Here is a 57,671-nt window from a genome sequence, read left to right as displayed (position 1 = left end):
CGTCACCCGAAGTAAATGGTAAAAATGAGACCAAACCAACCACAAATAATAAAAATGGGAATAAGGACAACATCAGATAATAGGCGAGTTGGGCCGACTTATCAAAGAAGGCTTCGCCGAAGAAACGCGCAAATACAGGTTTTAATAATGACATACAGATTTCCTCACTTTCGAATGATTCTTTCCTCTATCCCCCTTTTGATGCTATTTCTAAACTTTCAACGTCTTTTGAACTTGTAAAAAAGTGAAAAACGGTCAGCGAGTGGCAGAAACGGAAAACAGACGGTACACTGATACAAGAACAACTGCCGTGTTGGAGGAAAGAAAGGATTCTACGCCGTGCCTACTTTATTAGCCGAAGCAGAACGCTTCTTAAATGACTATATAGAACAATACCCGCAAGACAGCCATCGCCTGCATCAAGTCCAGGAAGAAATTTTACGGACAGGGACATATGAACAAACGTCCCAAGAGTTAGCGTATGGGGCAAAACTGGCCTGGCGCAACAGCAATCGCTGTATCGGACGTCTGTTTTGGGATCAACTCCATGTCATCGACGCACGGGATGCCGTGACGATCGAGACCGTCCGCGAAGCCTTGTTTGAACATATCGCTTATGCGACGAATGATGGTCGGGTCCGCTCGACGATCACGATTTTCCACCCGGACCGGGTCCGCGTCTTGAATCATCAGTTGATTCGTTATGCCGGATATGAGATCCCGGATGGCATCATCGGGGACCCGAACTCAGTTGCCTTTACCAAACAGTGCCAGTCACTCGGTTGGTCCGGTCAAGGAACCGCCTTTGATGTTTTGCCGTTGTTGATTGAACTCGATGGGAAAATCAGCCTGCATCCGCTTCCGGACGACCTGGTGCTCGAAGTAACGATCACCCATCCCGACTACGACTTATTCGGAGACAAAACGGTCAAGTGGTACGCCGTGCCGATGATCTCCGATATGCGGCTCGAAATCGGCGGCATCTCCTATCCGTGTGCGCCGTTTAATGGCTGGTACATGGGAACGGAAATCGGCGCCCGTAATTTAGCGGATACCGATCGTTATAATCTCTTGCCGCTTGTCGCAAAACAGCTGGGTCTCAATACGTCACGGGAACGTTCCTTATGGAAGGACCGTGCGTTGGTCGAACTGAACCTCGCTGTTCTCGATTCATTTGAACAAGCCGGCGTGACCATCGTCGATCATCATACGGCAGCCAAACAATTTGCCCGATTCGAAAAAAACGAAGCGCTCTGTGCACGGGATGTCACGGGGGACTGGTCTTGGCTCGTTCCGCCGATGAGCGGCGCCACGACACACCTGTTTCATAAAGACTTTGATCCGGACATCAAACGACCCAACTTCTTTGCGAGTACTGCTCCGGTGGAAGAACCAAGCGTTCCGACCGGTTGTCCGTTCCATCAGGAGGTTTCCCGATGAATTACGTCAAGACGCTGCGGGATCAAGTCGGCCATACGCCGTTAATTTTAGTCGGTGCCGTTGTGCTTGTCATCACTGATGGGCAAATCCTGCTTGAACAACGCAATGAAACGCAGGTGCGGTTCGGACTGCCCGGTGGTCTGATGGAATGGGCCGAGTCCCCGGAAGAGACAGCCCGTCGTGAGCTGTTGGAAGAGACGGGTCTCGTAGCGGAACAGCTGACATTGCTTGGTGTCTATTCCGGAAAAAATTACGTCACGACGCTTGCGAACGGTGACGTCTTTCAAAGCGTCACCCTCGCTTACATCGCATCCGAGACATCCGGAACGTTACGGATCAGTGAAGAAAGTGTTGCGTTGACGTATGTCCCGTTAACGGATTTACCGGACAAGATCGTCGGGTCGCACCGGGTGATGATCGAAGATTATCTAAACCGTTATGAAACATGATGCCAACTGATTATCACGTAAAGCGTTCTTTTTAGTAAACGAATATAAAGAATCTGAGTCTCTACAGAATCGAGGTCGTTTTATGATGAACAAAATCATGCTGATCATGCTCGGTGGTACCGGAATCCTATTTGTGATTTTTGCCATTCTTGTCATGATCAGTTTATGGACCTGACAAAAAGCCGTGATGTGTGGCGTTCCCCCGTGGGACTTCCGCACATCATGGCTTTTTTATCAAAATTTGGCGAGAATACGCCCACTTCTAAACGAAGTGAAAGTGGGAGATGAATCGCCAGCCTGCCTTTCGGGTATATTCCCTTTGAAGGAGGTGAAAAATGGTGTTGAAGCACAAGGCCTACAAATTCAGAATCTACCCCACAAAAGAGCAGGAAATCCTGATCGCGAAGACGATCGGGTGTTCGCGCTTCATCTTCAACCACTTCTTGGCGAAGTGGGATGAAACGTACAAGACCACTGGAAAAGGACTGTCCTACGGTTCTTGTTCCAAAGAAATTCCTTTGTTGAAGCAGGAGTTCGACTGGTTGAAGGAAGTCGATAGCACATCTGTTCAGATCAGCGTCAAACATCTTGCTGATGCGTTTGATCGCTTCTTCAAGAAGCAGAACGAACACCCTCGATTCAAGTCCAAGCGCCATCCCGTCCAGTCGTACAAGACCAACATCCAAGGCAAAAACCAGCTTCCTGAAGTCTCGATTGGATGCAACCAGCTCAAACTTCCGAAGCTGAAATGGGTTCGTTTCGCCCACTCGAAACAGGTTACAGGCCGTATCTTGAACGCCACGATCCGACGTAACGCTTCAGGCAAATACTTCGTTTCCCTGCTCGTCGAGCAGGAGATCAACGAACTGCCGAAGACCGGTTCATCCGTCGGCGTCGACGTAGGACTCAAGAACTTCGCCATCCTGTCGGATTGCACGGTATACAAGAACGACCGTTACTTCCGTTTGCTTGAGAAGAAACTGGTGCGCGAACAGCGCAAGCTCTCCCGCCGTCAACGCATCGCTCTGAACAAGAAAGTCAAGCTTTCCGAGGCGAGGAACTATCAGAAGCAGAAGCGGAAGGTTGCCCGTATCCACGAGAAGATCGCCAACAAGCGTACCGACTTCCTGCACAAGGTATCGACCGAGATCGTCAAAAACCACGACGTCATCGGGATCGAGACCTTGCAGGTGAAGAACATGCAGAAGAATCGCAAGTTGAGCAAGGCCATCTCGGACGTCAGCTGGTCGGAGTTCTTCCGCATGCTGGAGTACAAGGCAGAATGGTACGGGAAGACTGTCGTCAAGGTCGGCAAGACCTTTGCTTCCAGTCAACTGTGCTCCAGTTGCGGACATCAACACAAAGACGTGAAACATCTTGGATTGCGTGAATGGACATGCCCGAGTTGCGGCATCCATCACGACCGTGATGTGAACGCAGGACTGAATCTCAAACAAGAAGCAGAACGCATTTTAGCTTCTTCGACCGTCGGAACGACGGGGTTAGCCTGATCAGGTTTCGACCGTCAGGTCGGATAACTCAGGAATCCTCCACCTCTAAGTGAAGCGTAGGTGGAGGTAGTTCAAATCAGATCGTTTGACTCATGACGAATTGTTTTAACTCCCGTTGCTTCCAACCAGCTTGACGCAAATCTTTCCACACTTGTTGATTGGTCGACTGCAACTGATAACGGGTTCCCGTCAAACGGCGTGTCGCTTCCGTCGCGATTCGTGCCACTTCTTCTTCTTCCGTTACAATCGCAAAAATCGACTCATGGGCGGTCGCAATGAACGCTCCGTCGAGTTCAAAATACTGTGCTTGCGCCTGCTTCATTACCGTCTGATCTTGTTGCCAGATGTATTCCCCTTGCTGTATGTAGCGTCGCTCAAATGCAACAGCATCAATCTCGATAAGCGGCTCCGTCTGGTCGGGTTCTTCCCGAAGAAAATAGCCGAGTTCGTCGACTGTGCGGTAACCAAATTTCTGATAGAGCGAAATGGCCGGCTCATTTCCCTGAATGACTTCAAGCATCAGACAGTCGACGTTCAAGGACTTGGCATAACTCAGTTGCGCTTCATATAAGGCTTTGGCGATTCCAAGCCGCCGGTACTGCGGATCGACTCCCAGTCCCCCACAACGCATGACTGTCTTTTTCTTGATTGTCTTCAGTCCGTTTAACCAAATCGCGACCGGTCGTTCGCCGTGGTAGGCGATAAAGGAATGCTCGAGCTGATTGCCATCGCGTTTTAAAATCCGTTCTTGAAACACCTCGAGCGAAAGCCCCAGTGGAATCATATAGTCGCTGAACCCTTCCTTCATCACTAAAAATGCCGTTTCTGTATCAGGTGCCCGTTTAATATGAATCATTTCGGATCGCCCCTTTCTTTACAATCGTTCGCCTTTTTGCTTGTTCATTCCTGCAAAAAAACAAACAAAAAAAGCCATCCAGAAACGTGCCTGGATGGCTAAATCTCATTGGTGCAATTTTGAGCGTGTTCTTCCGTACAGGAAGTAAACAGCAAGTCCAATTCCTGTCCAGATAAAGAACGCGATCCATGTGAACAGCTGTAAGTTCACCATCAACATGATACACGCAAGCACAGAAAGAATCGGTAAAAACGGCACGAACGGTACTTTGAACGCCCGTTTCAAATCCGGACGTGTTCTCCGGAGGATGATGACAGCAATCGAAATCAACGCAAAGGCAGCGAGTGTCCCAATGTTGATCAATTCCGCGAGCGTACCGAGCGGAACGAATCCAGCGATCAAACCAGACGTCGTACCAAGAATCCATGTCGCTTTCACAGGTGTATGGGATTTCTCATTTACGTCCGAGAAGATTTTTGGCAGTAACCCGTCACGACTCATCGCGAACAACAGACGAACAAGACCAAACGTCATGACGAGCGACTTTTAATGCGAGTGAAACCGGGCTGTCGACGCCTTCAAATTGTTTGAACGGGACGATTCCGACCATGATGGCCGATACGACGACATACAAAACGGTGACGATTGCAAGCGATCCTAAGATCCCGATCGGTAAGTTACGGCCTGGATCCTTCACTTCTTCTGCTGCTGATGTGACGGCGTCAAAACCAAGGTAGGCGAAGAAAGCGATTGCTGACGCCTGCAAGACACCACTGATACCGAACGGTGCGAATGGTGTGTAGTTACCAGGTTCGACGTACCAGATCCCGACGACGATGAATAAGATGACGACGGCGACTTTGACGAGGACCATGATATTGTTGACTCGTTTTGTTTCCTTGATTCCCATCGACAGTAAAAACGTGATGACCATCAAAATCAAGAAGGCCGGTAAGTTAAAGAATGTTTCACTGCCGGGTACAGCACCCGGTGCAGCCGTCAACATCGTCGGTAACCCAATGCCGAAGCCGGATAACAACGATTGGAAGTAACCGGACCAGCCTGTTGCGACCGCACTCGACGCTAAACCATATTCCAAAATGAGACACCAACCGATAATCCAGGCAACGAGTTCTCCGATTGTCGCATACGTGTAGGTGTAGACACTACCTGACACAGGAATCATCGATGAAAATTCTGCATAACAGAGGGCGGCTAATGCACAGACAATAGCAGAAATAATAAAGGCGACCGGTAAAGCAGGTCCTGCATACAACGCCCCTGTTCCAGTTAAGACGAAAATCCCCGTCCCGATAATAGCACCAATACCGAGTAAGACCAGATCAAAACCCGATAAATGCCGTGCCAGCTTGGAATGACTTTTTTGATCCATCATGACACTGACATCTTTTTTGCGAAGCAAACTCATAAAACACCCTCCGAACTTTCTCTTTTTTCTGAATATTCAAATCATTTTCCAGTTGACTTTCTTATCATAACAAACGATGTCAGCTTTTATAAGCATAACTTTCTGTGTTTTTTCACAAATTGGTCAAACCAGTTTTGTCGTTTTTCTACAATACAGCTATGCGGCACAGCAGATAAGCAAAAAAACTCCTTCGCCGGAACAGCGAAGGAGTCAGTTGATTTACGGACGGTCGTTCGGATGATCCAGATTCGGACCACGGTTCGTGTCCGGATCGATCGGGTAATCGTCCTGTTGTGCTAAATCATTTTCAGGAAGTGCACCCTTTGGCGTACCATGTGTCGGGTTCACATTCGTTGATGATGATTTAGAAGCTTGTGGTGCTTGATCTGGTGTCACATCATCTGCTGCTTTTGACGCTGCACCTTTAGCTGCTTCTTTTAAGCTTGGCTTCGTCGAAGCAGACGGTGTGTTGTTTGTTGGCAGGTTTGATGTGTCGATGTCTGTGTTTTCGGCTTTTTTCTGTAAACGATTGAGGTAACGTGAAGCGTTATCACGACCACCTAAACCAAATGCAAGTCCGAAAGCCAGTGCAACCGCACCAAGGATCAAGATGAACGCTGAATTGACGATTGTAGCTGCCACACCAAGTTGATCAAGTGCCATGAAGACAGCAAGAGCAAGAATGGCGTATTTCGCGACGCTCGACAGAACTTTTAAATCTGAGTTGGCGAACAGGCTGTCCATCGTACGTTTCACCAAGTTACTGATGATGATACCGATGGCCAAGATGATGATCGCAGTCAAGACACTCGGAAGGAAGGCAAGAACAGCACGACCCAGGTCAACCATGAACTCAAGACCAATCAAGTTGAAGGCTTCGACGACGAACAAGACGACGATGACGATCTCAACAAGTGATCCAACGATTGATGATGGTGATGTCGATGCATTGTTTGCATCCCAGCTACCGACTTTCAAGTGACGCGTCAAGTTGTTAAATCCGAGGCGCGACAAGAGGTCAGCAACGAATTTTTTAACAAAACGACCGATATAGAGACCCACAAGGATCAAGACAACACCGATGATGATGTTTGGAATCATACCAAGGACATCATTCAACATATTGATGGCTGGTCCTGTGATTCCTTTGATGTTGAGCTGATCAAGTGCCGAAATCGTGATCGGAATTAAGATCAAGATGAAGACGACTGTACCAAGGATTGAAGAAAGTGATTTTGTGTCTTTTGGTTCGTTTGTACCAATGTTGAAGCGTGAAGCAAATTTGTCTGTTCCGACAGCATGCAGGAAGTTCGTCACGATGTCGCGAACGATTTTCGCAACAAGGAATCCGACGAAGAAGATAGCTGCTGCAGCGATCAGACGTGGGATGAATCCAAGGAACGACGATAGTAACTGACTGAACGGTTCCGAAACACTTTCGATGTTAAGGGCACCGAGTACACCCGGCAAGAACAGTAACAACACAAGATAGAAGACGATTTCGCCTGCAATCTTCGGATAGTTAGACAGATCCGTTTGACCTTGAAGCATTTTGTTCGAACGGATTTTTTCGTTCGACATCAACTTCGTTCCACCTTTGACGATGACCATGCGGAGAACAACCGCGATGACGTAAGCAAGAAGAAGAATCAAGGCTGCTTGCAAGATGTTCGGGATTGCCGCGAGCAAGGTGCTCATCGTAGCCGCGAGTGGTCCTGCAATGATGTTAAGGTTCAAGATGTTGAAGACTAAGATTAAGACGAACACCATCAAGAGCCAGAAGATGACAGTCCCGATAATTTTTTCCGGTGTCCACTTTTTCTTTTGTGGTGGCGTACCTTCTTTTTGTGGTGACAACTTGTTGACGACACCAGATTTTTCCAATGCCTTTTGAATGCCGTTTGCGATCAGTTTCGCAATCAGCCATCCGATAAGGAATACGATAAGTGCTCCTAAAATGTTACCGAGAGTCCCAAGGATCCCGTTTACGTCAAATGACGTACTGTTCCAAAAGTTGTTCATCCTGCCACGCTCCTTCATTTCTAAATAAATTAATATATTTCCGACACTTCTTTAATTTCCCCGGCTTAAGGAATTATTAAACCACTTTTAACCTGAAAGTGGGATTTTGTGAATAGTATTTAAAAAAATGGATGATTCTATTAAGAACCATCCATTGGAAAAAAATTATGCTTTTTAGTATGTCACTGTCACGATTCCGTTAAGGCTTGTTGGTTGAGGACCGTTTGAACCGCCGCATATCCACCATCGATATTGATGACATCCTTAATCCCAAGTGCTTGCAGCACACTGACTGCCATCCGTGAACGAACACCGGACGCACAATGCACCGCGACGGGACGATCGGTCGGAATCTCTTCGTAACGTGATGCCAGTTTCCCGAGCAGAATCCGTTCGGCTTTTTCATAATGTCCGCCGTCCCATTCCGTTTTGTTCCGGACATCCAGGACAAAGACGTCACCTGCTTCTGCCGCTCCTACTGCTTTTTCTGCACTACAGTCCGGATACCGTTCCGTCAATTGTTCATTCGGTAAACCTGCGACATCGATCAGTGTCACAAAACGATCGAGACCAACCGATTGGAGATCCGTCTGGATCGTCTGAAGTTGATTCGGTTCCGCAATCACAGCAATCTCATGATCAAAATCGAGTAACCATCCCGCCCACGTGACGAACTTCGAGTTGTAAGGAATGTTGATCGTCCCCGGGATATGACCCGCTGCAAACGATTTTCCGTTACGTGTATCGACGACTTGCATCGTTTTGACCAATTCGTTTACTTCTGTAGCGTCTGCGACACGTGGTGAAGAAAGTGTCGTCGTCACGGCAATCCCTTCTTTGTTGACGCGTTTCATCGTCGCAAAGTAATTGGGTGGTTCAGGCTGATCCGTCGTTAATTCTTTAACGAATGCGACTTCGTCCTCCATCTGCAACGCCCAGTTCGTCCGTTTTTCATAACCGACTGTCGTCGTCGGAATCGCACCAAGTGCTTTCCCACAAGCACTGCCGGCACCGTGCCCCGGCCAGACTTGGACGAAATCCGGCAACGCTTTGAATCGTTTCAACGACTCGAACATCTGCTTCGCTCCGACGGCTGTCGTCCCTTGAAGACCTGCTGCTTCTTCAAGTAAATCCGGACGTCCGATATCACCGACGAAAACGAAATCTCCCGTAAAGATCCCCATCGGTACCGTCTGGCTGCGATCATATAACAAAAATGAGATGTGTTCCGGTGTATGACCCGGTGTATGCATGACTTCAAACGTCACGTTTCCGATTTTAAAACGGTCGCCGTCCGTCACGAGTTTCGCTTCGATGTCCGAAGCAAATCCGTACTTCCAGTCGGCGTCCCCTTCGTCAGACAGATAGGCCGTCGTATCGAATCGTTCGGCAAACTCGCGGGAACCGGAGACGAAATCAGCATGGATATGTGTTTCTGCCGTCGCGACGATGTGTAATCCTTCTTTTGCCGCTTCTTTGAGATACCCTTCGATATTACGGGAGGGATCAATGACAATTGCCTCGCCCGTCATCTGACAGCCGACCATATAAGAAGCTTGTGCTAACTTTTCATCATAGAAATAACGTAATAACATGGTAGTTCCCCCTTAAAAGTAATCAGAATGTGTTATTCAGTGATGTCGCCCTGCCAACTCATCATGCCGCCATCCACGTTCGTCACATCGAAGCCGGCCTGCTCCAGATACATTGATGCATTCATGCTCCGTCCACCGGATAAGCAGATGACATGAAGCGGTCGTGTTGCCTCCAATTCATGGGTCCGTTCTGTCAGTTCGGATAACGGAAGATTTTTCGCCTGCTTGATATGACCTGCTGCATATTCATCCGTTTCGCGGACATCGATTAATTGAGTGGTTGGATTTTGCTCTAATGTTTGTTCTAACTCGTTTGCCGTAATATTTTTCATCTTGTTTGCTCCTTTGCTAAATAAGTTCCTGCCAACAATATACCCCTACAGGTATACTAAGACAAGAAAAAAGATTGTACAAAAAAAGACAGCACCCTGGTTGGGTACTGCCACAAGCTGTCGCTTAAATGCTCATCTACAATCTAAATTCTTTGATTCACTCGACTCCTACAGGGAAAAGCGCAGGTACCTGCGCTGTCAGAGACGGACAAGCCATTTCCGCGTCCACTTCCCCTGAATCGGTTTTCCTTAGACCACTTCTTTTTCTGAGAACTGACTGTTGTAGAGATCCGCATAAAAGCCGTTTGCTTTGAGTAATGCTTCATGTGTCCCTTGTTCAATGACACGGCCTTGATCCATGACCAAAATCAAATCCGCATCCTTGATCGTCGACAGACGGTGGGCGATGACAAAACTTGTCCGTCCTTCCATCAACCGTTTCATCGCTTTTTGAATGAAGATTTCCGTCCGCGTATCGACGCTTGACGTCGCTTCATCGAGAATCATGATCGGTGGGTCGGCGAGGACCGCCCGGGCAATCGTCAACAACTGTTTTTGTCCTTGTGAGATATTCGACGCTTCTTCGTTCAAGACCGTATCGTATCCGTCCGGTAACGTCCGGATGAAGTGGTCGGCGTGGGCCGTTTTTGCCGCTTCAATGATTTCATCTTCCGTCGCCCCGATTTTCCCGTAGGCGAGATTGTCACGAATCGTTCCGTTAAAGAGCCACGTATCTTGGAGCACCATCCCGAACGTCGTCCGTAAATCTTCCCGTGACATCTTCCGTGTATCGATCCCGTCAATCCGGATGACACCCCGATTGAGTTCATAGAACCGCATCAACAGGTTGATCAACGTCGTTTTCCCGGCACCGGTCGGACCAACGATCGCCACCGTTTGACCCGGTTTGACGTCGATATTCATATCTTCGATCAACAACTGTTCGCTGTAACCGAAGTCGACGTGTTCAAAGGCAACCGCTCCGTCGGCTTTCGTCAACTGATGGGTCGTGACTTCTTTGATTTCCTCTTCTTCATCCAACAGTTCAAAAACCCGTTCTGCTGCCGCGACCGTCGACTGGACGATGTTGGCGATGTTTGCCGTCTGGGTGATCGGTTGCGTGAACTGGCGGGTATAGGTGATGAACGCTTGAATGTCCCCAATCGAGATGCTGCGCTGGGTGACCAGAATCCCCCCGACGACACTGATCAAGACATAACTGATATTCCCGATGAACATCATCATCGGCATGATGATCCCGGAGATGAACTGGGCTTTTCGCCCCGCTTCATATAATTCGTCATTGACGGCATCAAATTGTTCAACCGCTTTTCGTTCATGACCAAACGCTTTGACGACCGGATGACCGGTATACATCTCTTCGACGTGCCCGTTTAATTGTCCGAGTGTCCGTTGTTGATCGGCAAAGTACTTTTGTGACCGTTTTAAGATCGGACGAATGGCAAAAATCGAGAGCGGTAACGAGACAAGTGAGATCAATGTCAAGATCGGACTGATCGTCAACATCATGATCAAGATCCCGACAATCGTCACGATCGAGGTGATGAAGGATGTCACACTTTGTTGCAACGTACTGCCGATCGTATCGATGTCATTCGTGACACGACTGAGCGTCTCGCCGTTTGGACGCCCGTCATAATACTTCAGCGGTAAACGTTCGAGTTTCTGATTGACGTCTTCGCGTAAATCATAGACCGTTTTCTGGGCGACACTCGACATGATGTATTGCTGAATGTAACTGAACAGGCTGCTGATGACGTACAGTCCGGCGAGTAATAACAGAATCTGCCCGATTTTCGTAAAGTCGATCTCTGCTCCCGGAACTCCTTGGAACTTCGCGTACGCCCCTTCGAACAGTTCCGTGATGGCCGTTCCCATGATTTTCGGTCCGGCAATCATGAAGACCGTACTGAGAATCGCAGCGATGAAGACAGCAATCAAGGCCGTCCGGCGTGGCTTCAGATAACCGAGCAACCGGCGGAACGTCGCTTTGAAGTTTTTCGGTTTTTCGCCCATCATCATCATGTTCCCGCCGCCGGGACCACCACCTGGTCCACCTGGAGGGCCGCCGGCAGGACGTTTTGTTGTACTTGTACTCATGCGATCTCCTCCTCTGACAGTTGGGATTTGACGATTTCTTGATAGACGTCGTTTGTTTCATACAGTTCGTCATGCGTTCCGATTCCGGCAATGCGTCCTTCTTCAAGGACGATGATTTGATCGGCATCCATGACCGTACTGACACGTTGTGCAACGATCAAGACCGTTGCCTCACCCGTTTCCTGCTTCAAGGCTTTGCGTAACGTCGCGTCCGTCTTGAAATCAAGTGCTGAGAAACTGTCGTCAAAGACATAGATGTCGGGTTTGCGGACAAGTGCCCGAGCGATTGACAACCGTTGTTTTTGACCACCGGAGACGTTGGATCCGCCTTGTTCAAGGATCGAGTCATACTGATTTGGCATCCGTTCAATGAAATCCGTCGCTTGGGCGACACGCGCTGCATGTCGAATTTCTTCGTCCGTCGCATCCTCTTTCCCGAAGCGGATGTTGTCCGCGATCGTTCCCGTGAACAACAGCGCTTTTTGCGGCACAAAGCCGATCTTTGAGCGTAATTCCTCTTGCGGGACAGCCTGGCTGTCGACACCGTTGACTTGAATACTGCCGTTCGTCACGTCATAAAACCGGGGAATCAAGTTGACGAGCGTCGATTTCCCGGAGCCGGTTCCGCCAATCACGGCCGTCGTTTCACCCGGTCGAGCCGTAAAACTGATATCGGATAAGACCGGAGCTTCCGCGCCCGGATAACTGAACGTCACATGATCAAAGACAAGGGTTCCACGTTCGCGGTCGGCAGAAGCTGTTCCGGCATCGACCATCGTCGGTTCCATCTCCAACACTTCATTGATCCGTTTCGCCGAGACGGCAGCACGGGGAATCATGACGAACATGACCGATGCCATGACGAGGGCAAACATGATTTGCATGACATATTGAATGAACGCCATCAAATCCCCGATCTGCATCCCGCCGTTGTTGATCCGGATTCCACCGAACCAAATGACACCAACAACCGTCAAGTTCATCACAAGCATCATGACCGGCATCAAAAAGGCCATGATTTTATTGACTTTGATCGAGACGTCCGTCAAGTCGGCATTCGCTTTCGTTAACCGAACCTTTTCTTCCGATTCACGATTAAAAGCCCGGATGACACGAATCCCGGTCAGATTTTCCCGTAAAACCAAATTCAAGCGGTCGAGTCGTTTTTGGACTTGTCCGAACAGCGGAACCCCTTTCCAGAGGATCAACAAGATCGATACGACCAAAACTGGCATCGCGGCGACGATGACGAGTGACAGTTTGGCGTCTTTCGAGACGGCCATGATCAAACCCCCGACGAACATGATCGGCGCACTGACGACCATACGCAACATCATGATGACGACTTGCTGGACTTGCGTGATATCGTTCGTCGTCCGGGTAATCAAAGACGCCGTTCCGACTTGATCAAACTCTTGTAACGTAAACCGTTCGACGTGGTTAAAGACTTTCCGGCGGATGTCGCGCCCAAGTCCCATCGCCGCCTTTGAGGAATAATAGCTGGCAGTAATCGCGGCGAGTGCACCGAGCCCGGTAATCCCCAGCATGACCGCTCCGATTTTCCAAATGTACGCCGTATCGCCCGTCACAACACCGTTATCGATGATGTCCGCCATCAAGGTCGGTAAATACAAATCGGACATCGATTGGGCGAAGACGAGAATCAAGACGGCGAAGACGGCCCATTTATAGGTCGTCAGATTTTTGAGTAACTTAATCATCTGCACAGCCTCCGTTTCCTGGTGACAAGATGTCTTTTAATCCGTCTGCAATTTGTTCGTGCGTCTTGAGCATCTGTTCAAAGGCAGCCGGGTCAATCTGATCGAGGACCTGTTCGAGCCGTTGTTGCATCCCCGCCTCCTGCCGCTTGATCGCATCGACGAACTGCCGTCCGTGATCACTTAAATTCAAGACGACCTCGCGCCGGTTGTCCGGATTCGTTTCCCGGATCACCCAGCCTGATTGAACAAGCCCTTCAATCGATTGACTGAGCGTACTTTTCGGTAAATGCGTATGTGCGGCAAGTTCCTTTTGGGTAATCGGGCTTCTTGGCGCAATCGTCATCAAGCTGTGAAATTGCGGTAAACTCAGTCCATTTTCCTGTGCCGTCTGATGGGCTGCCCGAACGAGATGCCGCTGGACATTCCAAAAAGATTGCATCATTGCCGTCGAACGGACCGGCTCACGTTGTTCCGTTTCCATCCTTCCACCTCCATGTTCCATTTTGAATCGTTCCATATCGAACGATTATCTATATAAATTAAATTACGCCGATTAATTCCCAATGTCAATCAATAAACAATGTGAAAATGCACATATTCATCATCGAGCGATTGGTCGTTTCAAGTATCATGAAGTATCTTCAAAATCAAGGGAATTGTCAGGAAGGAGAAACTGAGTTGCTACATAGGATGGGATTATATGAAGAACCTTTTCAGTCAATCGTTGTCAAAAAAAGTGGTCGAAATCCGCTTGAATGATCAAAAGCAACAAGCTGTCCAAGTCCATGACTTGTGAAAGGCAACCTATACGATATACTCAAGAGAATCAGAGAAACAAGTTGGCGCACTGGCATTAACGATCGAACGGAATTTTTAAACGGAAGGAGCGGATCACCATCATTGCAACCATTAAACGTTTCATTGATCAGCAATATGCACATCCTACAGGACGGTTTGGCACATACATCGGGGAAAAAATGGTGAGGCAACATCAACCGGAGACTGAGTGGACCGTAAATCTGCTGAACGTCCAAAAAGAGGACACCATTCTAGAACTCGGCTGCGGGGCAGGTTATGCCATCGAACGACTTGTCCATCAATCATTAGCGAAACAGATTGTTGGTGTCGATTCTTCTTCAACCATGATTCGTTCCGCACAAATCAGAAATAAACAGGCCATTCGGTCGAATCAAGTCAATATCGTATACGGCGACCTAAACAAATTAGCTTTTCCAAACGAGCAGTTCGACAAAGTATTTACTATACACACGCTCTATTTTTGGGAAAACATCTCCGGTACCTTAGCAACTCTCTACCATGCCTTAAAACCGGGCGGTCATTTTGTCATCACGTTCTGTGACAGTAAAAATGATGTCATTTGGACCGGTGTGAGAGACTTAGTCCAGGTCGAACTCCTTCCTGCGGCAAAAAAACATGGATTTTCCGATGTTATCTTTGTCGAAGGTCCTGTTTCAAGACAATTCCATACTGTTGCAGTGATGGGATATAAACCCCTGAATTAAAAAAGAACGATCGTCAGAAGACGATCGTTCTTTTTATCTGCTTCATTCCGGCTCGACATGGACATGAATGTCGTAGACGCCGTACTCATCGGTCAACGTATCCTCGACCTTCGTCGCGATATCGTGCGCTTGATGGACATTCAGTTGCGAATTGACGAGAATCACGACATCGACGACTTCATTGTTGCCGTAATTTCGGCCTTTGATCGATTTAATCCCTTTGACGCCGTCAAGATCATAAATCACATCTTCATACATTTTGAGTTTGTGTTCATCAAAGCCGTCCGACAGTTCATGAGACGCTTCCGAGAAGATATCCCACGCGGTCTTACAGATCAAGAACCCGACGATGATCGCCGTCACGATATCGAGCCACGGCATCCCGAACTGGGAACCGACGATTCCGACTGTCGTCCCGATACTGACCCAGGCATCGGACAAGTTATCCTTAGCGGCCGCCATGACCGCCTTGCTGTCAATTTTCCGTGACAGGTTCCGGTTGTAACGGTAGACGAAGTACATCACGATGGCAGAACCAATCCCGACATAGGCCGCGACGATGTCAGGCGACTCCTGTTTGCCTTCGAATAACGTCGAGATCGTATCAATCAATACTTGGAGACCAACTGCCATCATAATGAAGGAAGCGACCATCGAAGCAATCGTCTCACTTTTCCAGTGCCCGTATTTATGATCATCGTCTGCCGGACGTCTTGAGATCCGTAATCCGATTAAGACGGCAATCGATGCAATGATGTCTGTCGTATTGTTCAAACCATCCGCTCGTAAAGCCGCTGAATCCGCCGTGTAGCCGACAATTAATTTAACAATTGATAACACAATATAGGCAATGATGCTAATAATCGCACCACGCTCACCAAGCTTTAAATTATCATATTTTTGTTGATCCATTTTTGTCGCCCCCACTCGCTCTGTCGATTAGCAAACCTCATCGTAACAGGTTGAAATCAAGTGGGTCTATAGAAATCATTTTGCTTAAAACTAGTTAATTAATAAAAGACCAATAGTTTTTCCTGAGGGCAATTCATCTTTTGTTGTTGCATGGTGCTTCTTGTGCAATTTGCGCATACTGAACGCTGTTTCACTCTACAACATTTTTGCAGAAACTGGATATCCTTCAATCATAATTCGTGCATCTTGCCCTTGGAATCAGTACACTGAAACTACACACATTAACAGGGGGAACTAACACATGAGTAACTACATTAAAAGTGAAGATACGTTTAAAGAATTGATCGCAAGCGACACACCGGTCATCATCAAGTTCGAAGCCGACTGGTGCCCGGACTGCAAACGGATGGACTACTTCATGCCGGACGTCGAAGCACAATTCAGCGAACTGCCGATCTATACGATCGACAAAGATGAATTCCCGGAAATCGCATCGGACAACGTCGTCATGGGGATTCCAAGCCTGCTCGTCTTCCAAAACAACGAGAAACTGGGTCACTTGCACAGTGCCAACGCAAAAACACCGGACGAAGTCACAGACTTCCTCAAGAAAAACTTCAACTAAACAGACGAAGACCCGCTTTCCGAAAAATCGGAAGCGGGTCTTTTTTTAACGTTCGCAGGCGATGCCGTCTTTGTCACGGTCACTTTTTGTATTAAGGTTATACGTCGCTAAGCTGACATAAGCTTTGTATTTTGTCTCTTTGTAGATGGCTTTGCCGTTTTTGTCGTAGCCGGTCCGGTTTTTGAGTCCCGCCTTCTTCGAAACTCCACCCTTGTACGTTTTCTGCATCTCCGTACAGTTTTTGAATGCCTTGGCTTTCGTCGCCGCGTGACTTTCAGCTGATGTCACACTGATCAATGAGAGACTAAGTACACCTGTCATGATGAGTTTTACTGCTTTGTTCATGTCAATTCTTCCTCAATTCTGAAATTCCAAATTTTAGTGATAATTTGATTATAGAGTATTTTATTAGAAAATGCTTTTTTATTTTTGACATTTATTTATTAACTTTGTCTTACTTACCTGTTTATATTTCCTATTGTTATTTTTAAAATTCCATTCCCATTTTTTAATAATATGTTATATTTTGGCTCATCACCATAAGGTGTGGTTGACACATAAAATCCATCGGATTTTAAATCGAACATAGAAAAAAAGCGAAAACCCCGGTATCGTAATTGTTGTCTAGACAAACCACGATTGGAGTTTTCGCCTTGTCCCAACAGTTTATCAAATTAATTCTTCCGCTTCCAGCCCTTTTTCAAATCCAGATGTCGTCCGATGAAGAACCGCACGTATTTCCTGTCATTCCTGATACACATGAAATCCCTTGTCCGCTATGCGAAAAAAAGACCATCCTGCATTCGAAAAAACGTCGTCGTTTTCGACACGGTCATGCGTGGGGAGTCGGTGCCTTGTGGATCGAACTGGATGTCCCACGTCAAAGATGCCTCTCTTGTGATTTGACGTTCGTATATGACTACGGTCTCGGACTCGTCCGTACTTCTACCGAAGTGTTCCGAAAAGGCATCACAGAACGGTGCCATGGCCGGACAATTTCAGATGTTGCGCATGAATATGAACTTCCTTATACGACTGTGGAACGGTGGTTTTATCAGTACGCTTCAGTGGATACAGTGGGACAGGCGACACACATCCTCGTCGATGAGTTCGCCACGAGAAAAGGACACCACTATGCGACGATCGTTCTTGATGCCAAGACTGGACGTCTTCTGTCTATCGTCCCGGGCCGGGACGTATCGGCGATTACGGCTGCGCTTCAAGGTGTACTGGGAGATGTTCGTTCTGTCGTCAGTGATTTTGCACCTGCGATGGCGAAGGCAACTACTCGTGTCTTCCCGAATGCAGCGCATGTGCTGGATCGTTTTCATCTCATCCAGTTCTTTACGGATGCTCTTCGCCGCCGGCGTCGTTTTTTGAACGAGGCAAGACGCCATCATCATGTTCGTGTGATTGATCGTGCTCTCGCTTGTCGTCCGGAAGCATTGGCTCTTGAAGATCGAGAGGTCGCCCATTCTTGTATTCTAGAAGACTCGTTTACCCGGGATCTTTATCAAGGACTCCAACATATTCGATATGTGTTGAAAGCAACGTGCGACGGGCAGGCATGCCGAAGACTGAAAGACTGGCTGGAACGTTATCAATTTCATCCATGCGGACCTCTTGCGAAAATCGCGAAAGCGATTCGTGGCCGTGAAGAAGCGATGCGTCAAACCATTGTATCGACACTATCGAATGGGAAAATGGAAGGGACGAACAATAAGATTAAGCTCATTAAACGTCGTGGTTATGGCTACCGAAACCTCGAACGATTCTTTTTGAGATTGCGCCTTGAGCTTGGTCGTTAAAATAGCAACCACGTGTTATGGTGATGAGCCTATATTTTACATAATAAAATATAAAAGGAGTGAAATAAAATGAAGAATAGAGTTTTTCTCGTAATAATAGGAATATTAACAATGCTTCTTACTGTCTTACTGTTAATAGGGTCTATTGCCACTACTTCAGTTTTCTCCGGTATTTTATTTCTGGTCAGCCTATTTTTTGCTTATCAATTCTTTCAAAAAATACGCAATAAAAAGTTTGTTGTGAAACGACCATTACTTTGGATGATACTTACTACACTAATTGCCATATTCGTTTTAGGATATGAATTACCTGATACGGATTTTGCTGAAACTAATGCGCCGAATACCTTGTCAAAATCTGTTGCTCCGGCGAAAATTCAAAAAACCGATGAACCGGACCAAGATGTAGATAAAGTAACGACTGAGCAAGAAGACGAGGATAAGGCGAAGACCGATGCTAAAGCAAAAGCCGATGCTAAATCAAAAGCCGATGATAAAGCGAAAGCTGATGCCAAAGCGAAAGCTGATGCCAAAGCGAAAGCTGATGCCAAAGCGAAAGCTGATGCCAAAGCGAAAGCTGATGCCAAAGCGAAAGCTGATGCCAAAGCGAAAGCTGATGCCAAAGCGAAAGCTGATGCCAAAGCGAAAGCTGATGCCAAAGCGAAAGCTGATGCTAAAGCGAAAGCTGATGCTAAAGCGAAAGCTGATGCCAAAGCGAAAGCTGATGCCAAAGCGAAAGCTGATGCCAAAGCGAAAGCTGATGCCAAAGCGAAAGCTGATGCCAAAGCGAAAGCTGATGCCAAAGCGAAAGCTGATGCCAAAGCGAAAGCTGATGCCAAAGCGAAAGCTGATGCCAAAGCGAAAGCTGATGCTAAAGCGAAAGCTGATGCTAAAGCGAAAGCTGATGCCAAAGCGAAAGCTGATGCCAAAGCGAAAGCTGATGCCAAAGCGAAAGCTGATGCCAAAGCGAAAGCTGATGCCAAAGCGAAAGCTGATGCTAAAGCGAAAGCTGATGCTAAAGCGAAAGCTGATGCCAAAGCGAAAGCTGATGCCAAAGCGAAAGCTGATGCCAAAGCGAAAGCTGATGCCAAAGCGAAAGCTGATGCCAAAGCGAAAGCTGATGCCAAAGCGAAAGCTGATGCCAAAGCGAAAGCTGATGCCAAAGCGAAAGCTGATGCCAAAGCGAAAGCTGATGCTAAAGCGAAAGCTGATGCTAAAGCGAAAGCTGATGCCAAAGCGAAAGCTGATGCCAAAGCGAAAGCTGATGCCAAAGCGAAAGCTGATGCCAAAGCGAAAGCTGATGCCAAAGCGAAAGCTGATGCCAAAGCGAAAGCTGATGCCAAAGCGAAAGCTGATGCCAAAGCGAAAGCTGATGCCAAAGCGAAAGCTGATGCCAAAGCGAAAGCTGATGCTAAAGCAAAGAAAGATGCTTCTTTTGCAAACTGTACAGAATTGACACAGGTCTATCCGAACGGTGTTCCTTCAACGCATCCTGCTTATCAATCGAAGATGGATCGGGATAAAGATAACTTCGCTTGTGAACGATAACCGATTTTATATGTGTATTTCGCAAAAAATCTTTATGAGAAGACAACTCGGTGAGTTAAAACCATTTTGTCTTCTTGGTAAAGATTTTTTTACGGAATACAAAAAAAGAAGCAATCTAAATGAACTGCTCCTGATATGCTCCCACAAAAGTAGACAGTTGAAATAACAAAACTGTCTACTTTTGAAGGGAGCTTTTTCTATGGCCACATCTAAATTTTTGCTTGATGAAAAAATACACATCATACAGATGTACGATAACGGAACATATACGTTAAAGGAGATTGCGTCGCTCTTCGAGCTTTCACTCGATACGTTGAATACTTGGCGAAGACGATACCGTCACGGTGGTGCCTCAGCTCTAAGTAATAGAACGGGATGGACACGCTATTCAGAAGAACTGAAAACACAGGCCGTACGCGCAGTGCTAGACCGTGAGGAATCACTCAGGAGTGCCACGCTAAGATTCGGCATCTCGAGTAAGAGCGTGCTTCAAAGATGGATTAGCCAGTATACTGGTCATAGTACTCAAGGGAAACCGTTGAAGGAGCGATTCACTATGACCAAAGCAAGAAAAACAACATTCGAAGAGCGCGTCGAGGCAGTTATGGACTGCATACAGAACGGGAAAGACTATCAACACACCATGAAGACCCATCGGGTCTCGTATCAACAAATCTACAGCTGGGTAAGGAAGTTCGAGAAAGACGGGATAGACGCACTGTTGGACCGCCGGGGACGTCGGAAACCGAAGGAAGAATTGACCGCTGGAGAACGTTTCACTATTGAAATGAAACAACTCGAGAAAGAAAATGAGCGTCTGCGAATGGAGAACGCTTTCCTAAAAAAGTTAGAGGAGATCGAGAGGAGGTCACGTTAAGCCAAGTTCGTAATCGAGATAAATACGAGGCGATCCAGTCATTCGCAGCGCAATTCGGTTATCCCATCGTAGCCTTATGTGACCTTGCGGGTATCTCGCGTGCAGCTTACTATAAATGGTTACATCGTGTACCGACGGTACGGGAGACCGAGAACACACGGATCATCGAAGAGATGTGCCAGATTCACTATTCGGTGAACGGAATTTACGGATACCGCCGAATGACACTGAACCTGAAACGTCGCTTTGGCAGAAACGTCAACTCGAAGCGAATCCGTCGCTTGATGGGCGTTGCCCGAATCTACTGTGTCATCCGTCGAAAGCGTCCCAAATATATGCGCCACCTTCCTCAACAGACGACAGAGAATATCCTGAATCGTGATTTCCATGCGGCGGGACCGAATCAGAAATGGGTAACGGATGTCACGGAACTGAAGTATGGCGCATCCCAAAAGGCGTATCTAAGTGCCATTCTAGACCTGTACGACGGATCCATTCGTTCGTTTGTCATCGGTCATTCGAATAACAATCAACTCGTGTTCGATACGCTTGAACGCGCCCTTCAGGGCGCACCAGAAAGCCAACCACTTCTACATAGCGATCGTGGGTTTCAATATACGTCGCATGCTTTCCGTCGAATGACGAAAGCAGCAGGCATTACACAAAGTATGTCTCGTGTCGGTAAATGCATCGATAATGGTCCGATGGAATCGTTCTGGGGCGCATTGAAGTGTGAGAGTTATTATCTACATAAGTTTGAGGAGTTCGACGAACTCTGTCATGCGATTCAGCAATACATTCGATTCTATAACGAAGAACGATACCAAGAACGACTAAACGGCTTGAGTCCGCTGGAATTCAGGGCTCAAGCCGTTTAAAAGATTTTTATTATTTCGCCTGTCTACTTGACGGGGAGCAGTTCATAATGGCACTCAAATAGGCCTTTTTTCCAACTCCATATTTGAACTCGGTGATATCCGTACACCATTTTTCATCTCGCCTAGAAGCACTAAAATCACGATTCATCAAGTTCTCTGCTGTATGTTGTGGTGTAGATTTCTTATGACCCTTTCGCTTCTGTCGGATGATCGACTTGATGTCATGAATACGCATCAAACGATGGATCCGTTTTTCGTTGTAGACAGGAAGATTATCTTCTCGGCGGCGGCGATTGATTGTCATCGTGATCCGACGGTATCCGTAGATCCCTCTCACTTGATCGTACAGTACTCGGATATCCTCTAGGAGGGTCTGGTTCTCTCGTTCACGCACCGACACGGTGCGGTTCAACCATTTATAATAAGCGGCACGTGAGACCTGTGCGATTTCACAGAGTAACACGATGGATGATGCTTCTTCTATCGCTAGTTCGTAGATGGCGACATATCGTCGTTGTAGCCGAATCTGACTGATTAATTCCTCCTCTCGATCTCCTTCAACTTTTTTAGGAACAGATTTTCAATACGAAGACGTTCGATCTCCCGTTCCATCTGCTGGAGACGACGCGTTAATCGTTCCGCCTCAGTCAGCTCTTCCTCCTGCTTCGTCCGCCCGCGTCGATCTTCGAGCCCCTCCATACCGTCGACATCATATTTTTTCATCCATCCATAGACTTGATGATAGGCGACATCAAATATCACGGATGTCTGTTTGTAGTTTCGTCCGTTTTGGAGACAATATTCGATTATTTCAATCCGTTCCTCTAAAGTTGTCTGTCTGCCTTTTGTCATAGCTTTAACCGCCTCTTTTCTAGAGTCTTTTAATTCGCTATGACTAGTATACTTTTTGATCCATCCATAAAAAACAGATGTGCTACTAATTTGATATTTTGAGAGGACTTCAAGCGCTGTAAACCCGTGTTCGAGATAATCACGGACAGCTGCTTGCTTTAGCTCTTTCGTATAGATTTTCAATGAAGAAGATTCCTCGAAAGAAGCCACTCCACCTGAATGCAACCGTGCCTTCCAACGCTCTAACGTACTCCTAGAGACCCGATGGGTCTTACACACTTCCTGGACCGTATACTTATTGGATGCAAGCATTCGGAGCGCCTCTAATTTTTGTTCAACGGAATGCTTAGTTCTTGTCATAAAAAAGACCCCCCTAATAGAAAAACAGATTGTTTATTTCATCTGTCTACCTATTGGGGAGCATATCAAAACGATCGCTTCCTTCAGTCATTATATTTACTGTTTTGCCAACCGAAACGGATTCCATTTCTCATTCCGTCCTCGAAGACAATACAATGAAATCATCTGCCCGACAAAGAATCGTCACCGACCAGTTCGGGTGAATGCGAAATCCTTGGACAGGACGTGAAGAATCAGGAGAAGAAATAGATGTCGATTCAATCAAATTCAACGTAACAAACTGATCACGAATTCTCCGAATTAACTGTCGCATATAGTTGTAAGAAATCCTTTGTCCCCCTAATTCAGACAAAGCATCCTGTAAAACCGGATATGGTTGAAATGCTTTTTGATTCAGTAACACGAGCGTTAAGAACATATGCAGATTTAATAATTCAGCTGGTTTTCCATCTACCTGCAACGTTTTCCCATCATCCGAACTTCGGAGTAACAGCTCTCCTTTATCCGGACGGATGTCGTAAAACTGTTCTTCATTGATGATCGTTTCATGTCCTGCCGTGATTTTCCGATAATACAGACGATCTAGCATATTCTCTTCTTGGACAAGCATTTCAGCGCGGTAGCGTTCGATGCGTTCTTGATCTATCTCCCCTTCGATTCGAAGTCCCAAATCCTCTAACTCACGCAAGGCCTCCCGTGTAATCGCCATTCCGCAATTAACGAGAAATGTATTCGCTAAAATCAACTGTGTCTCACTCAAGACATCGTTCTCCGTGCCGTCAAGCGCAGTCTTAAAATGATAAACCGCCATTTCATACTGGTGCTCACGGTAAAGAAGATATCCCAGTCGATAATTGGCAATCGGATGATTCTTTTCTATATGTAGTGCCTGTAACAGCCACTTCTTGGCTTGAACAAAGTCCGGTTTTTCCGATAGCTTAAAAAACTCAGCTTGCCGAACAAAATGGTTAAGTTTCATCTTACGTTGGAGTTCCAATTCTTCAGCTGTCCTTCTCGGAAATCTACGCCCAGTTCGTTTTTCTTTGAGATGTTCGGATTGTTCCATGCTTTTCCTCCTATTTTTGACGTGTGACAGCCTGTCACAGCTCCCTTGCTACACTGAAAACAACTTATTCAACAAGGAGCTGTTTTTTATGACAAACGCAGCGATTCTCTTAGCGCGACACGGTCTGAGCCAGGACGACCGGTTCAGCAAAACACATGTGGCCCGTTTGACTCAATCCATTTTACAATATCCGATTAAGGACTGGAGCGATCGCCGGCTGATTGAGTGGATCCAGCAGGTTCCTTTTAAGGATCTGCCCGGGCAAGAAGCGATGGTAAATCCATTGACGGATGACTTGCCGTATCACTCCTTTGATCCCGTCCGTTGGCTGAACACCCTTGGTATCCTGACATTGTCTTGTTGTGACGGACATGCCCGCGGTCAAGCTTCAATCGTCCTCCAGCAAGCACCTTCTTTGGAGCAATGGCAACTGCTTCAACTTGCCTTGCCACACCAGATGACGATGCAACTGATTCATCTGACGTTGCAGCTGAACTACCGCAGAAGCGGATTCGCCTCCCTCTTGCTGTTTGCGGAACGTCTCTACCGGTTGACCGCAGATCAACACTACCTTAAGACTTTACGACTGGAACGGTTTAAACATCGTTTGCTGACATGGCTCGATATCCCGGGTGTCAGCAAACGGGAGCGATTAGTCGCAATGCATCTCCGCAATCATTTGAGATCAAGCACGGATTTCCTCTATACCGACAAACGGGGAAATGTCCTGGCGACCATTACATGTGGCGTCGGTCCGACCATCCTGCTGTCCGCTCATATGGATACGGTCGAACTGATTGAGGAAGGTCGGGTCATTCTCGAAAACGGCACGACCCTCCGCAGTTCCAGCGGCATCCTTGGAGCTGACGATCGTGCCGGGATCACAACCATTCTGGAAGTGCTTGACCGCGTCCGGAACACAAACTTCTCCGGTACGCTGAAACTCGCCTTCACGGTACAAGAAGAGATCGGGTGCCGGGGTGCCGAGGGGATCGATTCCGCTTTCCTCAAGGATGTGGATGCCGCCATCGTTGTCGACCGCCGCGGAACACGCGATATTGTCACGGCCTGTCGGAATCAAATACCGTTCTGTACATCAGAGTTTGGTCAGCTGTTCGAGGAAGCAGGACGTCTCGCCGGAATGCCCGATTGGCAGACGACGACAAACGGCGGATCAAGCGACACGAACGTATTTGCCGGCTTCGGAATTCCTTCCGTCAATCTGTCGGTCGGCTATAGACACGAACATACGGAGCACGAAACAGTCGATTACGCAGCGACGTTCGAGACTGTCGCCTTGATTGAATCGGTTCTCCACCATCAGCTCATTCCGCTTCGTTCTTAAACTTCATACACCGCTTCGGCATGAAAAAGCGCGCCAAGGCGCGCTGTCAGAAGAAAACGATGGTTTAGGAAAATCCACTTGTCAGTACCGCAGTCGCTTTGCTTCGAGTTTTTTATACCGGACACTTATACCAATCGCCAGCAGGATGTAAGCAAACCCGGCAAACATCGCAAACTGTCCGTATGGAGCATCAAACCATGTATTAAAGCCAAACAGCGGGACCGCAAACAGATAATAAAACGGATATTGAATAGCTGATACGATATCAAACCAAAGTTCTCCTAACCAATACCGCTCAAAAAATGTCACTAAATAGACCACGGTGCCGGCAACAAACCCAAAGCTTAGATAGTAGAAGACAAACAAAAGCGTCTTTTCTTCCCGAACAAGAACCACGGAAGCCGTCAAAAAGACCAACCAGATGAATGAGGCCGTGATTTGAAGCAGACCAATCGAACCGTCCGGATAAAGACTCGCCGGCCAGGCATTGATACTGATCGTCGCGAGCAAAAGCACGGCAAACAACGCGACATACTGTTTCGTCGAACGAACCATGATGGTGTTCCTCCTCTAAAATTTCATGGTATACCCTTTCTGCGAATTGGATTTAAATTCCTTTTTTACATGAAAAATAAAAACGTCCAGAATTCTCTTCCCCTTCAACAAGCGAAGAAGTCATTCTGGACGTTTTGTATAAAACAATTTAATTCGTGTTATTTCACTTCTAGCTTCACATCATCAATCGTTACGTTATGCGCGGCAAACGGGGAACCGGCTGCCTTGCCGAGTAAGAACTTCAACCCGGCCGTATCGTCTTGTCCGAGCGTAAAGTCAAACTGATACGTTTTCGCTTCTGTGCCAAGTTCGACGATCTGACTGAAGTAACGTGTATATGAAGCGTTTTCGACGGTGACTTCGAGTGGTCGCGCGACTGTTGACGATGCCTTAAACGTCAGCTGATATGTCTGCCCTTTGACTAACTGTAAGTTTCCTTGCTCCAGCAGGACGCTCCATGGTTCCTGTCCTTCTGATGCGATGGCGAGTTTCGCGGCGTCATTGACCGTTGAGACGACCGCTTGCGCGTCATAATGGACGTACGAACTCCAGAAGTTCAGTCCGTCCGCGAACGAACCGTTTTTGAGCGGTGACCGATCGACTTCGACCGGTGTGATGTCGATCAACTCGACATCATCCAGTGTCACTTCACCTTTTGCCAATCCGAAGTTGAACTGGAGTTGACTGTTCAAATCCGTCGCTTGCGTCATCGTGAACGGAATTTCAACGGTCGTTGTCTGTTTTGTCAACGGCACGTCATGCGTCGGCAAGTAGGCTGTTGTTCCATCCGCATTTGTCGCCTTGACTTGAATCTGTTTGATTCGCTTGCTGTCCGCCTTGAAGCGAAGCACATACTGATGGTTTTCCTGCAACTGGACACCACGTTGCGTCAGCGTCGCCGATTGTCCCTTTTTCATTTGTGCTTTTGTTTTGAATGTAAAGTCACGTGTCACCGGGTCGACCGATCCGGTTCCTTTTGTCTGACCGGCATCAAACTGCCAGTACGTCAGGCGGTCCATCGCGCCTTGGTCAAACGTGCCGTTGTAGATCTGATTGCCGTCCGGTAAAGCAGGTTTGGTTGCCGTTTCATCGATTTCGCCGCGTGGCACTTGTTCGACGCGGACGTTACCAATTTTGACCCCTGCTTTAGCCAGACCGAGGTTGAACTCAAGTCGTGCCGCGAGATCCGTTTCTGCTGCCATATCGAATGTGAACGTATGTCGTTTGACGGTTGGCGTCAAATCGATGACTTCTTCATTCGAATATTTGGTGTAGCCCCGTTCTGCCCCGCCACCGACTTTCGCGACGATCGTCCGTGCTTCTTCACTGCTTGCGTCAAAGCTGACTTCGTAGCGTCCGCCTTGGGCGAGGGAAATCTTTTGAATCAACTGGTGGGCATAGTTTTGCACCCCCGGTTGGTCGATCGTGACGCTGGCGAAACGGGTTCCGTCCTGCTCTGTCACGTCGACCGATCCCTTGCCGCCGAAGTCAGGCAACGTCACATAGTTCCAGTATGTCGGGTCAAGTGTCTGCGCGCCGTCTGTGATCGTCTTAATTGCTTTTTCGTACGCTTGGTCATACACGAGATTGCCGTCTTCTAAAGGTTGTTTTGCCCCGTCCGGTAACGTCACATCTTCATAAACCGGCTCGACCGGTTCGCGGTAGTCACGGTTCTTCAAATCATAGACCCGGACATAATCGACTTCCATCTCAGCCGGGAACTTCGTCGTTTCGTCGACTTCGCCGTCAAACCAGCCGCCGACAGCCAAATTCATCACGAGATAAAAGTTTTGGTCGAAAGGTGCCGGATAACTGTAGTTCGTTGCCGTGTTTTTGCCTTTGCTGTACCAGTCGTTTTGTGTTTGATAGAGGTTGCCGTCGACGTACCAGCGCAGTTCGCCCGGCTCCCACTCGACGGCATACGTATGCCACTGGTCAATCCGTCCGCCGTCCGGGAAATGATAGTCCTTGCCGGTATATTTATTGTTCGGCCAGTTCTCACCGTAGTGGATCGTCCCGGCGACTTTGTCCGGTTGACTGCCCCACGCTTCCATGACATCAATCTCACCGGATGATGCCCAGGCGCCATATTTGTCCTGCTCCGGCAACATCCAGAATGCCGGCCATAAGCCTTTACCGGTCGGCAGTTTCGCTTTGATTTCATAACGGCCGTATGTCTTGCTGAATAAGCCTTTGGTTTTCAATTTAGCTGATGTATAGTCGTACGAACCGAGCGAATCGGTCGTTTTTTCTTCTTTCGCCCGGATGACGAGTTTGCCGTCCCGAATAAAGGAATTATCTTTGTTGTCCGTGTAGTATTGTTTTTCGTTATTCCCCCAGCCCGGACTGATAGCGCTTCCATTTTGATCAACAATCCAGTTCCCGGTATCATATGTCCACTTCGTCCGGTCGAGCTGTTGTTTCGTAAATTCATCCGACCAGACCATCTTCCATTTCGTGTTGTCTTTTTTGTCGGCTTTCTCGGCATGGCCGGTCCCGGCGTATGACAGGACCAGTCCCGTTCCGAGGGCAACTGCGAGCCATTTCTTCATCTGTAATTCCTCCTTTGAATGAACAACAGGCAAGGGCGATGAATTCGACCTTGCCTGTTCGACGACGTTACGCTTCTTGCGGAAGTGCTGCCTTATGCGTCTGGATGACATTCGCATACCAATGCGCGCTGTCTTTCCAGATTCGTTCCTGTGTATCGAAATCGACATAGATGATCCCGAATCGTTTGTCGTACCCGAAGCTCCACTCGAAGTTATCGAGCAGCGACCAGAGGTAATACCCGGCGATGTTCATCCCTTCGTCATTCAGATCAGACACGGCTTGCAGATGCTGGGAGACGTAATCGATCCGGTTTTGATCGTGAATCTTGCCGTCGACGAGCTGATCGTCAAAGGCAGCGCCGTTTTCCGTGATAAAGATTGGCAAATCCGTGTACTCGGCACGCAGGCGACGGATCAAGTCTTTGAACTCACTTGGAGCGATATCCCAGCCCATGCCGGTCTTGTCGTAGTCCGAGTAGGCGTCTTTGTGTAAGAAATCACTCGCCGCACTGAACTCGACCAGGTTGCGGCTGTAGAAATTGATGCCGAAGAAATCACATGGCGTCGAAATCGTCGCGAGGTCTCCCGCGTGGATGAAATCGTACGTATGGACATATTTCGAGAACAGGTTCATCATGTCGATCGGATATTGTCCTTTGAAGATCGGATCAAGGAACCAGCGATTGGCATAGCCATCCGCATTGTTCATTGCAATCTGATCGTTGACGGAATCCGTCTTCGCGTACTTCGGTGCCAAGTTCAACGTGATGCCGATCGGCGTCGCTGAGTTGAATTCGCCTTTCAGCAGTTCGACCGCTTTTCCGTGCGACAACAGCATGTGGTGAACGGCACGGACGGCTTCGTTCATGTCCGTGTGGCCCGGTGCATGCTGACCGAGGTGGTAGCTCAAGAAGCCGGCACACCATGGTTCGTTGTGCGTGATCCACGAGTCGACGATTCCGTCGAGCTCTTCGAAACAGACGCGGGCGAAGTCGAGGAACCAGTCGACCGAGTCGCGGTTGACCCAACCGCCTTCTTCGTGCGCCCACATCGGGAGATCCCAGTGGTAGAGTGTGACGGCCGGTTTGATGCCTTCTTCCTGCAGACGTGTGGCCAGTGTCTTATAGAAGGCCATCCCTTCCGGATTGAACTGCCCTTTACTCGGGAAAATCCGTGGCCAGGCAATCGAGAAGCGGTACGTGTCGACGCCTAACTTTTTAATGTGTTGAATGTCTTCTTCGAAGCGGTTGTAATGGTCACAGGCGACATCGCCGTTGTGTTTTTCAAAAACTTTTCCGTCCGTATCGCAGAACGTATCCCAGATCGACGGCGTACGACCACCTTCGTCGTGTGCGCCTTCGATTTGGTACGAGGACGTTGCCGTCCCGAAGACGAAGTTCGGTGTAAATTTCATAGATGTAAGCCCCTTTAACAGTTTATTCTTTGACGGCACCAGCTGAGATGCTGCTGACGATGTATTTCGAGAGGAACAAGAAGGCGATCATGATCGGTACGACGGAAATCGCGATTCCGAGATACAGCGAACCTAAGTTTTCTGCGACTTGTGATCCTTTTAAGAAGCCCATCAAGACCGGCAACGTATACTTTTCTGGTGAGAAGAGCAGGACGAGCGGCATGATGTAGTTGTTCCATGAACCGATGAACGTAAAGATCGACATCGTGGCGATCGCCGGCATCATCATCGGTAAAGCAATCGTATGGAAGATCCGCCATTCACTGGCGCCATCCATCCGTGCTGCTTCCAGCAAACTTGGGTGCATGACCGTCTGCAGGTACTGACGGACGAAGAACACCGTGAACGGACTGGCGATCGCCGGAACGATCAGCGGGATGAAACTGTCGAGCAGACCTAAGTTCTTACTGAGCTCGTAGAACCCGATCAAACCGAGTTGTCCCGGAATCATCATCATGACGAGCATGAAGACGAACAGGACGTTTTTTCCTTTGAACTGGTAGAAAGCAAATCCGAACGCTGTCATCGCCGAGAAGTAACCCGATAAGACGGTGACGAGTACGGCGATGATCAGACTGTTCTTGAAGCCGGACCAGATGTTGACGTACGAGCTGAGTGCCGCGTAGTTTTCAGCGAGCGAGTTCCCTGGAATCAATGAGAAACCAGATAACACTTCTTCGTTCGAGCGGGTCGCGTTGATGATCATCATCAAAAACGGGATGAGACAGGCGATCGTCAAGGCAATCAGTCCGACGTAGATGAGACTTTTCCCGAACCAGGCTTTTTTCTGTTTCGGAGGTGGTGTCAACTTGAGCGGACGTTCTGAACGATCCGGTTGATCCCCCGTTTGTGGCACGATCCGACGTGCTTCTGCATTTCGTTCCATCGGTCAGGCTCCTTTCGGTGAACGTTCTTTTCGGAACATCCCTTTGAAGACGATGATTGAAAAGACGAGCGTGATGGCAAACAATCCGTATGCGACAGCAGCGGCGTAGCCATAGTTGTTGTATTTAAAGGCTTGGTTGTAGAGATAAAGCACCATCGTGTTCAGGGCACCATCCGGCGCACCGACACCATCCGTGATCAACATCGGCAGGTCGAACAATTGCAGTCCGCCGATCAATGATGTGATCATGATGTAGAGCAAGATCGGTTTTAAGAGCGGTAACGTGATCCGCGAGAAGATCTGCCAGCGTGTTGCACCGTCAATCAGTGCCGCTTCGAAATAATCCTTCGAGATGCCGGATACGCCGGCCATGACGACGATGAACGAGTGGCCAAGCCACATCCAGGTCAGGATGAGTGAGACGGAAATCTGGGCTGTGACCGGTTGTGTCAACCAGTTGATCGGCTCTGAGATGATGCCGATTTTCAGCAGCATCATGTTGAGTGAACCGTGCTGCCAGTCGAGCAGGATACCGAACAACAAGGCAACCGAGCTGATCGTGATCAAGTTCGGCAGATAGAACGTCGCGCGGAAAAACGCGAGACCTTTCATCTTGAGCTGTAAATCCGAGAACAGTAAGGCGAGCATCAAAGCTCCCCCGATTTGCAGGATGAAGTTCAGTCCCCAAATCTTCAGTGTGTTGAAGAACGCTTCAATGAAGTACGTATCTCCGAGCAAACGCGTATAGTTCGCGAGTCCGACGAGTTGTTCGCCTTCTGCGCCTGTGTAGTTGGTGAAACTGTAATAGAACGTCAAGGCAACCGGATAGATGCTGAAGATCAAGAAGACGATCCAAAACGGTGCGATGAACAGATAACCATGGCGATCGAGTTTTTTCACAGGTCAAACCCCTTTCTTAAACAAGAAGAGGTGAAGCGAGGACCGCCCCACCTAGACTCCTTATTCCGGTACTTTTACGTCCGGATACGCATTTTTGACTTTTTTGTAGAATTCAGCAAGTGCTTCGTCTTTTGATTTTTTGCCTTGGACATATTCCATGACAGATGCACCGTATAACGTATCGAGCTGTTGGTCGTACTTCGTCACGATTCCCGGTGTGATTTTGTCTGCTTGATCAAGGAAGAACTCGTAGTTGTTCTGTCCGCCGAGGAACTCATCTTTGAAGTCGGTTTTGATTTTGTCCGTAACCGGTTTGTAAGCGAGAACGTCCCCTGTTTCTTTCGCCCAGTCTGTCAAGAACTCTTCGTCTTGTGTCATCATTTTAACGAAATCATACGCAAGTTTTTGTTTCTTCGAATCTTTGTAGACACCTAACCATGTACCGCCCCAGAAGTATGGGCTCGGTCCGCTTGTAACAGCCCAGTCACCGGCTGATTTCTTCGCGTTTTCTTTCAAGACACTGTGTAAGCCCCATGTCGGAAGGACATATGAGAAGATTTCTGTTTCGGTTTCTTTGCCGTTTTCTTTGACTTTGACCGGCTTATCCATTCCGGCGAACCATGATGGTGACCATTCCGGCGCAAGTGCCGTGTATTGTTTTGTCCGTAATTCTTTTGCGTAATCCATGTAGTTTTTCTTGTCTTCCGTCACGACGAGTTCCTGTTTGTCGTTCACCCAAGCTTGCGGCTCATTCCCTTGTGCGAACCAACGGATCGATCCTTCATCCGGGAACATTTTGTAGCCTTTGCCTTTCATCTTCTCAGCGATTTCGAAGACGCCGTCCATCGAGTTCATCATCGCACCGATTTCTTTTGGATCATCTGTGCCGAGAACTTTTTTCGCGATGCTTCGTTTGTAGTAGACGCCACCTGGTGTCGTTTGCCATGAAAGAGCACGAACGTTACCGTCTTTGTCTTTCCCCATGTCATAGACGTACGGGATATAGTCGTCTTTGACTTCACCTGCGTTAAATGGTTTTTCCGACAGGTTCGCCCAGTAGCCAGCGTCGACCCATTGTTTGAGGAAGGCGATCTCACCTGTGAAGATATCCGGTGCGCCGACGCCACTCTCAAGCGCTGGTTTTAATTTCGTCGGGTAATCCGCGATTGGAACGATCGTCAATTCGACTTTCACGTCGTTTTGCTCTTCAAACTTTTTGATTGGTTCTTTTAATTCATCTGTAAACGACCAGATTTTCAGGACTTCCTTGCCACCGCTCGTTTTTTCCTCTTCGCCACCTGAACATCCTGCTAAAACGCTTGCTGTTAATGCGCCGACTGTTAATACGCTGACTAACTTCTTCTTCATGTCATCCCATCCTTCTCGTCTGTTGGTAGTCCCCTAAGTAAGCGGTCTCATTTATTATTCAAAAATATCGAAAGCGCTTTCGTAAATGGTCTGAAAAAAGTTCCGAAAGCCCTTTCGGAAACGTACAAAAAAATATAGTGGATTTCGAAACCGCTCTCGCGTTTTCTCGAAGACAACCTGCGAGAGCGATTCCGAAAAGATGTTACGGTGTGACAGGTCCTGTCGATTGGCGGACGATCAAGTCGACTGGAATGATATCCGTCGTCATGACACGTCGTTTGTTGACGATTTGTTCAATCAAGAGATTCGCTGCATGCTGTCCGATCTGCTCCGTATCTTGCCGGACCGTCGTCAGCTTCGGTGTGACGTATTTCGACATCTCGATATCATCGTAACCGACGACGGAAATGTCTTGCGGAACCCGAAGGCCCGCTTCATGAATCGCTTCCATTGCCCCGATCGCCATTTGGTCACCTGCGACGAAGACCGCAGTCGGACGTTTCGGTAAAGCAAGCAACGTCTGCATCGCTTGTTTTCCTTCTTCGACCGAGAAAAATCCGCCGTTGATCAGATAGCCGTCTGGAATCGGTAACGCGAGTCGATCCATCGCTTGTTTGTACCCTTCGATTCGTGCCAATCCCGCATCAATCGTCATATCTCCAGCAATGTGGGCAATCAAACGATGTCCCAGTTCGTAGAGATGATTGACGGCGAGTGTACCGCCGGAGAGGTTATCCGAGAAGACGACACTGCAATCGGTGCTGTCCATGTCGACGACAACGATTGGAATCGAACTTTGAATCAGTTGCTGGACATGCTTGTCCATTTGATCGGAACAGATGACGACGATGCCGTCGACCGCCCGATGCTGGAAATGCTCGAGGTAACTCATGTCCCGATTGCGGAGATTCCGCGAGGCGAAGATTAAATCATAACCTTGCTGCTCCGTTGCTTTCCGGAAACTTTCGATGATTGCGTTGAAGAATGGATGCATCATCCCGACTTCGTTTGCTTCCGAGAACATGACCCCGATCGTCCAGGATCGTTTCGTCGAGAGCGACTGAGCGTGGGCGTTCGGCAAGTAGCCCATATCGGCTGCTGCCTGAACGATTTTCGCTTTTGTCTTTTCACTGACATCGGAATAGTTATTTAAGGCTTTTGAGACCGTCGTGATCGAAAAACCGGTTATTTTCGCTAAATCATAAATTGTACCCATGTAACCACTCCATTTCACCGAAAGCGCTTTCGATAAATTTAGTATAGGTCGGAATCTGGAAAGACGCAACCATTATTTGCGAATTTATTTGGATTTTAAAAAATAAATGATATCGCTTTCATTTTCCACTTGATAAATCTTTAAACAAGAACAAACGTTTGGTATACTATAGATATCAGTACGCCGTGCCTAACATGGAGAGGAGCATCATCATGCCGATTACCCCTTACCTGGTCTTTAACGGCAACACCCGTGAGGCGATTCATTATTATGCCAAAGTCTTCGGCCAGGACATTCCCGAGATCATGGAGTTTGGTCCCGGCAATGGTCCGGACGGTCAACCGTTCGCACCAGACGTCCAGTCGCTTGTCCTGCATTCGCAATTAATTGTTCACGGCACACGCGTCATGTTTTCGGACGCGATGCCGCACGATCCGGTGGCGACCGGACAAAACGTCACGCTGGCTCTGCATCTGTCAGACGTTCCACTCATTCACGAGACATTCGACAAGCTCGCGCAAGACGGTAATGTCATCATGCCGATTCAAAAAACGTTTTGGAGTGAAGCCTACGGCATCGTCGAAGATCCGTTTGGCGTGCAGTGGCAACTTAATCATGAGATAAGTGAAGTAAAGGCGTAAGTTGCTCGCTGCGTCATGCTTTCCCTTTCACTCGCTTTCCTCAGGCGAGGCACAAGCCCATAGATGTCAACTTAGCCAAAAGATGAGTTGAGAAAGCTCTCATTTTTTATTCCTGATGCGTTTCATTCGGATGATTAGCGGAAAAGATAATTGTAAGCACCCCAAAAAAGCCTCTCTTTTTTGGGGATTTAACTGATCCATGTGCTACTTGAATTGAAGACGCTTCATGGCGGTCCCCATAGCGGAATTCGGCTTTCGCGCAGTCCTTGTCAATAGACGAGTGATCAATGGGATGAACGCCTGTGGCGTCTTTTTTTGTCGAAGTGCCTCATACATTTTTGGAATGAAGTGACAAGCGAAGCACCGGATTGCAATTGCTTCACTGATTTCTTTTTTCTCTTCTTCCCAAATAGCGTTACGAAGCTGGCAAGCCATGAGTTGACTGAGGAGAAAAATTAATAACGTTCCATATACATGACAGAGCCATCGCTCTTGTTTCATCAGTCGAAAGTGATCCAGTCCTAGAAAGGACTTCAGCGTACGGAACTCCCATTCGATTTGCCAACGTAATCGATACAGCTCGACGAGCTGTTTTGGTGAAATAGAATCCGGTAGGTTGGTCATGTACCCAGTAGTCCCTGCTAAATCACGGACAATCGGTCTCATTGGCGTTCGACTTCGACTAGCTCGTCGCTCAATTTTGAGGAGCCGTTTTTCTTTCTGATCCTGGTCCTGATGGAACAGGATACAACGTGCCTGAAAATGTGAATCCCTTCCGAAATAAACTTCCTCTAGTTCTATGATTTCATTCGGATCCATCGCGCGACTGAGTGCGACAAGATCAACGCGTAGATATCGACTACTTTCCACTTTCTTACCATTCGGGTGATACTTTGGAGAAGGATTGACGACAGCTAAATAGGCGTCACTCCGAAAGCGTGTCAGAAAGTAACTCTCTTTTTCTCGAATACTTTCGAACGATTTTAAATGAAAATATCCAAGATCCTGAAGACACAACTCGTTCGCACTCAAAAATGGGATTCGTTGCGCACCGCTGATAGTGTCATTGACGTTCTGAAGATCAATACGTAAAAATGTAGCGCGTCCAGTCAATAGATCGTATTCATGTTGGATTTTGACCGAAGTCTGCCGAGTCTTTTGTACTTTTTTCAGCATCAAATCAGGAACCGCATCATGCGTACCATCTAATACCCGAAGGGTGGTGAACGGCCAGTCTTCACTGAGCGGATGACGTGTGAGTGAAAGTATTCGTTCTGTATCGAGTAACTCGCTCACCAGTCGTTGGAGAAATAATACGGCAGCCTTGGTGAATTTTTTGTCAAGTGCGGCACGACTAATCTCGATTTCTTGATTCACGGCGCACTTCGTGCTCAATTCTTGAAGGCTGTGATCGACGAGATTTCCGTGAATCCCGAAGAGCAGTGATAAGAAGTCATTCGCATCCAATTTCCGTTTCCGTTGTATAAATCCGGTCTCTTTCGCCAACTGATTGATCTTAGTTGGTTCTAAAAACGTAAATAATTGGTCGAGGAAATCGAATTTCTCTCGGACTGGCATATAAAAAACTCCTCTCGTAGGGTTAGTATTCCATACCATCTTTCAAAAGAAGTTAGTCATTTTCTTAAGTTGACATCTATGGAGGCACAAGCCGCGCCTCCTTTGTCCTCCGGACATGGACTCGGGTCTTGTTTGCCTGTGACAGCGCAAATCCCTGCGCTTTTCCCTGTAGGAGTCGAGTGACGGGAATGCATTCCTGATAAAAAGTAAGATCTGACGGATTTCGTCGGGTCTTACTTTTTTTAGATCATACCGATTTTTTTCAAGGTGTTATAGAATGGTTAAAATCAGATGTACCATTATCTATTTTGTAAGAAAGGACGTGTCGCAAGAAATGAACGAGATCCTTTTACAAAAACAAGCGACGATCAAACGTTGCATCATTAGAATGAACGAAGTCTATAATAATGACTCCAAAAATTTAAGTGATTTAACCAGACAAGATAGCATCATTTTAAATTTGCAACGGATCTGCCAAGCTTCTATCGATATGGCGATGTATGTCGTAAGTACACGAAAACTGGGATTACCTAAAACGAGTCAGGATGGAATTAAACTATTAGAGAAAGTACACTTTATCAACTCTTCTTTATCTACCAGTCTAATGAATATGATGAGATATTGTACTATCGCAATCCATGACTGTGTAATGCAAAATAGGAGTGCAGACTTGTGCGACGGAAACGTACACAGTTCTGCACTCCTTTTGCGAAAAAAGAAAAAGACTTGCCAGCACCCACAAATTCATCCTAACGTTTAAGTTGCGAAACAAGAACGTGAAGGAGATGAAAGGAATGCTAACAATGTCTGAAATCAATTGTATCAAATTTTTAAGGAACCATAAATCCTATTCCATCAATAAGATTGCGAAAGATCTTAACCTGAACTGGCGAACTGCTAAAAAATATGCCGATGAGTCTTTTCTACCAAAAGAAAGTCATTCTTCAAAGCGTGGCATGATGTATGGCACCCGTTGGGGCGAAATGATCGAGGACTGGCTACAGGAAGATGCGATGATGAAAAAGAAACAACGACGAACCAATAAAAAACTATATGAGACATTATGTACATATGGATTTGAAGGGTCCTACCGGACCGTCTGTCAATTCATCAAAGAATGGCGCCTAGGTCGCGATGTAGAAAACGATAGTCGATTCGAGCGGTTGGCCCACCCGCCCGGAGAAGCACAGGTAGATTTTGGCGTCATGGAAGTCGTGAAGGACAGTCATGCGGTCGATGTGCATTGCTTGATCCTATCCATGCCGTATAGCAATCGAACAGCTGCGGTTGCATTACCAGCAGAGAACCAAGAATGTTTCCTGACCGGATTGAAGAGACTGTTCGAAGAAATCGGAGGCGTGCCGCAACAATTACGAATCGACAATCTCCCAGCAGCCGTCGCTAAAGTACGGACAACAAAGGAAGATGCCATTTATACGGACGCTTTTCAGCAATTCGTAACGCACTATGGTTTCCAAGTTCAAAGCTGTAATCCGTATAGTGGGAATGAGAAAGGAAGCGTCGAAAACAAGGTTGGATATGTCCGTTACAACTTCCTGGTTCCTTCTCCCGTCATGAATGACTTCGAATCATTGAACAGACGCCTCGCATCATCCCTCAGGGATGACATGGAACGTATACATTATGAAAAGAAAGTACGTATCAAGGATCTCGTTGTGGAAGAGAAAAAGCATCTCCTTCGACTGCCGGAAGAAGACTTTCCGGTGTTCAAGGAGGAACTGTTGAAGGTAAACAAATATGGAGAAGTGACCATCGATCAAACGAAGATTCTCGTTCCATCTGGTTCTCGACATGGACAAGTGAGAGCAATCCTAAAATGGGACGATATGAAAATCATTTCTCGTCACGGAGAAATCCTGTACGAAGAAAAGCGACCTTATATGATGACGAAACGGGCGTTACCTTGGGAAAGCATTCTCAACGAATGGTACAAAAAGCCGCGTAGTTATGGTCATTCACGCCACGCAGAGTACCTCCCTGGACGAATTCGAGAGTATCTGAACATCCAGAATCTGATGATACGGAGAGAAAGACTGGGATGGCTACGATCTAGATTAGTCCTGCATTCAATCACTGAAATCGATGAACGATTGTATGAGCTACTGAGCCAGAGCGATGCCTATTCTGACATCGAAGAGCATCCCTACGATGTCGACTGGAGTAAGTATGACAGTTTGAATCGACCATGGCAGAGTGAGGTGCAGCCGTGAATCTAAAAGAGATGTGCAAATCCCTTCGGCTCGCTTACGTCGCTGAAATTTACGAATCGATTCCGATGGAATCGTCCGAGACGTTTCTCACGACACTTTTTGAAATGGAGATGAGACTTCGTGAAGAAGCGAAGGCAGAGAGGCTCATAAAAAAAGCAAAATTCATCAACAATAAATCACTTGAAGACTATCGCTGGCATGACAACATCTACTTTCCTCGTCATCTCAAGAAAGAAGAATTGATGTCGCTCTCTTTCATCGATCATCAGCAAAACGTAGTGCTCACAGGTGCCCCCGGCACTGGTAAGACACATCTTGCGATTGGTTTAGGACGGGAAGCTTGTCGTAAAGGAAAAGAAGTACGTTTCTTTCGTGTTTCGGAGCTCGTAGAGCAACTCACCAAAGCATGGCGTGATGGGAAGCTGAGTAGCTTCCATACACGCCTCGATTCTGCGGATCTTATCGTCTTGGATGAAATGGGCTATCTTCCATTATCCAAAGAGTCAGCAGAGCTCCTGTTCCATCTCATTACAGACTGGTACGAAAAGAAAAGTATCATCATCACATCGAATCTAGAATTCAGTCAATGGAATCGTGTTTTCGCAGATCCTAGATTAACGTCAGCACTCGTTGATCGTGTGATTCATCATGCGCACATTCTGACCTTCACAGGCGATAGTTATCGTGTCACACATGCATTATCAAGAAATTAAATATTTACTGGCAAAGTTCTGTACTTTTTTCTGCAATTCACTGCACAAACCTATTGCAAAATACACATGACTACCAATCACTTGATTTAAATATTCTTCAAGCTATTTTAGAGAAGCACATAGATGATTTCTTAACATTTGCACAGATTGTTATCCAGTTGGAAGACTGACAGATTTTCATGCTTCATCCCCCTCCTCAAATAAATATTTTAAAGTAAATAACCTAGCATATTCAGGATAACCCAATCAAATTCCCTTTAAATAACAATTATTCATGTGTCATGCTATATTTAACAAGAACTACTTTTTACATACCTTGTAACATCACTGGAAGGATGGACACATGTTTTGGAGAAACTTTATTTTGAAAAGTACCGGTTTAACTACGCTGATGTAACGCGTAGTCGAACGCTCTACATAGATAATTATCCAATCGTTTATCTGCTGTATAATCGGTCAAAAGCACAAGCTTACGTCGGACAAACGGTTCAAAAAAATCAACGGTTAAAAGCCCATTTAAAAGATCCACGTCGGAAGCAGCTCGACGAATCAATTTTAATTGGGCATGAACAGTTTAACCAATCCGCTACTTACAATATCGAATCCAATTTGATTAACTTTTTAATTGCAGATGGTCGCTATACACTGCAAAATGTAAGCCAAACCGTCTCCCGCCAGATGCACAACTATTTCCGAAAAGATTTTTTCAATGAGACGGTTTTTGAAAATATTTGGCAACAGTTACGCGAGGAGCAGATTGCGGAAGGAACACTCGATCAGTTGCGAAACAAAGACGTCTACAAACTCTCTCCGTTTCGTGAATTGTCTGAGCAGCAACTGGAAGTCAAAGAGGAAATCTTAAAATTTTGTAAAACAAAAATCACCGAAACCGGTCACCATGTCTTCATTGTCAAAGGTGACGCCGGAACAGGAAAAAGTGTCTTACTCAGCTCATTGTTCAATACAATTCAGGATTTAACGAAAGAAGCAGATTCTGCACTGTATCAGACAGATAACTACCTGCTCGTTAACCATGGTGAAATGCTCAAGACGTATAAATCGATTGCCAGCAGCCTACCGAACTTAAAGAAAAAGCAGTTTCAAAAGCCAACCTCCTTCTTAAATACGTTGGATAAACAAAAGCGGACTGCTGACATCGTGCTCGTGGACGAAGCCCATCTGTTACTCACAAAAGAAGATGCCTACAACAATTTCCACCAACAAAATCAACTGTATGAAATCATTACACGCAGTAAAATCACGATTCTTATCTTTGATCCGAAACAAGTCCTCAAAATTAAAAGTCACTGGGGACGTACGACCTTGCAGGACATCGTCGGTCCCTTTTCGACAAAGACGCTGCAATTATCCAATCAATTCCGGATGCAAGCGAGTCCGCAGACATTGCACTGGATCAATCGTTTTGTGGAACGCGAGCTCTTACCGATCCCGAGTGATTCAAATTATGATTTACAAATCTTCGAGGACTCGGAAGTCTTTAAGCAGGCGATTTTCTCGAAAAACGAACAGCACGGACTATCCCGAATCGTCTCGACGTTTGACTACCTGCATAAAAAAGATGGGGCCGACTACTTTGTTGACGAAGGCGGAATTAACCTTCCATGGAACCGCACTTACCCCCATACAACATGGGCAGAACAACCGGAAACGATTCGAGAAGTTGGATCGATCTATACCATTCAAGGATTTGATTTAAACTACGTCGGTGTCGTCCTCGGTCCGTCGATTCAGTATGATGAAACAACTCAACAATTGAAGCTCAATCCAACGTTATATAGAGACACTGGAGCATTTGTTTCCCGACAAGACTTGAGTCAATCAGAAAACGAACGTGCCAAGGAAGAAATCATTTTGAACTCCCTAAACGTCCTGCTGAAGCGTGGCGTCAAAGGGCTTTATCTTTATGCAACAAATCCTCAATTACGCGCACGATTATTACAACTAAAGGAGACACAACTATGAACGAAATCAAAGCATTAGTACAAAAAATCGATGACTTCCGTGACGAACGAAACTGGCGACCACACCACAACCCAAAAGACTTAGCGATTTCTTTGTCCATCGAAGCATCCGAGTTACTTGAAGCCTTCCAGTGGCGGACCAGCGAAGAAGCTTGGGAAGAAAATCAAGAAAATATTAAAGAGGAAATTGCCGATGTGTTGATTTATGCATTGACGTTGTGTAGTGAGTTGAATGTAGACGTGGAGGAGATTGTGGTAGATAAGATTAGGAAGAATGGAGAGAAGTATCTACTAGATAATTGAAGCCACAAAACATATCATTGTTTTTTATTAGACGGTTTGTCAAATTAAGTGCAACACTTCTTCCGAGAAGACCTCGTATGCAGTTTTCCAGTTGAGACATTTCCGTGGTCTCCCATTGATCCAGGCGAGCGCTTGAGCGAGTTCAGAACGACTGACCTTTCCGAAATCCGTCCCCTTCGGGAAAAATTCACGGAGAAGACCATTGGCGTTCTCGTTACTTCCACGTTGCCAAGAAGAATACGGATCCGCAAAATACATCGGTACGCCTAACGTTTCACGAATTCGTTCATGACAGCTAAACTCTTTTCCACGATCTGTCGTCGCGGTTTGAAACGTTCCCGACGGGAAGTAGAGATGCAATGCTTTAATCGCTGACTCCATCGAGGCAGCGGACCGATCCTCCATCGGCACAGCGAGATAGAAACGGCTCTTTCGCTCGACGAACGTTGCGACACATGCCTTGGATTTCCCTCTGGCTGAGACGACAGTATCCAGCTCCCAATGTCCAAACGTTTGGCGCCCTTTGACGTCGGCTGGACGTTTACTGATTGGTAATCCGACATTGAAGCGTCCACGCGTCTCACGTGGTTTCTGACGCTTTCCCTTTTGGCGAAGAAAACTAGAATTGGTCTCGACGAGGCCCGTATAGATCCAGCGATAAATTGTCTTGAAGGATAGTCCTTCTTCTTGGAATAAACGTCCGGCAATCTGTTCAGGCGACCATGTCTCGCGTAACTTTTCGAGGATACGAACTCCTTTTTCTAGCGTGAACTTCGTCCGTGCACCGCACTTCTTTTTGCGCTCAACATAACGCTGGTCAGCACAAGAAGCATCATAGTAAGGGTTTCGTTTTAATTCTCGTGAAATCGTAGAAGGTTGACGCCCCAGGCGTCCCGCAATCTTTCGGACGGATAAACCTAAATCGAGATACGTTTCTATTTTGACTCTTTCTGATGTGGTAAGATGAATATAGCTCATAACAAATCCTCCGTTGAATGTGGTGTGGTAACTCCATTCTACACGAGGCCGTTATGGGCTTTTTGTGTTTTCCGTCAGGTGTTGCACTTAATATTACAATTCGTCATTAGAAATGAGCTTTATACTTATAATTAGAAAATAAATGGATATTTTGTTTTCGAGAGAGAGGTGTTTTAAAATGAATATGAATAACGTAAAAACTCAAAAAACCTCTGATCGATCAGCACTAGGTGTATTAAAAGCAGGTACTACTCCTTCATTATCTGGTAGAAAGCCAGTGCACGTAGCAATGTTTAGTGGCGGTGCATCGTCAGCATATGTTGCTTATCATATCGTTCAGAAATATGGAAAAGAGAACTGTGTACTCTTTTTCACTGATACACTTTGGGAAGATATCGATAACTATCGATTCATGGATGAAGTAGCAGAGTATATCGGTATGGAAATTACTACTCGAATAGATGGAAGAACGCCCGATGAAGTTTTCCATGATGTTAAATTCTTGGGTAATTCACGTATGGCTAAATGCTCAGAGGAATTAAAGGTTCGACAAACAATGATTTATTTAGAAGAACTCCGAGATGAGCATAATCTTGAACCAATACTTTATTTCGGTATTGGACCTCATGAGCAACACCGAGCTATCAACCTTCAAAATTTCTACGAGCACAACCCAATTGAACCGATCGAAACACGTTTTCCTATGATTGAAACTTTTAAAGGTGATTTTGATACGAAAGAGATTATTCGTGACGAATGGAAAATTGCATTGCCGCGAATGTATGGTCTAGGTTTTTCTCACGCAAACTGTGCTGGTCGATGTGTCCGAGGAGGCCTAGGTCATTATGCTCTTTTATATAATGTCTGGCCCGAGCAATACGCGGAGCAAGAAGCTATGGAAGAACGCTTCCGTAGTAAGTTTGAGAAAGATGTTTCTATTTTAAAAAGAAATGGTGGACCATTCACATTGCGTGAATACAGAGAACTGATGGATAGAGATGGAATTGAAAAATATTTAAGTGAAAAAGACGATACTATTCCTTGTGTATGTTCTTTCTCATAAATAAAAACTATACAAAAAGGTAGTGGATAAAATCCGCTACCTTTTTGTATAGTTTAACTTGATAAATAAACGTACTTTAGCTCCTAGATGATCATAGTATCTATCAAGATTCTAACTCACTTAAAATCTTGTACACAACGAAGCGAATTTCATCATCCGACATCGTTCTACTACCAGCGTTTACGATTCTGCTTACATTGTTATAGATAGTCTTACCTTTAACAGAGAGCTCGACTTCTTTAATTTCCATAATGGTTTGATTGTCAGTCACTATTTTTATTAATCCATCTTGATTTTGGTTAGTCACCAATAACTGCTTGAAGTTCATCCAAAACGAATCATATGTGACATCTGACCAATCTTTTAATGCAACTCCGACAATTTTTTCGATCAAATACGCTAACCAATCTTCATTCTGAGCGTACTCTGAAACGAATCCAGCTAATATTGAGCTGTTTAATACAAGTTCTTTATTGCTATCAGCCCACTTATAGATGTCTTCGTTTGATTCGATTTCCATCTTAAGAAGAACTTCTTCTTTAATCTGTTCTATCAAAAGACTTAAATGGTTTTCTAATCCTGATTTTAAAATCTTTAAATCACGACTATCTTCAATAATTTTTGCTAGATTAGTAATCGATGCTAGTGGGTCGGTTTCACTATGTCGAATAATTTCTTTGAATTGATTTTCAGCATTAGTTAATTGGTCAGTTACTTGAGTATACCTTGGCAAGTTCCGTAACCATCGGGTTAGCTCTGTAAAAATGATTACAGGCTGTTCTGATAAAGTACCATCAAAGAAAGTAGTATTTAAATCTTTGAGTAGATTTAAATTTGCTGAAGATAATTCATATAGTTCGTATTCATAAAAATCTGCTCTTAACTCTAAAATTTCATATAGCATATCTGCATTCAATTCATGGATATAAAAATCATTTGAATAAAACGCCATCTGATGCCAAGCGTCTTTTAATAGAGCTATTAGTAATAGTGGTATTAGTGGTTCTCTAATGCCATAGGGTTCATGTCTCAATAAATCGTATAAACCAACAATTTTCCCTCTTCTATTCTGTTTGAGATACGAGAGTAAATCGTACCTTAATTTCAGCAGATTATCATCAGCTATTTGACTTAGATTATTTGTATCAATTCCTGTATTTTTAAACATAGTTGCATAAATTAAATAATCCGGACCAAATCCTTGAATATCAAAACTACCTGAAAATGTAGGTGAAAGTAATTGAGACAAGATACTTTTAGCAGCTTTCTTTTGAATGGATGTAACATTCTTTTTGTTGAACCCTTCATTTCTAATTTCCGGCGTTGCTGGGAATCTCTCGAACATCCAATTTGAAATTTTCTTTTCGAGTGAATTCTTTGAATCGATTTTGACAACATCATTATTGATATACCAAGTTAAATTATCTTTCTCAAAATGCCTAATTGGTCGTAAAAGTTTTTCGATTTCAAATCTTATATTCTCTAAATGAATCAAAATTTCCGCTTCTAAATTCTCATCTTGTTGCATTAGTTCTGAAGTATTTAATAGAAGATCTAAGATCATAAATTCATCTAATTTAATAATTAAATCTTTAGTGTTTAACTTCGTAATGCAAACTAAGATATCTTTTCTTTCAGGATTTATTGCGAAGTCCTGGATATTTTTTAATTCTTGATCATTTTTATAGATCATATATAGTATCATTCCATCACCGATAGGGGTATCTAAATTTAAAACGTTTCCCCAGGCAAATTGGGATTCCACAAAACGGGTCATACTTTTAACGCTATTATACTCATGAGGTAGAAAATATTTGTTAGGTAAAAAATCATTTAAAAATTTAATTCTAGTTCCATCATTTATAACTGTTTTAGAACGATATTCTTCTATTAGGAATTCTAAAGAGAGTATAGATCCACTATATAACTCATATGATGAAGCTAGCGGATTGTATCTTATAATCTTTATTTTTTTCAGTTCTTCTATGCTTTCGCGTATTTTCATCTCATTGCTACCTAGTGAAAAGGATAAAAAATCTACAGAAAGTTTAAAAGGCTTATTAGATATATTCAATAAAGTCATTAACTTTACCAGTCTTTTTGCTTCGTTTGATATTTGGTAACTCATTGATAGTCGATAGTACTTTAAATCATCAATTAGATAAAATGAAGATTCATCTGGATAAAAATAATTAAATAACTGATCCGCATAATACCAATCAGTCTCTAGACTAGTCTCATCAAATTGAGATAAAAATGTATATAATGTTCGATCGTTTTGTCCTAGCATATTCGAAAGAATAGGTAATAATCTAATTGTTAATGGATGTATAGGCTGGCACTTCTCTAAAATAAAGTTCTCAACTTCAGATACTTCCATATCTGGAAAAAGATTATACTTTTTTAAATCGTTTTTTATTCTTTCTATATCGTTTAACAAAAATAAGTTTGCTGTATTATCTTCTTTAACAATCTCAAGTATTTTAAATGCTGTTCTATAAAATAAAGAAGGATCACTATCTAGCCGATGCGATTCAAATCTTTTTTCAACTCTTTCTAATTCCTCTTTAGATAAGTTATTACTCTCTGTTGAATACTGTCGAAGACCTGTATGAGTAATAAAGAGTAAGCCTAAGTTCGAAGATCTATTTGCAAATTCAGCGATATCTTGTAAATCTTGCATGGTTTGAAAAATCAACGATTGATTTACACCTTGAAGAAACCTCCCAAACTCATCATAAATAATAAAAAGCCCCATTTTCTTTATAGATAATTGATTAGTTAGGTGTTGAATTTTTTCAACAAATGATGCTTTTGATTCTGAAATATATGTAGCTCCAGAAGTCAAAGTCCCATACATTTTTTTAAATTCCACTATAAATCTTTCATCATTTATAGTAATTCCTTGAATCAATTCCTCTATAGTACATCCAAAAGATGTACATAAATTTACTAATTTCAAATACGTATCTTTATAGTCATTATTCCACAGTTCAATCATTTGAAGAATTTGCTCACTATCTCCTTTAAGAGATAAAACAATTCCTTCTGACTTTAATTTCAACTGAATAGCTTCTAAAATAATTTCGTCAATCCGTCCATTTTTACCTGTAATTGTAATCGGAATCCACTTGATACTATTCTCATATAAATTATTTTTAATTTTATCCGATAAATCATTGTTCAAACCGCTCACATTGTATAAGAACGATTTTACATCTTTACTGTTTTTTCTTGCCGTTATTAACGAGGCGGTAATTGCCCCAACCATTGACTTTCCTGCTCCATATGGACCAATCATAAGATGAGAATTGACTAAGCTTTTTTTGGACAGACTTGATATTATATTCTCCATAATTTCTAACTGATCATTGTTAGGAACAAACATATCAAACAGTTCGGACTTCCCTGTGTCGTACACTACATTAATACTAGGTTGAAACTTTTTCATAGCACTACCTCATTTTCAAAAAATCGTTCCATATAATCTAAGTAACTAGTTTTATCAGTAACCCTAACTACATCGAGACGGTTCGTTCTAGTAAAAATTATTGGATATCTTTTTTGCATCTCCTCTAGACAGTTGACAATTTCAGATCTTGAAAGATTAAAAATTTTCCCCCATAGATTCTCACCCTCTATTAATTCATCAAGACTCACTTCATTGAGTTCATTTCTTTCTGTATAAATCAAAAAAGTGATATAAAGTACTTCAAACTTAAATACCGTATCCAGTGGTGTTTTTTTATAAGTACCTTTAACTGTATTACTTATCAACCCTAACTCTTCGAACGGACTTTTGATAACGTCTTCAGGAGTAGATGAAAGATTATTTGGGCTATACATCTGAATGAGACAATCGATATCTCTTTTTAGTGAATTAGCAGACACTGATTTTTCTAGCGTATGACTGACCCAAGTTTCTAACGTTTCTATTAGTATCGCTTTATCGAAAATCGATTCTCTAAATACATTAAAAAACCAATACCAACTTGTTGCGATTTTTGGATCAGAGGCTAAAGTATAATGCAGAATACTTTTTGTAACAGGATGTTGAATATATTTATCATGTTTATCAACTAGTTCTCCCAAAGAAGTAAGGTGATGTTCTGTTTTTCCTGATTGTCTTTTCTCTTCCATGAGACCTGTTGAGAACAACCAGTACTTCGCTGATTTCGCCATATTTTTTCCTAACCCTAGTTGTTCAAAATGAGTGTCATTATAAAAAAAGCGAGCATCGCTTTTAATTTCATTTAATCCTTTATACAGCCATTGCGGACGTAAGTAAAAACTTTGATGCTGTCCAAAACCCATTCGTAACCCACCTTAATTTTAACAAAGCAAAGTAGCCAGATTACTCTTGGCTACTTTGTAAGTTTAGTTATTTTTAAAGAACCTCATTAAAGCTCGTAAAGATTGTGGCTCTAAATAAGGACTTTTCCCTCTAACTGGTTCTCTATCTTTCTTTAAAAGATAATCACCTTTTCCTGCTAAATTTTCTGCACCACTTGTATCTAATACAACATTCGATGCAACTGCGTCTGTGACTTTTAATCCTAAGCGTGCTAGTAAATTATTTTTAATAGTAGTACTAATAATCTCCGCCTTGGGTGATTGTGTACAAACTATCATATGAATTCCCGCAGCTCGTCCTTTTTGACCAATCCTTTTAATTGCAGTTTCGATGCGTTGTGCAAATTCTTTATCCTGCATCATGAAGTCAGCAAATTCATCAAAAACAATAACAATACGAGGTAAAACTTCTGATGATTTATTTTCTTCAATTAGCGCTTCATTATATTCTTTCAGATTTTTTGCATAAGAATCTTTAAATTTACTATATCGATTTTCCATTTCCATAATCATAACATCTAAATAATCAGCAGAATCCATTAAATCTAATAATACTTTATCAGTATGCTGAACATCTTCAAACATAGAGAATTCAACTTGTTTTGGATCTATAAATACGAACTTCAATTCTTCGGGTGTGTATAGACACATCATAGACATGACAATGGAATTCAAACTTACGCTTTTTCCACTTCCTGTTGATCCAGCGACTAACATATGAGGTTCTGTACCGTTAAAATCAACTGACATCACTTCATTTAAAGGATTTAGTCCAATAGGAACAAGAAAACCATTTTTCAGTTCTGTTTCTGTGATATCTCTTCGAACGTACTTCATAAACTGTGAAAAGAAAATTGTATCAGGATCATTACGATTAATGTCTATATTGATACCATTTCGATCACTAAAAATAGTTGGTGGCGAATCGATATGCAGCCATAAAGGCATATCTTTAGCCTTCTTTTCAACTGCTGTAATACTTTGATCCGACGGAATTCTACCAATAATACGAATGACACTAGCACCTACGATAGTTCGTTCTACTGTAAACTGAACATTGTTTATTCTAAGTTTAGTCTGTAGAGTGTCTGCGTAACTATCCCCTTGTTTTTTCAGTGCTTCATCAAATGATTCTGTTTGTGGAGCTTGAACGTTCTTTAATGCGTGATCTTCTGGGTATTGAGATTCCTCAATATCTTTAACTACTTCGATATCTCGTATTTCATTTTTTATATTCGATTCACTTTGATTCTGTAAGTCGCTTTCCTCTATAACTTTGTCCTTCGGTATTTCAGTCAAAATAAAATTACTATTATCTATTTGTGTATAGTGATTAAAGTATTCACTATCATCAGTTATAGCAACCTGTTCTAATAATACTTCTTCGTCCTGCAGTTCATTATTTACTTCATGATCAGGAACATTCATTTCAGATAAAATGTATGATCTAGTAAAAGTATTTACTGCTATTTCATTTTCGTCTTCTCTTTCGTAATAATGTCCAGGTGAAAGTTCCGAACGACCTTCAAATTCAATATTTTTATTATGAATATAAGCATAAATTGACTTTGTGAATTCAAAATTGATTTGAATGTTTTCGTTATTTCTTAATTCATGTAGTATCGCTAATTCAAATTCTTCATATGCACGCTTATCTTCTAAATGAAGCAAAAATGAATTTAAATATAGATTTCTTTCGAGTGTCGAATCAAATCTTCTAAAGAATTTTTTCAACGTTTTCTCACCGGATATTAATTGAACTTTAGCGTCAGTTACTTCACTAACATAACTTTCTTCCTGTATAAGCTTTAATTCTATTAAATCAAATTTAACATTATACGTTTCTGATTCCGGAGAATATTGAATAGTTGTTTTTAATAAATCCGGACGTTTTTGCCGGGTTCTAAACCACTCTAATTCATCACACATATCCCATAAAACTACAGTATTATCAGACTTTCTATCCTGTAAAACAGTTAAATATACTGATAAAAACTCGTTAACAAATTTCCCGGGTCCTAATGCTCTTAGCACTAGACCACCGGATAATTCTTTTACAACTTTAAGAGCTTTATCAACCTGTTGTATATCTATACTACTAACTTTCAACTGATCTTTTAATCTACTATGGAGACGATCACGATAATAATTGACTTCCATATCCACTTTTGAAGATCTTCTAATTGAGTCTGAAGAAGAAACAAGAACTTTAATTTCTTCTTTTCCTAATCGATTTACATGATAACGAATAATATTCGACCCTTCGGCTACTTGTTTCATTAATAAAGGATCCATAAATCTATCGTAAGTGACAACCCAATTAAACTTTTCATGTGCAAGTTTGTATAGTGTATTTGTTTCTGTACGCGTTACAGATAATCTACCTTTTAATAGACCAATCTTGTTAGGTTCGATGACTAATCCGTCTTTTAAAATCGCTTGCATATTATAAAATTGTTGCATCAACTTTGGTTGGTTAGGTGAAACATAGTTGATTAATCGAGTACCTTCTTTGACAGCTTTAAATTCACGATTCTCATAAAAGACCCAATTTTTATCTGTAAGCTCACATTCTTTGTAGCTTTCCGAGTAAAATTGATGTGGAATTTTTAAGTTGTCACTTTGACCGAAATAATCAATAAACACTGCTAAATCAAAGTCTAGCATGGATGTATCTAGCTTTTCCTCAAGTGTTTTAGGATCGCTAAATGGTAATACATTGATTTCTAATCTAGGAAATTCACCAAACGAATCCACAGCGTTAATGTACTCTTCTTGCGATTGAATCCATCGATTTATCTCATCATAAAGCATTGCAGCTCTCGCAGGACTGTGAATTGTTATATTCAGCTTTTTTAAACTATCATTTTTCAAAATTTGTTCCACACTCTTTTTTACAAACTCTAAATTTGTAACATATAAGAATAAAATATCTAAACAATCCGCAGCATATGGATAAACTCGAACATAATCGTTTGTAACTTTTTCAATTTCTTTCGCAAAGGAAGTTGCTTGGGAGGAAACACTCTCAACTTCTCCACCCTCGATATACGTTCCCTGACCGTATAGTTCATCTTGTGCAAATAGATGATTACCATCCCTAGATACGTAATAAGATGGTGCTAAGTTAGTAAACGATCCTCTTAGATACTCTTTGTACTGCTTTAAATCTTCTACATCTTGGATTTTATTACGTTGTTCCGATGTATCAGAAATATTAGAGAGTAAATTTCCAAAATGAATAAGTTTAAATCCATAAGCAATAAATCTAATAGGATTGAACACAGATACTATTTTCCGTTCAACTTCTGCTTGTTTAACATTTTTAGTTTCAAAAATCTTTATTGTTCCAATTTCATTCAGAAGTGAGTATATTTTCCTAACACTATCTACATCATGATCAGAACACTTTAAAAATGATTCGCTAAGGGCAGCTACTCGATTTAAATCTTCAGTAGTTATTCCTCTATTTTCGTCGATAATAGATTTAAGAATACTAGTGTATTCTGTATTGTATTTTTTAAATTGCTCGATGGGTTCTAACAATCTTTTATCAGACATCAAAGTATAATTTTGTTGTTCATTCAAATACTCATTAAAATCTTCTTCAACTGGCGTACCCTTTTTCGTAACAATAGACTGTAAAAATCCGTTTTGAATTTGATTAATAAACTTTGAGAAACTCGTCTCAATTAACGTTCTACTAGCATCGACTTTAACGATAGATTTCGATATCGAATTTTCATTTTTTAAGAGTCTTAATTTAACAGGAATTACATCAATCTCTTTTGATGCTTCATTGGAACTTTTCAATTCAGAAAGAACAATTACGTTTGAAGATAGCATTGATAAAGATTTCAGATGGAAATTAAAGAATCTAGCTTGTTCTTCAGAAACTTCTATGTTTTGATCAATTGAAATTTCAAAGGAAAGATTACCATTGAATTCTTCATGTTCTATTTCCTCTAACATCACTAAGCTTTCAGATAAAATCGCTTCAAAAATATCAATATACTCAGATGGATTTTCAAGCTTATTTTCAAGATTGATAATTTTTTTTAATATATTTTCTTTTTCAAGTTCTTGTTCATATTCTTCTCGAAATTCTCGAATCGCCTCAATATCATTTTTACTATTTACGGCTTCAACACCGCGATCAAAGCGACTTTCTGCTTCCATTTTTTCTTGTTTTAACTGGTTCTCTTCTTCAATATTATTTGCTTCTCTAATTTTTTCTGCAAAATTGTCTAGAATTATATCTCTTGTATTATTCAATTTATCTTTTAAAGAATTAGACACTTTAAAACCAAAAATTCGTTCTGCATCATTGTAAGAAACTAGACTTAAAAGATCATTATTTCGTCTTTCAACAAACTCCATTGTTTTTTCTAAAAATAATATTTTATCGTTATTAAAGTTTTTCCAAACTTCACTTGAAAAATTATTTTTTTCTTCATTACCAATGAAATTATCCACATTTTTAATCAATTTTTCTGGATCTAAATAATTTACTAAAGTTTTTCTTAGGTGACTTAATAAAAAGTTTTTTCTAAGCTGATTACGAAGTCCCTCTAACGACTCAAACTTTAAATGCTCGTCTTTAAATAATCGAAAATGAGGTAAAGATTTCCCTAAAATCACTTTAAATGTATCATTAGATGTTTCTTTCTCTTGTAACACACTTTCAATATATGCAATAAGCATCGAAAGTTGTAAATCTAGTTCTCCTCTATGTTGATATGCTCCAATTAGTTTGAGTAAATCTTTTATCTGATGTGGTTCTAAATATCCTCTTTCTTGAAGAGATTGATCTAAACTGAAAAAACCATCTGATGATAGTAGCTGTGTTTCATCAATAGAAACAATATCTTTTAAGCTTTGAGCTTCTGGTGTTCGTTCATTCATTAATAAAATTAATGCTTCATTCGTTTTTACATTATTTCGCAACCATACTCCATTTTCATTTTCATTTAAAACAAAGGAATCATAACCATCAATTTGTTTTATAGTTCGTATCAATGGTTCATAAAAGCTTTTGAGTTGAGCTTGATTTTCTAATAGAGCGTTCAAAATGGCTGGAAAGTATTCTTCATTAATTCCTTCTATTTTTACTAATACTTTTTCAGCATTTTTATTTTTATGATCTTTAAGATAATTAAGTAAGTGTTGTGCAATCCAGCTGCCTATTATTTTTTCTTTTTGAGTAATTCTTGCAATCATTTCTTAATGCTCCCTCCCAGTACTTTGAATTAATTAAAATAAGGGTTTGTAACTAGTGCTGTTGCATCTGAGTATTCTTGGAGAAGCCCATTTTGTTTTAATTTTTGTCTCATTTTCTTCTCATTACTTCTAAAATGAGTTAGATTGATTCCTTCTTTTGAATATAACCCAGAATTTTTGGCAGCATTTTCTCCAATAATAATGCGATATTTTTGGAATAATTCATTCAAAAAATCATCATACGGTAAATTATTCTGACCATTAAGTGTTGCATACACTAAAGCACTTAAGACATTATCATGTAGTACATATCGGGCTTTAGATCCTTTTCCAGAAACGATGAACTGACCATCACGAGCTAAAGTTTTCATAATAGGAACTTGTGTTTTCGATAAATCCTCCATATAAAGTTCTACGATACGTAATCTAAGTAACTTTTTAGCGTTATTAATATCTTCAGTCTCTAATGCCTCTATAAGTTTTTTCTTTTTGGCTGCTTGAAGACTAGTAAAATTTAATTCGTTAAAAAATCCAGAATAGCCCTTCACTTTATCTTTTTCGGAGCTATCAAGGCTATTTCTCCACGAATAAATTTTTTCTTCCGCTTTGACTTCAGAGAATATTTCTTCTACTCGGTCTTCTACAAAAGTTTTATAGGCTTCTCTTACTATAGTTTCGTGAATCCGATAAGAATCTTGTGCTAAAAATTTAATTGATTTATTTTGACCTTCTAAGCAATCAATGAAATAATTGCTCGTTTCACCAATAATTTGTTCTGATTGAAAAATCATATAACGATGAAGTTGGAATGTTATGAGCGAAGTTAAAATATCAAACATTTCATAAATATCAATATTTAGCATGAGCAGTGCATTAAGTTCTTCTGCAAATTCTTTATACAATGCTAAATCTGTATTTGGTAATGTTGGGTATTCACTACTTTCCCAACTAGTAATGACAGTTGATAACTCTTCATCTTTGATTAGTGGTGCAGGCTGATCTCCAGTACTATACTCACTAAATGCTTCGTTAATTTGATTAATGACAGCAATTACTCCACTAGAACTAGATAATAGAGTTTTCATGTTTTTCTCGATATTAATTCTTAATTCAGGATTATTTAATGTTCCGTAATGCAACATTAAAAAGTACAGTTCTCCACCACGAGCAAAAAAATTACGCTCATAATTAATTGTTAAATTTTTCAAATTACCTTTATCTCTATTTACACGAACTTCAGAAAAAAGCAAAGATTCGTGGAGAGGATACATCGTTTGAGCGTACCAAGAGCGATCAACTGGTTTTCCCATCGGTGTCATTAGAGGTATAGTTAAATTTTTAAAGAACACCTGTAAATCCTCTAATTGTTTTTCGCTTACTCCAAGTTTCTTTCGAATTACATCTTTTTTCTTTTCTTCGAAAATTGCAATATGACCTTTCGCGCCTTCTTTCTCTCCTTCATAAACAAACTGACGAAATTCAATCATTTTTCTTCGATCATAATACTTCTTTTCTAAACTAAAACCTGTTCCAGCAAACACATTTAAAAACTCTAAAGTATACTCTGGTCCACGCTGACCATCTTTAAACCGATGTCCCCATATTTCAGCACCAATCTTGCTAGAAAATTTTGCACTTTCTTCTTGCATATATAACACCCTTTCAATTACTTTTGCTTAGATTTAAAAATCATCATCTTCAGGTTCAATATCTACAACAGAGTCCCTACCATCACAAATTTCAATTGTCTCTAATACGAATGCTCCTTGAATACGATCGAACTTTAAAATTTGTAAAATATTCTCGTCCTGTTTTTTTAGCGAAATCAATCTATTTCGAAAACTATTAAGTAATATCTCTACGTGTTCTCTTAGAACGTTTAACATGCCTCCGTTACTCAAGCGCATTAAATACTCAAACGTTACTAAATTAATAGCTAATTCTATGCCTTGTACTTTCAAAGTTAACGTTGTACCTGTTTGATCTATTGTTTCATTTTTACCTTGAATATGAAATTCAACTTGATCTAGTCCAATAATTTGATGAACTAATAAACTATCCGAAGATACATACAGCTGATGAGAGGGAGAATATACCATTCTTTTTGCGAAGAATGTATTTAATCCATCGACAAGCTTAATCTTTATAATATGTTCAATTCTTCCTCTATGAAGAATGCTTATGAAATCATATCGATGCCGATAGGGGATTAGTTTTTCAACCTTTTTATTGTCTTGAGATTCAAAGTAATATTTTCTTCTTAACCTTGGAAACCACTTATTCATTAGTTCAATACCGTTCACATTATCACCATGTATATTTGAACGATACATCTTTACATCTTCGTAATAAGCGCCGTTCTCAACATCAATATCCTTACCAAACAAAGTGTGATGTGTGTCTTTTATTTGTTCATTACTACTTAAGTCACCATTAAGTAAAAAGTCATCAATTAAAGAGTCTGAAATATATCCAGGATCTAACGATTTAAATTCTTGAATACCACCAATTTCCTCAAAAACTTCTGGTCTTAGATTATTACCGAAAAAATTCTCATAGTACGATTTTTTTGCTAGTGCTTGAATTGATTCACTATTAGAAGCTTCATGTATATCTTTACAAGACATTCCACCTGTTTGTGTGTAGGCTAAGTGAATGAGTAGCTCTCGCATTGTCATATGCTTACCATTCATATCCAAAGATTTATACATGCGCATCATTCGATTTTTCGTTGTTTTATCACTCAAAGCTAAATGATTGCTATTTATGATGCATTTATTTCTACTAGAACAGTCACTACAAATACTCCAGTTCTGTTCTTCATTCCATCCTTCTACTATTTTTTCAGCATAAATCGACGATGAGGCGTACAACAAGTTATAAACTTTTATTTCTTTCGTAGCTTCTAATTCCTTATTGTTTGATATAAATTGAGGAATAACGATACTTTTTAATTTATTTAATTCAGGATATTTTACAAGAGTATGCGTTAATTTCCCTTCGTTAGCCGCAATAAGGAAATATACATTGGAAAAATTATTTTCGAGTGTATCTTGTAATTTTTTTAATTCCTCAACAATTACTTCATTTCTCAATTCTGATAAATCTTTTATTATTCGAATTCTGTAGTTGTTATATACAATTTCTTTAATACCAGATTCAGGCCATCCTTGAAATTCATCTTCTACTAATTGATCGTATACGTTCCTGCAAATCCTAGTTTTTCCATCTCCTGCGTTTCCTGTTATGATAATAGAGCGTGGCTGTGTTGAAAGTTCTTCGATAATTTTTTTGTTAATATTAGTATCGATACTGTACTCAATTTTTTTTGTATGTTCATCAAATATCTTTGAATAGTCTGCTGTTGTAAGATCATATTGATGCATAAAAGAAACAAAAGGATTGATTTGGTTTTGCATTATAAAGTCTCCTTAAACTATTGATGTCAATTGTAATAACCTACCTTATAAATTATATCATTTATGGGTTTTTATTCATATTGTGAGATTATTTTTTTGTAATTATAGTAATATTGATTTATATTAATAAAATTTATATGGAGGGTCTTTTTATGAATTTTCTCAAAATCGAAACAACCAACGCACCTGCTGCGATTGGTCCTTATTCACAAGGCTTTATCGCTAACGGTACGTTATACGCATCGGGTCAAATTCCGATCAATCCCGCGACGGGTGAAATGGTCGCTGGTGGCATTACGGAGCAGACGGAGCAGGTTATGAAAAATGTTGATGCCATCTTAAAAGAAACCGGTCTGACACCGGACCGTGTCGTCAAAACGACGTGTTACTTAACGAGCATGGATCATTTTGCTGCATTTAATGACATCTACTCGGACTACTTTGCTCCGCACAACCATTTCCCGGCCCGATCCTGTATCGCCGTCAAAGAGTTGCCGAAAGGTGCTTTGGTCGAGGTTGAGATTTTAGGGTTAGTCTAATGACTTGGAACACGTCACGTTTGGTGGCGTGTTTTTTATCTGCGTAATCCCCAATGTCCTGTCCCTTTGCCGGTCTCACTGTAGAATAAATCCTGCGTCCCTTCATATAGTTCACACTCACTCGCATGGAGATAAATCAATTTTCGAATTCGTGCTTCTAATCCCGCTTCCGTCGAAAAACGTGAAAGATCCAAATCACTCCGCTCTCGTACACGCTGGTAAAGCTCCGTCAAATCCAGTTGTCGTCCTGTCCCTAAGATGTCGATGATGGCTTCTAAAAGTGCTTTACTGCTTTCATTCATTCGGCTACCTCCCTTCATTCCGTCATGTGTTCCTTCGTCCGCTGTTTCGCTTCCAGTGACATCGCCACCACTATCGCAATCAATTGTGGAATCAGCATCAAGAGACTGACGAACAAAATCAGTTGTTC

44 protein-coding genes and 2 pseudogenes (2 of these 46 only partly in view) are annotated in these 57,671 nt (G+C 43.2%); 17 read left to right on the top strand and 29 right to left on the bottom strand.

Annotation, left to right across the window (positions count from 1 at the left end; genetic code table 11):
- Positions 1–154 carry the 5' end (the start) of a YihY/virulence factor BrkB family protein gene (locus P404_RS0110075; RefSeq protein ID WP_014969357.1) on the bottom strand. 704 nt of this gene lie to the left of the window's left edge, so only the first 154 of its 858 coding nucleotides appear in the window; its start codon is at positions 152–154; the stop codon falls past the left edge of the window.
- Positions 155–339: 185 nt separating this feature from the next.
- Between P404_RS0110075 and P404_RS0110070 the strand changes: the two genes are divergently transcribed.
- From P404_RS0110070 to tnpB, 3 genes are all read left to right on the top strand, one after another.
- Positions 340–1,440, top strand: a complete 1,101-nt coding sequence (locus tag P404_RS0110070; RefSeq protein WP_026830667.1) for a nitric oxide synthase oxygenase — start codon at positions 340–342, stop codon at positions 1,438–1,440.
- Positions 1,437–1,889: an NUDIX hydrolase gene (locus P404_RS0110065; RefSeq protein WP_026830666.1), complete on the top strand. Its 453-nt coding sequence runs from the start codon at positions 1,437–1,439 to the stop codon at positions 1,887–1,889. The genes P404_RS0110070 and P404_RS0110065 overlap by 4 nt, the downstream gene beginning before the upstream one ends.
- 338 nt (positions 1,890–2,227) lie before the next feature.
- Positions 2,228–3,400 carry an IS200/IS605 family element RNA-guided endonuclease TnpB gene (gene tnpB, locus P404_RS0110055; RefSeq protein ID WP_026830665.1) on the top strand — a complete coding sequence of 391 codons (1,173 nt, stop codon included), beginning with the start codon at positions 2,228–2,230 and terminating at the stop codon, positions 3,398–3,400.
- Positions 3,401–3,476: 76 nt separating this feature from the next.
- Here the strand turns inward: tnpB and P404_RS18045 are convergent, their stop codons facing one another.
- The 8 genes and pseudogenes from P404_RS18045 to P404_RS0110015 all read right to left on the bottom strand — a co-directional run bounded on the left by P404_RS18045 (position 3,477) and on the right by P404_RS0110015 (position 13,957).
- Positions 3,477–4,256, bottom strand: a complete 780-nt coding sequence (locus P404_RS18045; protein ID WP_051590482.1) for a GNAT family N-acetyltransferase — start codon at positions 4,254–4,256, stop codon at positions 3,477–3,479.
- A gap of 105 nt (positions 4,257–4,361) precedes the next feature.
- Positions 4,362–5,685 (bottom strand): annotated as a pseudogene (locus tag P404_RS17510) (amino acid permease).
- Positions 5,686–5,904: 219 nt separating this feature from the next.
- Positions 5,905–7,707, bottom strand: a complete 1,803-nt coding sequence (locus tag P404_RS17505; protein WP_014969351.1) for a mechanosensitive ion channel — start codon at positions 7,705–7,707, stop codon at positions 5,905–5,907.
- 188 nt (positions 7,708–7,895) lie between these two features.
- Positions 7,896–9,302 carry an MBL fold metallo-hydrolase gene (locus P404_RS0110035; RefSeq protein WP_026830664.1) on the bottom strand — a complete coding sequence of 469 codons (1,407 nt, stop codon included), beginning with the start codon at positions 9,300–9,302 and terminating at the stop codon, positions 7,896–7,898.
- 32 nt (positions 9,303–9,334) lie between these two features.
- Entirely contained in the window at positions 9,335–9,634 is a 300-nt protein-coding gene (locus P404_RS0110030) for a rhodanese-like domain-containing protein (RefSeq protein WP_014969349.1), read from the bottom strand.
- Between the two features lie 249 nt (positions 9,635–9,883).
- On the bottom strand, positions 9,884–11,755 hold the full coding sequence (locus tag P404_RS0110025) for an ABC transporter ATP-binding protein (RefSeq protein WP_026830663.1): 1,872 nt from the start codon (positions 11,753–11,755) through the stop codon (positions 9,884–9,886).
- Positions 11,752–13,476, bottom strand: a complete 1,725-nt coding sequence (locus P404_RS0110020) for an ABC transporter ATP-binding protein (protein WP_026830662.1) — start codon at positions 13,474–13,476, stop codon at positions 11,752–11,754. The genes P404_RS0110025 and P404_RS0110020 overlap by 4 nt, the downstream gene beginning before the upstream one ends.
- Positions 13,469–13,957: a MarR family winged helix-turn-helix transcriptional regulator gene (locus P404_RS0110015; RefSeq protein WP_014969346.1), complete on the bottom strand. Its 489-nt coding sequence runs from the start codon at positions 13,955–13,957 to the stop codon at positions 13,469–13,471. The genes P404_RS0110020 and P404_RS0110015 overlap by 8 nt, the downstream gene beginning before the upstream one ends.
- Before the next feature lie 499 nt (positions 13,958–14,456).
- Between P404_RS0110015 and P404_RS0110005 the strand changes: the two genes are divergently transcribed.
- Positions 14,457–14,999 carry a class I SAM-dependent methyltransferase gene (locus P404_RS0110005; protein ID WP_160166519.1) on the top strand — a complete coding sequence of 181 codons (543 nt, stop codon included), beginning with the start codon at positions 14,457–14,459 and terminating at the stop codon, positions 14,997–14,999.
- A gap of 42 nt (positions 15,000–15,041) precedes the next feature.
- On the opposite strand, the gene P404_RS0110000 is transcribed toward P404_RS0110005, so the two are convergent.
- The gene (locus P404_RS0110000) at positions 15,042–15,911 is read right to left on the bottom strand and encodes a cation diffusion facilitator family transporter (protein ID WP_014969343.1); all 870 of its coding nucleotides are present in this window, start codon (positions 15,909–15,911) and stop codon (positions 15,042–15,044) included.
- A 301-nt stretch (positions 15,912–16,212) separates the two neighbouring features.
- On the opposite strand from P404_RS0110000, the gene P404_RS0109995 reads away from it, so the two are divergent.
- Positions 16,213–16,536, top strand: coding sequence for a thioredoxin family protein (locus P404_RS0109995; protein ID WP_014969342.1), 324 nt, complete (start codon positions 16,213–16,215; stop codon positions 16,534–16,536).
- 45 nt (positions 16,537–16,581) lie between these two features.
- On the opposite strand, the gene P404_RS0109990 is transcribed toward P404_RS0109995, so the two are convergent.
- Complete coding sequence (locus tag P404_RS0109990; RefSeq protein ID WP_014969341.1) at positions 16,582–16,881, bottom strand: excalibur calcium-binding domain-containing protein; 300 nt, start codon at positions 16,879–16,881, stop codon at positions 16,582–16,584.
- Between the two features lie 308 nt (positions 16,882–17,189).
- On the opposite strand from P404_RS0109990, the gene P404_RS0109985 reads away from it, so the two are divergent.
- The 3 genes from P404_RS0109985 to P404_RS18240 all read left to right on the top strand — a co-directional run bounded on the left by P404_RS0109985 (position 17,190) and on the right by P404_RS18240 (position 21,647).
- Positions 17,190–18,344, top strand: a complete 1,155-nt coding sequence (locus P404_RS0109985; protein ID WP_034774026.1) for an ISL3 family transposase — start codon at positions 17,190–17,192, stop codon at positions 18,342–18,344.
- Positions 18,345–18,413: 69 nt separating this feature from the next.
- On the top strand, positions 18,414–19,892 hold the full coding sequence (locus tag P404_RS19050; protein ID WP_276525057.1) for an excalibur calcium-binding domain-containing protein: 1,479 nt from the start codon (positions 18,414–18,416) through the stop codon (positions 19,890–19,892).
- A 199-nt stretch (positions 19,893–20,091) separates the two neighbouring features.
- A protein-coding gene (locus P404_RS18240; RefSeq protein ID WP_236624308.1) for an IS3 family transposase occupies positions 20,092–21,647 on the top strand; the annotation gives its coding sequence in 2 pieces (ribosomal slippage) (positions 20,092–20,731 and positions 20,731–21,647; 1,557 coding nt in all).
- 40 nt (positions 21,648–21,687) lie between these two features.
- Here the strand turns inward: P404_RS18240 and P404_RS18790 are convergent.
- Positions 21,688–22,859, bottom strand: a pseudogene (locus P404_RS18790) (IS3 family transposase); the annotation flags it as partial.
- Positions 22,860–22,989: 130 nt separating this feature from the next.
- Positions 22,990–23,925 carry a hypothetical protein gene (locus P404_RS0109955; protein WP_014969340.1) on the bottom strand — a complete coding sequence of 312 codons (936 nt, stop codon included), beginning with the start codon at positions 23,923–23,925 and terminating at the stop codon, positions 22,990–22,992.
- A gap of 88 nt (positions 23,926–24,013) precedes the next feature.
- On the opposite strand from P404_RS0109955, the gene P404_RS0109950 reads away from it, so the two are divergent.
- Positions 24,014–25,270 (top strand): M20/M25/M40 family metallo-hydrolase, encoded by a 1,257-nt coding sequence (locus P404_RS0109950; protein ID WP_026830659.1) that lies wholly within the window; start codon positions 24,014–24,016, stop codon positions 25,268–25,270.
- Positions 25,271–25,351: 81 nt separating this feature from the next.
- Here P404_RS0109950 and P404_RS0109945 read toward each other — a convergent pair whose 3' ends face one another.
- The 7 genes from P404_RS0109945 to P404_RS0109915 all read right to left on the bottom strand — a co-directional run bounded on the left by P404_RS0109945 (position 25,352) and on the right by P404_RS0109915 (position 34,221).
- Positions 25,352–25,825, bottom strand: coding sequence for a hypothetical protein (locus P404_RS0109945; RefSeq protein ID WP_026830658.1), 474 nt, complete (start codon positions 25,823–25,825; stop codon positions 25,352–25,354).
- 158 nt (positions 25,826–25,983) lie between these two features.
- Positions 25,984–28,377 (bottom strand): carbohydrate binding domain-containing protein, encoded by a 2,394-nt coding sequence (locus P404_RS18230; RefSeq protein ID WP_081809584.1) that lies wholly within the window; start codon positions 28,375–28,377, stop codon positions 25,984–25,986.
- A 67-nt stretch (positions 28,378–28,444) separates the two neighbouring features.
- Positions 28,445–29,791, bottom strand: a complete 1,347-nt coding sequence (locus P404_RS0109935) for a GH1 family beta-glucosidase (protein ID WP_026830656.1) — start codon at positions 29,789–29,791, stop codon at positions 28,445–28,447.
- Between the two features lie 22 nt (positions 29,792–29,813).
- On the bottom strand, positions 29,814–30,737 hold the full coding sequence (locus P404_RS0109930) for a carbohydrate ABC transporter permease (RefSeq protein WP_081809583.1): 924 nt from the start codon (positions 30,735–30,737) through the stop codon (positions 29,814–29,816).
- Between the two features lie 3 nt (positions 30,738–30,740).
- Complete coding sequence (locus P404_RS0109925) at positions 30,741–31,637, bottom strand: carbohydrate ABC transporter permease (protein ID WP_026830654.1); 897 nt, start codon at positions 31,635–31,637, stop codon at positions 30,741–30,743.
- Positions 31,638–31,697: 60 nt separating this feature from the next.
- Positions 31,698–33,005: an ABC transporter substrate-binding protein gene (locus P404_RS0109920; RefSeq protein ID WP_026830653.1), complete on the bottom strand. Its 1,308-nt coding sequence runs from the start codon at positions 33,003–33,005 to the stop codon at positions 31,698–31,700.
- 202 nt (positions 33,006–33,207) lie between these two features.
- Complete coding sequence (locus P404_RS0109915) at positions 33,208–34,221, bottom strand: LacI family DNA-binding transcriptional regulator (protein ID WP_014969333.1); 1,014 nt, start codon at positions 34,219–34,221, stop codon at positions 33,208–33,210.
- 212 nt (positions 34,222–34,433) lie between these two features.
- On the opposite strand from P404_RS0109915, the gene P404_RS0109910 reads away from it, so the two are divergent.
- Positions 34,434–34,862: a VOC family protein gene (locus P404_RS0109910; protein ID WP_026830652.1), complete on the top strand. Its 429-nt coding sequence runs from the start codon at positions 34,434–34,436 to the stop codon at positions 34,860–34,862.
- A gap of 204 nt (positions 34,863–35,066) precedes the next feature.
- Here P404_RS0109910 and P404_RS0109905 read toward each other — a convergent pair whose 3' ends face one another.
- On the bottom strand, positions 35,067–36,440 hold the full coding sequence (locus P404_RS0109905) for an IS4 family transposase (protein WP_026830651.1): 1,374 nt from the start codon (positions 36,438–36,440) through the stop codon (positions 35,067–35,069).
- Positions 36,441–36,717: 277 nt separating this feature from the next.
- Between P404_RS0109905 and hepT the strand changes: the two genes are divergently transcribed.
- The 5 genes from hepT (at position 36,718) to P404_RS0109880 (ending at position 41,669) form a co-directional block, all read left to right on the top strand.
- The gene (hepT, locus tag P404_RS19100; RefSeq protein ID WP_051590479.1) at positions 36,718–37,200 is read left to right on the top strand and encodes a type VII toxin-antitoxin system HepT family RNase toxin; all 483 of its coding nucleotides are present in this window, start codon (positions 36,718–36,720) and stop codon (positions 37,198–37,200) included.
- Between the two features lie 34 nt (positions 37,201–37,234).
- Positions 37,235–38,671, top strand: coding sequence for an IS21 family transposase (gene istA / locus P404_RS0109895; RefSeq protein WP_026829677.1), 1,437 nt, complete (start codon positions 37,235–37,237; stop codon positions 38,669–38,671).
- An 11-nt stretch (positions 38,672–38,682) separates the two neighbouring features.
- Positions 38,683–39,384 (top strand): IS21-like element helper ATPase IstB, encoded by a 702-nt coding sequence (gene istB / locus P404_RS0109890; RefSeq protein WP_034773873.1) that lies wholly within the window; start codon positions 38,683–38,685, stop codon positions 39,382–39,384.
- Positions 39,385–39,732: 348 nt separating this feature from the next.
- Positions 39,733–41,367, top strand: a complete 1,635-nt coding sequence (locus tag P404_RS0109885) for a DUF2075 domain-containing protein (protein WP_026830650.1) — start codon at positions 39,733–39,735, stop codon at positions 41,365–41,367.
- Entirely contained in the window at positions 41,364–41,669 is a 306-nt protein-coding gene (locus tag P404_RS0109880; protein WP_026830649.1) for a nucleotide pyrophosphohydrolase, read from the top strand. Before P404_RS0109885 ends, P404_RS0109880 begins: the two co-directional genes overlap by 4 nt.
- A 39-nt stretch (positions 41,670–41,708) precedes the next feature.
- Here the strand turns inward: P404_RS0109880 and P404_RS0109875 are convergent, their stop codons facing one another.
- On the bottom strand, positions 41,709–42,647 hold the full coding sequence (locus tag P404_RS0109875) for an IS30 family transposase (RefSeq protein WP_026830089.1): 939 nt from the start codon (positions 42,645–42,647) through the stop codon (positions 41,709–41,711).
- A gap of 184 nt (positions 42,648–42,831) precedes the next feature.
- Between P404_RS0109875 and P404_RS0109870 the strand changes: the two genes are divergently transcribed.
- On the top strand, positions 42,832–43,710 hold the full coding sequence (locus P404_RS0109870; RefSeq protein WP_236624360.1) for a phosphoadenosine phosphosulfate reductase domain-containing protein: 879 nt from the start codon (positions 42,832–42,834) through the stop codon (positions 43,708–43,710).
- Between the two features lie 103 nt (positions 43,711–43,813).
- On the opposite strand, the gene P404_RS0109865 is transcribed toward P404_RS0109870, so the two are convergent.
- The 5 genes from P404_RS0109865 to P404_RS0109845 form a co-directional block, all read right to left on the bottom strand.
- A complete protein-coding gene (locus P404_RS0109865) occupies positions 43,814–47,161 on the bottom strand; it encodes a hypothetical protein (protein ID WP_026830647.1) in 3,348 nt (1,115 codons plus the stop codon).
- Positions 47,158–48,024, bottom strand: coding sequence for a DUF4007 family protein (locus tag P404_RS0109860; RefSeq protein ID WP_026830646.1), 867 nt, complete (start codon positions 48,022–48,024; stop codon positions 47,158–47,160). The genes P404_RS0109865 and P404_RS0109860 overlap by 4 nt, the downstream gene beginning before the upstream one ends.
- A gap of 63 nt (positions 48,025–48,087) precedes the next feature.
- On the bottom strand, positions 48,088–53,283 hold the full coding sequence (locus P404_RS0109855) for an FtsK/SpoIIIE domain-containing protein (RefSeq protein WP_026830645.1): 5,196 nt from the start codon (positions 53,281–53,283) through the stop codon (positions 48,088–48,090).
- Between the two features lie 29 nt (positions 53,284–53,312).
- Positions 53,313–54,932: a hypothetical protein gene (locus P404_RS0109850; protein ID WP_026830644.1), complete on the bottom strand. Its 1,620-nt coding sequence runs from the start codon at positions 54,930–54,932 to the stop codon at positions 53,313–53,315.
- 33 nt (positions 54,933–54,965) lie between these two features.
- Complete coding sequence (locus P404_RS0109845; RefSeq protein ID WP_026830643.1) at positions 54,966–56,702, bottom strand: hypothetical protein; 1,737 nt, start codon at positions 56,700–56,702, stop codon at positions 54,966–54,968.
- Between the two features lie 152 nt (positions 56,703–56,854).
- On the opposite strand from P404_RS0109845, the gene P404_RS0109840 reads away from it, so the two are divergent.
- Entirely contained in the window at positions 56,855–57,241 is a 387-nt protein-coding gene (locus tag P404_RS0109840; RefSeq protein ID WP_026830642.1) for a RidA family protein, read from the top strand.
- A gap of 35 nt (positions 57,242–57,276) precedes the next feature.
- On the opposite strand, the gene P404_RS0109835 is transcribed toward P404_RS0109840, so the two are convergent.
- Together P404_RS0109835 and P404_RS0109830 are read right to left on the bottom strand one after the other, a co-directional pair.
- Positions 57,277–57,543 carry a hypothetical protein gene (locus tag P404_RS0109835; RefSeq protein ID WP_034774156.1) on the bottom strand — a complete coding sequence of 89 codons (267 nt, stop codon included), beginning with the start codon at positions 57,541–57,543 and terminating at the stop codon, positions 57,277–57,279.
- Positions 57,544–57,557: 14 nt separating this feature from the next.
- Positions 57,558–57,671 carry the 3' end of a hypothetical protein gene (locus tag P404_RS0109830; RefSeq protein ID WP_026830640.1) on the bottom strand. 270 nt of this gene lie beyond the right edge of the window, so only the last 114 of its 384 coding nucleotides appear in the window; the start codon falls outside the window, past its right edge; the stop codon is at positions 57,558–57,560.

It is taken from the genome of Exiguobacterium antarcticum DSM 14480, from assembly GCF_000685865.1.
GTDB lineage: Bacteria > Bacillota > Bacilli > Exiguobacteriales > Exiguobacteriaceae > Exiguobacterium_A > Exiguobacterium_A antarcticum.
Note: the sequence above shows the minus strand (reverse complement) of the source record. Positions and strands in the feature narration are given on the sequence as shown.

What these genes read in the sequence shown, in the direction of transcription:
- P404_RS0110035 (WP_026830664.1), bottom strand. Translation starts at nt 9,302, where the DNA reads ATGTTATTACGTTATTTCTATGATGAAAAGTTAGCACAAGCTTCTTAT.
- P404_RS19050 (WP_276525057.1), top strand. Translation starts at nt 18,414, where the DNA reads ATGAAGAATAGAGTTTTTCTCGTAATAATAGGAATATTAACAATGCTT.
- istA (WP_026829677.1), top strand. Translation starts at nt 37,235, where the DNA reads ATGCTAACAATGTCTGAAATCAATTGTATCAAATTTTTAAGGAACCAT.
- P404_RS0109930 (WP_081809583.1), bottom strand. Translation starts at nt 30,737, where the DNA reads ATGGAACGAAATGCAGAAGCACGTCGGATCGTGCCACAAACGGGGGAT.
- P404_RS0109955 (WP_014969340.1), bottom strand. Translation starts at nt 23,925, where the DNA reads ATGGAACAATCCGAACATCTCAAAGAAAAACGAACTGGGCGTAGATTT.
- P404_RS0109840 (WP_026830642.1), top strand. Translation starts at nt 56,855, where the DNA reads ATGAATTTTCTCAAAATCGAAACAACCAACGCACCTGCTGCGATTGGT.
- P404_RS0109995 (WP_014969342.1), top strand. Translation starts at nt 16,213, where the DNA reads ATGAGTAACTACATTAAAAGTGAAGATACGTTTAAAGAATTGATCGCA.
- P404_RS0109945 (WP_026830658.1), bottom strand. Translation starts at nt 25,825, where the DNA reads ATGGTTCGTTCGACGAAACAGTATGTCGCGTTGTTTGCCGTGCTTTTG.
- P404_RS0109835 (WP_034774156.1), bottom strand. Translation starts at nt 57,543, where the DNA reads ATGAATGAAAGCAGTAAAGCACTTTTAGAAGCCATCATCGACATCTTA.
- P404_RS0110020 (WP_026830662.1), bottom strand. Translation starts at nt 13,476, where the DNA reads ATGATTAAGTTACTCAAAAATCTGACGACCTATAAATGGGCCGTCTTC.
- P404_RS0109915 (WP_014969333.1), bottom strand. Translation starts at nt 34,221, where the DNA reads ATGGGTACAATTTATGATTTAGCGAAAATAACCGGTTTTTCGATCACG.
- P404_RS18045 (WP_051590482.1), bottom strand. Translation starts at nt 4,256, where the DNA reads ATGATTCATATTAAACGGGCACCTGATACAGAAACGGCATTTTTAGTG.
- P404_RS0109920 (WP_026830653.1), bottom strand. Translation starts at nt 33,005, where the DNA reads ATGAAGAAGAAGTTAGTCAGCGTATTAACAGTCGGCGCATTAACAGCA.
- P404_RS0109910 (WP_026830652.1), top strand. Translation starts at nt 34,434, where the DNA reads ATGCCGATTACCCCTTACCTGGTCTTTAACGGCAACACCCGTGAGGCG.
- P404_RS17505 (WP_014969351.1), bottom strand. Translation starts at nt 7,707, where the DNA reads ATGAACAACTTTTGGAACAGTACGTCATTTGACGTAAACGGGATCCTT.
- hepT (WP_051590479.1), top strand. Translation starts at nt 36,718, where the DNA reads ATGGTTAAAATCAGATGTACCATTATCTATTTTGTAAGAAAGGACGTG.
- P404_RS18230 (WP_081809584.1), bottom strand. Translation starts at nt 28,377, where the DNA reads ATGAAGAAATGGCTCGCAGTTGCCCTCGGAACGGGACTGGTCCTGTCA.
- P404_RS0110065 (WP_026830666.1), top strand. Translation starts at nt 1,437, where the DNA reads ATGAATTACGTCAAGACGCTGCGGGATCAAGTCGGCCATACGCCGTTA.
- P404_RS0110015 (WP_014969346.1), bottom strand. Translation starts at nt 13,957, where the DNA reads ATGGAAACGGAACAACGTGAGCCGGTCCGTTCGACGGCAATGATGCAA.
- P404_RS0109845 (WP_026830643.1), bottom strand. Translation starts at nt 56,702, where the DNA reads ATGCAAAACCAAATCAATCCTTTTGTTTCTTTTATGCATCAATATGAT.
- P404_RS0110000 (WP_014969343.1), bottom strand. Translation starts at nt 15,911, where the DNA reads ATGGATCAACAAAAATATGATAATTTAAAGCTTGGTGAGCGTGGTGCG.
- P404_RS0109850 (WP_026830644.1), bottom strand. Translation starts at nt 54,932, where the DNA reads ATGCAAGAAGAAAGTGCAAAATTTTCTAGCAAGATTGGTGCTGAAATA.
- P404_RS0110025 (WP_026830663.1), bottom strand. Translation starts at nt 11,755, where the DNA reads ATGAGTACAAGTACAACAAAACGTCCTGCCGGCGGCCCTCCAGGTGGA.
- P404_RS0109880 (WP_026830649.1), top strand. Translation starts at nt 41,364, where the DNA reads ATGAACGAAATCAAAGCATTAGTACAAAAAATCGATGACTTCCGTGAC.
- P404_RS0109950 (WP_026830659.1), top strand. Translation starts at nt 24,014, where the DNA reads ATGACAAACGCAGCGATTCTCTTAGCGCGACACGGTCTGAGCCAGGAC.
- P404_RS0109935 (WP_026830656.1), bottom strand. Translation starts at nt 29,791, where the DNA reads ATGAAATTTACACCGAACTTCGTCTTCGGGACGGCAACGTCCTCGTAC.
- P404_RS0109905 (WP_026830651.1), bottom strand. Translation starts at nt 36,440, where the DNA reads ATGCCAGTCCGAGAGAAATTCGATTTCCTCGACCAATTATTTACGTTT.
- P404_RS0109990 (WP_014969341.1), bottom strand. Translation starts at nt 16,881, where the DNA reads ATGAACAAAGCAGTAAAACTCATCATGACAGGTGTACTTAGTCTCTCA.
- P404_RS0109870 (WP_236624360.1), top strand. Translation starts at nt 42,832, where the DNA reads ATGAATAACGTAAAAACTCAAAAAACCTCTGATCGATCAGCACTAGGT.
- P404_RS0109865 (WP_026830647.1), bottom strand. Translation starts at nt 47,161, where the DNA reads ATGAAAAAGTTTCAACCTAGTATTAATGTAGTGTACGACACAGGGAAG.
- P404_RS0109875 (WP_026830089.1), bottom strand. Translation starts at nt 42,647, where the DNA reads ATGAGCTATATTCATCTTACCACATCAGAAAGAGTCAAAATAGAAACG.
- P404_RS0109860 (WP_026830646.1), bottom strand. Translation starts at nt 48,024, where the DNA reads ATGGGTTTTGGACAGCATCAAAGTTTTTACTTACGTCCGCAATGGCTG.
- P404_RS0109855 (WP_026830645.1), bottom strand. Translation starts at nt 53,283, where the DNA reads ATGATTGCAAGAATTACTCAAAAAGAAAAAATAATAGGCAGCTGGATT.
- P404_RS0110030 (WP_014969349.1), bottom strand. Translation starts at nt 9,634, where the DNA reads ATGAAAAATATTACGGCAAACGAGTTAGAACAAACATTAGAGCAAAAT.
- istB (WP_034773873.1), top strand. Translation starts at nt 38,683, where the DNA reads ATGTGCAAATCCCTTCGGCTCGCTTACGTCGCTGAAATTTACGAATCG.